The sequence below is a fragment of the Tsukamurella pulmonis genome (genome assembly GCF_900103175.1).
Lineage (GTDB): Bacteria > Actinomycetota > Actinomycetes > Mycobacteriales > Mycobacteriaceae > Tsukamurella > Tsukamurella pulmonis.
This window is the reverse complement of record NZ_FNLF01000002.1, coordinates 2939552-2997222: the sequence shown is the minus strand read 5'-3', so window position 1 is coordinate 2997222 and position 57671 is coordinate 2939552. Positions and strand designations below refer to the sequence as shown.

General features: G+C 71.6%; 53 protein-coding genes (2 of these 53 running past the window's edge). 46 read left to right on the top strand and 7 right to left on the bottom strand.

All coding sequences use genetic code 11. The features are described from left to right. The 19 genes from BLQ62_RS14675 to BLQ62_RS14585 form a co-directional block, all read left to right on the top strand. Positions 1 to 969, top strand: the final stretch of a protein-coding gene (locus BLQ62_RS14675) for a peptidoglycan D,D-transpeptidase FtsI family protein (protein ID WP_115391340.1). Its footprint begins 996 nt before the window's first position; only the last 969 of its 1965 coding nucleotides appear in the window; the start codon falls outside the window, past its left edge; the stop codon is at positions 967 to 969. A gap of 24 nt (positions 970 to 993) precedes the next feature. Continuing rightward, entirely contained in the window at positions 994 to 2550 is a 1557-nt protein-coding gene (locus tag BLQ62_RS14670) for a UDP-N-acetylmuramoyl-L-alanyl-D-glutamate--2,6-diaminopimelate ligase (protein WP_082756913.1), read from the top strand. Beyond that, positions 2547 to 4073 carry a UDP-N-acetylmuramoyl-tripeptide--D-alanyl-D-alanine ligase gene (locus BLQ62_RS14665; protein WP_068534103.1) on the top strand — a complete coding sequence of 509 codons (1527 nt, stop codon included), beginning with the start codon at positions 2547 to 2549 and terminating at the stop codon, positions 4071 to 4073. Before BLQ62_RS14670 ends, BLQ62_RS14665 begins: the two co-directional genes overlap by 4 nt. Then, positions 4070 to 5149, top strand: coding sequence for a phospho-N-acetylmuramoyl-pentapeptide-transferase (gene mraY, locus BLQ62_RS14660; RefSeq protein WP_068534101.1), 1080 nt, complete (start codon positions 4070 to 4072; stop codon positions 5147 to 5149). The genes BLQ62_RS14665 and mraY overlap by 4 nt, the downstream gene beginning before the upstream one ends. Next, a complete protein-coding gene (murD, locus tag BLQ62_RS14655; protein WP_068568682.1) occupies positions 5149 to 6654 on the top strand; it encodes a UDP-N-acetylmuramoyl-L-alanine--D-glutamate ligase in 1506 nt (501 codons plus the stop codon). Before mraY ends, murD begins: the two co-directional genes overlap by 1 nt. Beyond that, positions 6651 to 8342, top strand: coding sequence for a putative lipid II flippase FtsW (gene ftsW / locus BLQ62_RS14650; RefSeq protein ID WP_068568680.1), 1692 nt, complete (start codon positions 6651 to 6653; stop codon positions 8340 to 8342). Before murD ends, ftsW begins: the two co-directional genes overlap by 4 nt. Next, positions 8339 to 9433 (top strand): undecaprenyldiphospho-muramoylpentapeptide beta-N-acetylglucosaminyltransferase, encoded by a 1095-nt coding sequence (gene murG / locus BLQ62_RS14645; protein ID WP_068568930.1) that lies wholly within the window; start codon positions 8339 to 8341, stop codon positions 9431 to 9433. The genes ftsW and murG overlap by 4 nt, the downstream gene beginning before the upstream one ends. Positions 9434 to 9477: 44 nt before the next feature. Then, positions 9478 to 10917: a UDP-N-acetylmuramate--L-alanine ligase gene (gene murC, locus BLQ62_RS14640; protein WP_068568931.1), complete on the top strand. Its 1440-nt coding sequence runs from the start codon at positions 9478 to 9480 to the stop codon at positions 10915 to 10917. After that, complete coding sequence (locus BLQ62_RS14635; protein WP_082756910.1) at positions 10914 to 11615, top strand: cell division protein FtsQ/DivIB; 702 nt, start codon at positions 10914 to 10916, stop codon at positions 11613 to 11615. Before murC ends, BLQ62_RS14635 begins: the two co-directional genes overlap by 4 nt. A 179-nt stretch (positions 11616 to 11794) precedes the next feature. Next, entirely contained in the window at positions 11795 to 12952 is a 1158-nt protein-coding gene (ftsZ, locus tag BLQ62_RS14630; protein WP_068534095.1) for a cell division protein FtsZ, read from the top strand. Positions 12953 to 13012: 60 nt separating this feature from the next. Continuing rightward, positions 13013 to 13756, top strand: a complete 744-nt coding sequence (pgeF, locus tag BLQ62_RS14625) for a peptidoglycan editing factor PgeF (RefSeq protein WP_068534094.1) — start codon at positions 13013 to 13015, stop codon at positions 13754 to 13756. Between the two features lie 122 nt (positions 13757 to 13878). Further along, the gene (locus tag BLQ62_RS14620; RefSeq protein ID WP_068534091.1) at positions 13879 to 14553 is read left to right on the top strand and encodes a cell division protein SepF; all 675 of its coding nucleotides are present in this window, start codon (positions 13879 to 13881) and stop codon (positions 14551 to 14553) included. Between the two features lie 22 nt (positions 14554 to 14575). Then, on the top strand, positions 14576 to 14866 hold the full coding sequence (locus tag BLQ62_RS14615; protein WP_068534089.1) for a YggT family protein: 291 nt from the start codon (positions 14576 to 14578) through the stop codon (positions 14864 to 14866). 163 nt (positions 14867 to 15029) lie between these two features. Beyond that, on the top strand, positions 15030 to 15857 hold the full coding sequence (gene wag31, locus BLQ62_RS14610) for a DivIVA-like cell division protein Wag31 (protein WP_068534087.1): 828 nt from the start codon (positions 15030 to 15032) through the stop codon (positions 15855 to 15857). Between the two features lie 35 nt (positions 15858 to 15892). Beyond that, positions 15893 to 16498, top strand: coding sequence for a hypothetical protein (locus tag BLQ62_RS14605; protein ID WP_068568676.1), 606 nt, complete (start codon positions 15893 to 15895; stop codon positions 16496 to 16498). A gap of 270 nt (positions 16499 to 16768) precedes the next feature. Then, positions 16769 to 19885 carry an isoleucine--tRNA ligase gene (gene ileS, locus BLQ62_RS14600; protein WP_068568929.1) on the top strand — a complete coding sequence of 1039 codons (3117 nt, stop codon included), beginning with the start codon at positions 16769 to 16771 and terminating at the stop codon, positions 19883 to 19885. Positions 19886 to 19936: 51 nt separating this feature from the next. Beyond that, a complete protein-coding gene (locus BLQ62_RS14595; RefSeq protein WP_068568674.1) occupies positions 19937 to 20188 on the top strand; it encodes a type II toxin-antitoxin system Phd/YefM family antitoxin in 252 nt (83 codons plus the stop codon). Continuing rightward, positions 20185 to 20577 (top strand): PIN domain-containing protein, encoded by a 393-nt coding sequence (locus BLQ62_RS14590; protein ID WP_231857746.1) that lies wholly within the window; start codon positions 20185 to 20187, stop codon positions 20575 to 20577. The genes BLQ62_RS14595 and BLQ62_RS14590 overlap by 4 nt, the downstream gene beginning before the upstream one ends. Positions 20578 to 20621: 44 nt before the next feature. Beyond that, positions 20622 to 21959, top strand: a complete 1338-nt coding sequence (locus BLQ62_RS14585; protein ID WP_068568928.1) for a DNA polymerase IV — start codon at positions 20622 to 20624, stop codon at positions 21957 to 21959. Positions 21960 to 21961: 2 nt separating this feature from the next. On the opposite strand, the gene BLQ62_RS14580 is transcribed toward BLQ62_RS14585, so the two are convergent. Beyond that, entirely contained in the window at positions 21962 to 23578 is a 1617-nt protein-coding gene (locus BLQ62_RS14580) for an HNH endonuclease signature motif containing protein (RefSeq protein WP_068568670.1), read from the bottom strand. 106 nt (positions 23579 to 23684) lie between these two features. Further along, positions 23685 to 24083: an SRPBCC family protein gene (locus BLQ62_RS14575; protein ID WP_068568668.1), complete on the bottom strand. Its 399-nt coding sequence runs from the start codon at positions 24081 to 24083 to the stop codon at positions 23685 to 23687. Positions 24084 to 24169: 86 nt separating this feature from the next. Between BLQ62_RS14575 and BLQ62_RS14570 the strand changes: the two genes are divergently transcribed. Both BLQ62_RS14570 and BLQ62_RS14565 read left to right on the top strand, forming a co-directional pair. Further along, entirely contained in the window at positions 24170 to 24904 is a 735-nt protein-coding gene (locus tag BLQ62_RS14570) for a DUF6891 domain-containing protein (RefSeq protein WP_133298538.1), read from the top strand. A 99-nt stretch (positions 24905 to 25003) separates the two neighbouring features. Beyond that, positions 25004 to 26140 carry a CaiB/BaiF CoA transferase family protein gene (locus BLQ62_RS14565; RefSeq protein WP_068568666.1) on the top strand — a complete coding sequence of 379 codons (1137 nt, stop codon included), beginning with the start codon at positions 25004 to 25006 and terminating at the stop codon, positions 26138 to 26140. A 3-nt stretch (positions 26141 to 26143) separates the two neighbouring features. Here BLQ62_RS14565 and BLQ62_RS14560 read toward each other — a convergent pair whose 3' ends face one another. Next, on the bottom strand, positions 26144 to 27088 hold the full coding sequence (locus BLQ62_RS14560; protein WP_068568664.1) for an asparaginase: 945 nt from the start codon (positions 27086 to 27088) through the stop codon (positions 26144 to 26146). A 102-nt stretch (positions 27089 to 27190) separates the two neighbouring features. Here BLQ62_RS14560 and BLQ62_RS14555 point away from each other — a divergent pair, with 102 nt between their 5' ends. Continuing rightward, positions 27191 to 27688 (top strand): WKL family lipoprotein, encoded by a 498-nt coding sequence (locus tag BLQ62_RS14555; protein WP_133298537.1) that lies wholly within the window; start codon positions 27191 to 27193, stop codon positions 27686 to 27688. Between the two features lie 12 nt (positions 27689 to 27700). On the opposite strand, the gene BLQ62_RS14550 is transcribed toward BLQ62_RS14555, so the two are convergent. After that, the gene (locus tag BLQ62_RS14550; protein WP_139184211.1) at positions 27701 to 28681 is read right to left on the bottom strand and encodes a hypothetical protein; all 981 of its coding nucleotides are present in this window, start codon (positions 28679 to 28681) and stop codon (positions 27701 to 27703) included. Positions 28682 to 28708: 27 nt separating this feature from the next. Here BLQ62_RS14550 and lspA point away from each other — a divergent pair, with 27 nt between their 5' ends. From lspA to dnaE, 10 genes are all read left to right on the top strand, one after another. Next, positions 28709 to 29290 carry a signal peptidase II gene (gene lspA, locus BLQ62_RS14545; RefSeq protein ID WP_068568661.1) on the top strand — a complete coding sequence of 194 codons (582 nt, stop codon included), beginning with the start codon at positions 28709 to 28711 and terminating at the stop codon, positions 29288 to 29290. Continuing rightward, on the top strand, positions 29283 to 30209 hold the full coding sequence (locus tag BLQ62_RS14540; RefSeq protein WP_068534066.1) for an RluA family pseudouridine synthase: 927 nt from the start codon (positions 29283 to 29285) through the stop codon (positions 30207 to 30209). Before lspA ends, BLQ62_RS14540 begins: the two co-directional genes overlap by 8 nt. Continuing rightward, the gene (locus tag BLQ62_RS14535) at positions 30206 to 30874 is read left to right on the top strand and encodes a hypothetical protein (RefSeq protein WP_068568659.1); all 669 of its coding nucleotides are present in this window, start codon (positions 30206 to 30208) and stop codon (positions 30872 to 30874) included. Before BLQ62_RS14540 ends, BLQ62_RS14535 begins: the two co-directional genes overlap by 4 nt. Positions 30875 to 30917: 43 nt before the next feature. Continuing rightward, entirely contained in the window at positions 30918 to 31817 is a 900-nt protein-coding gene (locus BLQ62_RS14530; RefSeq protein ID WP_082756907.1) for an ABC transporter substrate-binding protein, read from the top strand. A 100-nt stretch (positions 31818 to 31917) separates the two neighbouring features. Beyond that, positions 31918 to 33285, top strand: a complete 1368-nt coding sequence (locus tag BLQ62_RS14525; RefSeq protein WP_068568658.1) for a DUF1731 domain-containing protein — start codon at positions 31918 to 31920, stop codon at positions 33283 to 33285. An 84-nt stretch (positions 33286 to 33369) separates the two neighbouring features. After that, positions 33370 to 34008: a TetR/AcrR family transcriptional regulator gene (locus BLQ62_RS14520; RefSeq protein ID WP_160126308.1), complete on the top strand. Its 639-nt coding sequence runs from the start codon at positions 33370 to 33372 to the stop codon at positions 34006 to 34008. Beyond that, positions 34005 to 35738 carry an ABC transporter ATP-binding protein gene (locus BLQ62_RS14515; protein WP_231857745.1) on the top strand — a complete coding sequence of 578 codons (1734 nt, stop codon included), beginning with the start codon at positions 34005 to 34007 and terminating at the stop codon, positions 35736 to 35738. The genes BLQ62_RS14520 and BLQ62_RS14515 overlap by 4 nt, the downstream gene beginning before the upstream one ends. Beyond that, complete coding sequence (locus BLQ62_RS14510) at positions 35735 to 37564, top strand: ABC transporter ATP-binding protein (RefSeq protein ID WP_068568654.1); 1830 nt, start codon at positions 35735 to 35737, stop codon at positions 37562 to 37564. The genes BLQ62_RS14515 and BLQ62_RS14510 overlap by 4 nt, the downstream gene beginning before the upstream one ends. Before the next feature lie 100 nt (positions 37565 to 37664). Beyond that, positions 37665 to 38969 carry a serine/threonine-protein kinase gene (locus tag BLQ62_RS14505; protein WP_068568652.1) on the top strand — a complete coding sequence of 435 codons (1305 nt, stop codon included), beginning with the start codon at positions 37665 to 37667 and terminating at the stop codon, positions 38967 to 38969. A gap of 81 nt (positions 38970 to 39050) precedes the next feature. After that, a complete protein-coding gene (gene dnaE, locus BLQ62_RS14500; protein ID WP_068568650.1) occupies positions 39051 to 42608 on the top strand; it encodes a DNA polymerase III subunit alpha in 3558 nt (1185 codons plus the stop codon). Positions 42609 to 42674: 66 nt separating this feature from the next. Here dnaE and BLQ62_RS14495 read toward each other — a convergent pair whose 3' ends face one another. Then, positions 42675 to 42926, bottom strand: coding sequence for a hypothetical protein (locus tag BLQ62_RS14495; RefSeq protein WP_068534052.1), 252 nt, complete (start codon positions 42924 to 42926; stop codon positions 42675 to 42677). An 80-nt stretch (positions 42927 to 43006) separates the two neighbouring features. Between BLQ62_RS14495 and aroC the strand changes: the two genes are divergently transcribed. Genes aroC through aroB form a run of 3 tightly spaced genes read left to right on the top strand, consistent with a single transcriptional unit; the run spans position 43007 to position 45943 of the window. Continuing rightward, on the top strand, positions 43007 to 44212 hold the full coding sequence (aroC, locus tag BLQ62_RS14490; RefSeq protein WP_082756979.1) for a chorismate synthase: 1206 nt from the start codon (positions 43007 to 43009) through the stop codon (positions 44210 to 44212). After that, positions 44212 to 44826, top strand: coding sequence for a shikimate kinase (locus tag BLQ62_RS14485; RefSeq protein WP_068534050.1), 615 nt, complete (start codon positions 44212 to 44214; stop codon positions 44824 to 44826). Before aroC ends, BLQ62_RS14485 begins: the two co-directional genes overlap by 1 nt. 4 nt (positions 44827 to 44830) lie before the next feature. Further along, positions 44831 to 45943, top strand: coding sequence for a 3-dehydroquinate synthase (aroB, locus tag BLQ62_RS14480; protein ID WP_068534048.1), 1113 nt, complete (start codon positions 44831 to 44833; stop codon positions 45941 to 45943). A 4-nt stretch (positions 45944 to 45947) separates the two neighbouring features. On the opposite strand, the gene BLQ62_RS14475 is transcribed toward aroB, so the two are convergent. Continuing rightward, positions 45948 to 46616: a TetR/AcrR family transcriptional regulator gene (locus BLQ62_RS14475; RefSeq protein WP_068568648.1), complete on the bottom strand. Its 669-nt coding sequence runs from the start codon at positions 46614 to 46616 to the stop codon at positions 45948 to 45950. 110 nt (positions 46617 to 46726) lie between these two features. Between BLQ62_RS14475 and BLQ62_RS14470 the strand changes: the two genes are divergently transcribed. From BLQ62_RS14470 to nusB, 5 genes are read left to right on the top strand one after another with little or no spacing between them, the layout of a single operon-like run. Continuing rightward, on the top strand, positions 46727 to 47185 hold the full coding sequence (locus BLQ62_RS14470) for a nitroreductase/quinone reductase family protein (protein ID WP_068568646.1): 459 nt from the start codon (positions 46727 to 46729) through the stop codon (positions 47183 to 47185). A 37-nt stretch (positions 47186 to 47222) separates the two neighbouring features. Beyond that, the gene (locus BLQ62_RS14465) at positions 47223 to 47759 is read left to right on the top strand and encodes a YceI family protein (protein WP_231857744.1); all 537 of its coding nucleotides are present in this window, start codon (positions 47223 to 47225) and stop codon (positions 47757 to 47759) included. A gap of 49 nt (positions 47760 to 47808) precedes the next feature. Next, positions 47809 to 48891, top strand: a complete 1083-nt coding sequence (locus tag BLQ62_RS14460) for a M24 family metallopeptidase (protein ID WP_068534040.1) — start codon at positions 47809 to 47811, stop codon at positions 48889 to 48891. 15 nt (positions 48892 to 48906) lie between these two features. After that, positions 48907 to 49470, top strand: a complete 564-nt coding sequence (gene efp, locus BLQ62_RS14455; protein ID WP_068534038.1) for an elongation factor P — start codon at positions 48907 to 48909, stop codon at positions 49468 to 49470. Beyond that, the gene (gene nusB, locus BLQ62_RS14450) at positions 49471 to 49968 is read left to right on the top strand and encodes a transcription antitermination factor NusB (protein ID WP_068534036.1); all 498 of its coding nucleotides are present in this window, start codon (positions 49471 to 49473) and stop codon (positions 49966 to 49968) included. Positions 49969 to 49972: 4 nt separating this feature from the next. Here the strand turns inward: nusB and BLQ62_RS14445 are convergent, their stop codons facing one another. After that, entirely contained in the window at positions 49973 to 51970 is a 1998-nt protein-coding gene (locus BLQ62_RS14445) for an FAD-dependent oxidoreductase (protein ID WP_160126309.1), read from the bottom strand. Between BLQ62_RS14445 and pyrR the strand changes: the two genes are divergently transcribed. From pyrR to carB, 6 genes are all read left to right on the top strand, one after another. Continuing rightward, positions 51969 to 52643, top strand: coding sequence for a bifunctional pyr operon transcriptional regulator/uracil phosphoribosyltransferase PyrR (gene pyrR / locus BLQ62_RS14440; RefSeq protein WP_269451340.1), 675 nt, complete (start codon positions 51969 to 51971; stop codon positions 52641 to 52643). The genes BLQ62_RS14445 and pyrR overlap by 2 nt on opposite strands. After that, entirely contained in the window at positions 52640 to 53596 is a 957-nt protein-coding gene (locus BLQ62_RS14435; RefSeq protein ID WP_068568642.1) for an aspartate carbamoyltransferase catalytic subunit, read from the top strand. Before pyrR ends, BLQ62_RS14435 begins: the two co-directional genes overlap by 4 nt. 55 nt (positions 53597 to 53651) lie before the next feature. Then, complete coding sequence (locus BLQ62_RS14430) at positions 53652 to 54965, top strand: dihydroorotase (RefSeq protein ID WP_068568640.1); 1314 nt, start codon at positions 53652 to 53654, stop codon at positions 54963 to 54965. Positions 54966 to 55027: 62 nt separating this feature from the next. Next, positions 55028 to 55453 (top strand): PH-like domain-containing protein, encoded by a 426-nt coding sequence (locus tag BLQ62_RS14425; protein ID WP_068534198.1) that lies wholly within the window; start codon positions 55028 to 55030, stop codon positions 55451 to 55453. Continuing rightward, positions 55454 to 56578, top strand: coding sequence for a glutamine-hydrolyzing carbamoyl-phosphate synthase small subunit (gene carA / locus BLQ62_RS14420; protein ID WP_068568638.1), 1125 nt, complete (start codon positions 55454 to 55456; stop codon positions 56576 to 56578). Further along, on the top strand, positions 56578 to 57671 hold the start of the coding sequence (gene carB / locus BLQ62_RS14415; RefSeq protein WP_068568636.1) for a carbamoyl-phosphate synthase large subunit. Its footprint extends 2272 nt past the window's final position; 1094 of the gene's 3366 nt are visible here — the first part of the coding sequence; its start codon is at positions 56578 to 56580; the stop codon falls past the right edge of the window. The genes carA and carB overlap by 1 nt, the downstream gene beginning before the upstream one ends.

Genomic DNA, 57671 nt, shown 5'->3' with positions numbered 1-57671 from the left:
GACAACACCTTCAACCCGTCGCTCGGCATGAACAACCAGCCGGACTCTGCGCGCACCGGCAACCTCGCGGTCACCACGCCCTTCGAGCCCGGCTCGGTGAACAAGCTCATCACGGCCGTGGCCGCGATCGACGAGGGCAAGACCAAGCCCGATGAGGTGCTGCAGGTCCCGGGCCAGATCCGCATGTCCGGCGTCACCGTCAAGGACGCGTGGGCGCACGGCACCGAGCCGTACACCACCACCGGCGTCTTCGGTAAGTCCTCCAACGTGGGCACGCTGATGCTCGCGCAGCGCGTCGGCGAGGACGCCTTCGCCGATTACGTCGACCGCTTCGGCCTCGGCAAGGCCACCGCCGTGGGCCTGCCGGGCGAGTCCGGCGGCAACGTCCCCCCGCGCAACCAGTGGTCCGGCGGCACCTTCGCCAACCTGCCGATCGGCCAGGGCCTGTCGATGACGGTGCTGCAGATGGCCGGCATGTACCAGGCGCTCGCCAACGACGGGGTCCGGATCCCCCCGCGCATCATCAAGGAGGTCGACGGCGCCGCCAACCCCGCGTCCGGCGCCGAGCCCGTCCGCGTGATGAGCCCCGAGACCGCCCGCACCGTGCTCGACATGTTCCGTGCGGCCCTGCAGCGCGATCCGATGGGCTACCAGCAGGGCACCGGTGCGCCCGGCGCCGTCGAGGGCTACCAGATCAGCGGCAAGACCGGCACTGCGCAGCAGGTGGACCCGGTGACCAAGGCCTACTCGAACTCGCAGTACAACATCACCTTCGCGGGCGTCGCGCCCACGAACGATCCGCGGTTCGTCATCGGCCTGATGATGGACGCCCCCACCCGCAGCTCCGACGGCACGGGCGGGCAGTCCGCGGCACCCCTGTTCCACGACATCGCGTCCTTCCTCCTGCAGAAGTACGGCGTCCCGCTCTCGCCGCCGTCGAGGCCGTTGACGCTGGTGGCCGGGAAGTAGTTAACCGACGGGTAGGATCTACCGGTGCCCGAATCGACTCTCACACGTCCCGCCCACCCCCGCGGAGCGACACCGGCCGAGGTCGTGGCGCAGGTCGCGGGCGTCACCCTCGCCGGTGCCGACGCCGGCGAGCTGCGGCTGACCGGTGCCACCGTGCGCGCCCAGGAGGCGCGCGCCGGCGACCTGTTCTGCGCCGTGCCCGGCACCGCCACCCACGGCGCGCGCTTCGCCGCCGGGGCGATCGAGGCGGGGGCCGTCGCGGTCCTCACCGACGCCGACGGTGCCGCCCTCCTCGCCGAGGACGGCCTCGACGTGCCCGTCCTGCTGCACGGCGACCCGCGCTCGGTGCTGGGCCCCGTCGCGGCCGTCGTGTACGGCGCACCGTCGAGCCGGATGACGCTCGTCGGCATCACCGGCACCTCGGGCAAGACCACCACCAGTTACCTGGTCGAGGCGGCGCTCGCCGCGGGCGGCAACCCGACGGGCCTGATCGGCACCGTCGGCACCCGCATCGCCGGGGTCGACGTCCCGACCACGCTCACCACCCCCGAGGGCACCGCCCTGCAGGGCCTGTTCGCGTCCATGGTCGAGCGCGGCGTCACCGCCGCCGTGATGGAGGTGAGCTCGCACGCCCTGGACCAGAACCGGACGGGCGGCAGCCGGTTCGCGGTCGGCGGCTTCACCAACCTGAGCCAGGACCACCTCGACTACCACCCCACGATGGAGGACTACTTCGCCGCGAAGTCGCTGCTCTTCATCGGTCCCGAGGCGTGCGACCGCGCAGTGATCTGCGTCGACGACGAGTGGGGCCAGCGCATGGCGGAGCTGCGCCGCGCGGCCGAGCTGCCGCTGGTCACCGTCGCCACCGCCGGTCCCGCCGACTGGACCGCCGGCGAGGTCGCCGCGCATTCGGACGGCACCCAGCGGTTCACGCTGAGCGGCCCGGACGGGCAGACCTTCTCCGCCGTGGTCGGCCTGCCCGGCGCCTACAACGTCGCCAACGCCGCGCTGGCCCTGGTCATCGCGCACGAGGCGGGCGTCCCGCTCGCCGACGCCGCGCGCGGTATCGGCGCCGTCGCGGTGCCCGGCCGGGTGCAGCGGATCGACCGCGGTCAGGACTTCCTCGCCGTCGTGGACTACGCGCACAAGCCCGCCGCGCTGGACGCGGTGATCGCGACGCTGCGCGGCCAGACGGCCGGCCGCATCGCCGTCGTCGTGGGCGCGGGCGGCGACCGCGACCGCGGCAAGCGCCCGCTCATGGGCGAGGCCGCGGCGCGCGCCGCCGAGCTCGTCATCGTCACCGACGACAACCCGCGTACCGAGGACCCGGCCGCGATCCGCGCCGCCGTGGTCGCGGGCGCCCGCGCCGTCGCGGGCGGCGGCGAGATCCGGGAGGTCGGCGACCGCCGCGCCGCGATCGCCGAGGCGATCGACTGGGCCCGCACCGGCGACGTCGTGCTCGTCGCGGGCAAGGGCCACGAGGCCGGCCAGGAGATCCACGGCGTCAAGCACCCCTTCGACGACCGCGACGAGGTCGCGGCGGCGCTCGAGGCGCGCGCCGCAGGGGAGGCCGGCGCATGATCGAGCTCACCCTGCGCGAGGTCGCCGAGATCGTCGGCGGCACACTGCACGACGTGCCCGACCCCGAGGCGCGGGTCACCGGCACCGTCGAATTCGATTCGCGCGAGATCGGCCCCGGCGGCCTGTTCCTGGCGCTGCCCGGCGCGCGCGTCGACGGCCACGACTTCGCCGCCACGGCGATCGAGAAGGGCGCGGTCGCCGTGCTCGGCGCCCGCCCCGTCGGTGTCCCGGCGATCGTGGTGCCCGTCTCGGGCGAGACCGACAACCGCGTGATGGCGTTGGAGAACGACTCCGACGGCGCCGGCGCCGCGGTGCTGCGGGCCCTGGGCGAGCTGGCCGCGCACTGCACGAAGGCCCTCGCCGCCGACGGGCTGACCGTCGTCGGCGTGACCGGTTCCGCGGGCAAGACGTCGACCAAGGACCTCATCGCGGCGGTGCTGCGGCCGCTCGGCGAGACCGTCGCGCCGCCGGGCTCCTTCAACAACGAGATCGGCCACCCCTGGACGGCGCTGCGCGCCACCGCGTCCACGAAGTTCCTGGTGCTGGAGATGTCGGCCCGCGGCGAGGGGCACATCGCCGCGCTGGCGAAGGTGGCTCCGCCGCGGATCGGCGTCGAGCTCAACGTGGGCACCGCGCACCTGGGCGAGTTCGGCTCGCGCGAGGCGATCGCCCGGGCCAAGGGCGAGCTCGTCGAGGCGCTGCCCGCGGACGGCGTCGCCGTGCTCAACGCCGACGACGCCGCGGTCGCGGCGATGGCGTCGCGGACCGGCGCCCGCGTGGTCTTCTACGGGACCGGTGAGGCGGAGATCGCCGCGACGGACGTGCGCATCGACGCGCGGGCCCGCGCCGCGTTCACCCTGCGCAGCCCGGCGGGCTCGGCCCCGGTCGCGCTCAAGGTGCACGGCGAACACCAGGTGCACAACGCATTGGCCGCTGCGGCCGTCGGCCTCGAGTGCGGCGCGAGCGTCGAGCAGGTCGCGGACGCGCTTTCGGGCGCGGGAGCGGCCTCGCCGCGCCGGATGGACGTCTTCACCACCGACGAGGGCGTCACCGTGGTCAACGACACCTACAACGCCAACCCCGACGCGATGCGGGCCGCGCTCCGCAGCCTCGTGCTCATGTCCGAGCACGACGAGGCGGGGGAGCGGCTGCCCCGCCGGGAACGACGCCGCACCTTCGCGGTGCTCGGCGAGATGGGCGAGCTCGGCGAGGACTCGATCCTCGAACACGACCGGCTCGGACGGTTCCTGGTGCGGCTCGACATCACCTCCACGATCTGCGTCGGCACTTCCCGCGCGGTGCACGCGCTGTGGCAGGGCGCCGTGATGGAGGGGTCGTGGGGCAGCGAGGCGGTGCGCGTCGACACCCGCGAGGAGGCCGTGCAGCGGCTGCGCGACGAGCTGGCCCCGGGCGACCTCGTTTTGGTCAAGGCGTCCAAGTCCGAGAAGATGTGGGAGGTCGCCGAGCACCTGGGCACGGTCGGCCCGCGTACCGATAACGAGAACGGGGAGTCACCGAAGTGATCCAGATCCTGTTCGCGGGCGGCATCTCGCTGGCCGTGGCGATCCTGCTCACACCCGTCCTGATCCGGGTCTTCTCCCGGCAGGGCTTCGGTCAGGAGATCCGCGTCGAAGGGCCGCAGAGCCACCAGAAGAAGCGCGGCACCCCGTCGATGGGCGGCGTCGCGATCATCGTCGCCCTGTGGGCCGGCTACCTCGGTGCGCACCTGCTCGGCTGGAACTCCGGCCCCGGCCCCAGCGCCTCCGGCCTGCTGGTGCTCGGCCTGGCGACCTCGCTCGCGATCGTCGGCTTCCTCGACGACTTCATCAAGGTCCGCAAGCAGCGCAACCTCGGCCTGAACAAGACCGCCAAGACCGTGGGCCAGACCGTGGCCGCGCTGATCTTCGGCGTGCTGGCGCTGCAGTTCCCCAACGCGAACGGCGTGCGACCGGCCAGCGAGTTCCTCAGCTACACGCGCGACATCAACACCATCTCGATGGGCGCGATCGTCTTCGTCATCTTCTGCTGGTTCGTCGTCTCGGCCTGGTCGAACGCGGTGAACTTCACCGACGGCCTCGACGGCCTCGCCGCCGGCTCGATGGCGATGGTGCTGGGCAGCTACGTGCTCATCAGCTTCTGGCAGTTCCGCTACGCCTGCGAGACCAAGCAGGTCGCCGGCTGCTACGACGTGCGCGACCCGCTCGACCTCGCGCTCATCGCGGTGGCCGCGGGCGGCGCCTGCCTCGGCTTCCTGTGGTGGAACGCGGCGCCCGCCAAGATCTTCATGGGCGATACCGGCTCGCTCATGCTCGGCGGCCTGCTCGCCGGGCTGTCCATCACCACCCGCACCGAGCTGCTCGCCGTCGTGCTCGGCGCACTGTTCGTCGCCGAGATGGTCTCGGTCGTCATCCAGATCGCGGTCTTCCGCTCGACGGGCCGCCGCGTCTTCCGCATGGCGCCCTTCCATCACCACTTCGAGCTCTCCGGGTGGGCCGAAACCACGGTGATCATCCGGTTCTGGCTGCTCACCGCGATCGCCTGCGGCCTGGGCCTGGTGCTGTTCTACGCCGAGTTCCTCGGCTCCGGCGCGGTCGGCTGATGCTCCCCGGCCCCGGTACCGCCGTCCTGGTCGCCGGTGGCGGCGTGACGGGTCCCGCGGTCGCGCGGGCCCTGCTGCGGCTCGGGGCCACGGTCACCGTCGCCGACGGCAAGCCCGCGGCGCGGGAGAAGATCGCCGCGGAGGTGCCGGGCATCACCGTCGCGGACCTCGACGGGCACGACCCGTCCGGGTACGCGCTGGTCGTCGTCGCGCCCGGCTTCCGGCCCACCGCCCCCGTCGTCGTGGCCGCCGAGGCCGCGGGCGTCGAGGTGATCGGCGACGTGGAGCTGGCGTGGCGGATCGACCGCGCCGGCGTCTTCGGTGCGCCCCGCGATTGGCTCGTGGTGACCGGGACGAACGGCAAGACCACCACCACGCAGATGCTCGAGGGCGTTCTGCTGCACGCGGGCCTGCGCGCCGTGGCCTGCGGCAACATCGGCCGCCCCGTGATCGACGCGATCGGCGACGCCGCCGACCCGCGGGTCCTCGCGGTCGAGCTCTCGTCGTTCCAGCTGCACTGGGCCCCGTCGGTGCGCCCGCGCGCGGGCGTCGTGCTCAACGTCGCCGAGGACCATCTCGACTGGCACGGCTCGATGGCCGCGTACACCGCGGACAAGGCGCGGGCGCTCGCCGGGGACCTGGCCGTCATCGGCCTCGACGACCCCGTCGCCTCGGGCCTGCGCGGGGAGGTCACCGTCGGCTTCACCACCGGCGAGCCGGGCCCGGGGGAGTACGGGGTGCGCGACGGCGTGCTCGTCGACGGTGCCGGCGATCCGGTGCTGCCCGCCGACCGGGTGTCGCCGCCCGGGCCCGCCGGCATCGCGGACGCCCTCGCGGCGACCGCGCTCGCGCAGGCCGTGGGCGTGAGCGCGGCGCAGGCGGGCGAGGCGCTCGGCGCGTTCCGGGTGGGCGCACACCGCGCGGAACCGGTCGCGACGGTCCGCGGCGTGACCTACATCGACGACTCCAAGGCCACCAACCCGCACGCGGCACTGAACTCGATCGAGGCGCACGAGCGGGTGGTCTGGGTCGCGGGCGGGCAGCTCAAGGGCGCCGATGTGGGCCCGCTGATCGCCCGCGTCGCCCCGCGGCTCGCCGGCGCGGTCCTGTTGGGGCTCGATCGGGAGGAGATCGCCGCCGCATTGGCGCGACACGCGCCGGATGTCCCCGTGGTTCGGGTGTCTTCGGGCGACGATGTTCCTGTGTCTCCTGTGACTAATGATGCAAGCCGTTCTGTAGGGACGTCTGGTGCAGCCGATGTGCGAGTGTCCGGCGATGCGGATGCGGTGATGGCCGCGGTCGTGGTCGAGGCCGCCCGGATCGCCGAAGCCGCACTGAACGACAGTGCCGCCGCCCCCTCCGGTGCATCGGGCCCGCTCGCTGCGCTCCCGGCTCCCGTCGTGCTGCTCGCCCCCGCGGCGGCGTCGCTCGACATGTTCACCTCGTACGGGCACCGCGGCGACGCCTTCGCCGCGTCCGCCCGCGCGCTCGGAGCCGCATCGTGAGCCGCGCCGGCAAGGCCGCCACCGACTCCGACACCGATACCGATCTCGCGCCCGGCGGCATCAACGCGCCCGAGAGCGCCGAGTTCGACGCGCAGCCCCAGGAGACGGGCGCGTCGAGCACGGGTGCCCGCGGCGCGGCGGCCGCGTCCGCGGCGCGCTCGGGTGCGGACGTCGCGCGCGGCGGCGCCTCCCTGCTGCGCGGGGCCGTCGTGGGGCTGGCGACGGCGCTGCGCCGGCCGCTGGCCTCCTTCCACCTGATCCTCGGCCTCACCGCGGTGCTCACCGTGATGGGCCTGATCATGGTGCTCTCGGCGTCGTCGGTGGAGGACATCAGCGCCACCGGCTCGCCGTACGACAAGTTCATCAGCCAGCTGATCTACGTCAGCCTCGGCGTGCTCGCCTTCATCCTCGCCCTGTACCTGCGGCCCGCTGTGCTGCGCCGGGTCGCGCTCGGCGGCGTGCTGGTCTCGCTCGCGCTGCTCGCGGCCGTGCTCGTGCCGGGAGTCGGCACCAAGGTCGGCGGCGCGCGCCGCTGGATCGACGTGGGCGGCTTCACGCTGCAGCCCTCGGAGATCGCCAAGGTCGCGCTCATCGTGTGGGGCGCGCACCTGCTCGCCGATCGCGGGCGCAAGGGCAACATCAAGGAGCTGCTGCTGCCGCTCGGCCCCGTCGTCGTTCTGATGGCCGCGCTGATCGTCGCCGAGCCGAACCAGTCGACGGCCATGATCATCGTCGGCGTCGGCGCCATGCTGCTCTACTACGCGGGCCTGTCGTCGAAGCTGATCGGCTCGCTGGTCGTGGTCTTCACCCTGCTCGGCGTGTTCTTCGCGCTGGCGGAGGGCTACCGCTCGGCGCGCGTGCAGGCCTGGCTCGGCCGCACCGACGACGCACTCGGCGCCAACTACCAGTCCAACCAGGCACGGTACTCGCTCGCGGACGGCGGCCTGTTCGGCGTGGGGCTCGGCAACTCCACCGCCAAGTGGAGTTATCTGCCCAACGCGCACAACGACTTCATCTTCGCCATCATCGGCGAGGAGCTCGGCTACCTCGGCGCCGGCCTGGTGATCGTCATGTTCGGCATCCTCACCTGGGTGGGCATGCGGATCGCGAGCCGGGTCGCCGACCCGTTCCTGCGGCTGATGGCCGCCACCATCACCACGCTCATCGCGCTGCAGGCGATCATCAACATGGGCTACGTGGTGGGCCTGCTGCCCGTGACCGGCATCCAGCTGCCCCTGCTCTCCGCGGGCGGCAACTCCGTGATCCTCGTGCTGTTCATGATGGGGCTGCTCGCCAACGCCGCCCGGCACGAGCCCGAGGCGATCGCCGCACTGGCCGGCGGCCGCGAGAGCCGCACCGGCCGCCTGCTGCGCCTGCCCAAGCCGCTGCCGTACATCCCGCCGCGCCCCGAGCGTCCGGCCGGTCGCGGCCCCGCCCCGCGACAGGCGCGCCCCGCGCCCGCGCGACGTGCGCCTTCGCGGCCGTCCGCACCGTCGCCGTACGATCGACACCCGTACGGTGATGAGAACCTGGCCCGGCGCCGTGACTCCCGCCGGGATCTGCCGCCGATGCGCTCGCAGGGGCGCTCGTCGGAGCCCTGGCGGGGGGAGCGCGCCGGACAGCAGCGGAACGCGCCGCGGCAGCAGCAGCGGCGCCGAGGACAGGAAAAGGGCAGACGGGCGTGGTGAGTTCTTCTCGATCGGTTTCGGTGGTGGTGGCCGGTGGCGGCACCGCAGGACACATCGAACCCGCGCTGGCGGTGGCCGACGCCGTCCGGGCCCAGAGCCCCGACGCCGAGGTCACCGCTCTGGGCACGCCGAAGGGGCTCGAGGGCCGGCTCGTCCCGGAGCGCGGCTACCCGCTCGCGATGATCCCGCCGGTGCCCCTGCCCCGTAAGCCCGGCAAGGACCTGGCGAAGCTGCCCTTCACCCTCACCGGCGCCGTGCGCCGCACCCGGAAGGTGCTGCGCGAGACCGGTGCCGACGTCGTCATCGGCTTCGGCGGCTACGTCGCGCTGCCCGCCTACCTCGCAGCCCGGAGCATGGGCCTGCCGATCGTCATCCATGAGGCCAACGCCAGCGCCGGCGTCGCGAACAAGGTCGGCGCCAAGCTGGCCACGAAGGTCTTCGCCGCCGTGCCCGGGTCGGGCGTGCCGGCCGAGGTGGTCGGCATCCCCGTCCGTGCCTCCATCACCGGCCTCGACCGCGCGGCCCTGCGCGCCGAGGCCCGCGCCCACTTCGGGCTGCCCGTCGACGGGCCCGTCGTGCTGGTCTTCGGCGGCAGCCAGGGCGCGGTCCGCCTCAACGACGGGGTCGTGGGCGCCGCCCGGGACTTCGCCGACGCGGGGATCGGCGTGCTGCACGCCTACGGCCCCAAGAACTCCGTCGACGTGGCCGTGCCCGGCTATGTCGCCGTGCCCTACCTGTCCCGGATGGATCTCGCCTACGCCGCCGCCGACCTCGCCGTGTGCCGGTCCGGGGCGATGACGGTGGCCGAGGTCGCCGCGGTCGGGCTGCCCGCCGTCTACGTGCCCCTCGCGCACGGCAACGGCGAGCAGGCGCTCAACGCGCAGCCCGTGGTGGCCGCGGGCGGCGGCCTGCTCGTCGATGACGCCGCCTTCACGCCGGACCTGGTGCGCGAGACCGTGATCCCGCTGGCGGGCGATGCCGCCCGGCTCGCCGCCATGAGCGCCGCCGCCGGCGGCACCGGGCACCGGGACGCGGCGGGCACCGTCGCCGCCGCGGCCCTCGCACTGGCACAGGAGAGGCGGAAGTCGTGACCGACTCGACCGGAGCGCTGCCCGAACGGTTGCAGCGCGTCCACATGGTGGGCATCGGCGGTGCCGGCATGTCGGGCATCGCCCGGATCCTGCTCGCCCGCGGCGGCCAGGTGTCGGGCTCCGACGCCAAGGAGTCGCGCGGCGTGATCGCCCTGCGTGCCCGCGGTGCCCAGGTCCAGGTGGGCCACAGCCCCGAGGCGCTCGACCTGCTGCCCGGCGGCCCGACGGTGGTCGTGACCACCCATGCGGCCATCCCCAAGGACAACCCGGAGCTGGTCGAGGCCCAGCGCCGCGGAATCCCCGTGATCCTGCGGCCCGAGGTGCTCGCCGACCTCATGGACGGCTACCGCACCCTGCTGGTGAGCGGCACCCACGGCAAGACCTCCACCACGTCGATGGCGGTCGTGGCCCTGCAGCACTGCGGCGCCAACCCGTCCTTCGCGGTGGGCGGCGAGCTCAACGAGTCGGGCACCAACGCCTTCCACGGCACGGGCGACGTCTTCGTCGCCGAGGCCGACGAGTCCGACGGCTCGCTGCTGCAGTACGCGCCCGACGTGGTGGTCGTCACCAACGTCGAGGCCGATCACCTCGACTTCTTCGGCTCGGAGGAGAAGTACGTCGCGGTCTTCGACGCCTTCACCGAGCGGATCCGCCCCGGCGGCACCCTGGTCGTGTGCCTCGACGACCCAGGTTCGGCGGCCCTCGCGCAGCGGACCCACGCCACGCTGCGGGCCCGTGGCGTCCGCGTGCTCGGCTACGGCGAGGGCGTGCGCCCGGACCTCGCGCCGGACGTACCGCTCGCCGCGCAGCTGATCGACTACAAGCCGCGTGCCGAGGGCGGCATGCTCAAGGTGCGCTTCACCGACGACGACGGTGCCGTCACCGATCGGGCGCTCCTGCTCGGCGTGCCCGGGAAGCACATGGCGCTCAACGCGGTCGCCGCGACGCTCGCCGTGGCCGCGACCGGTTTCCCGATGGCGAAGGCGATCGCGGGCATCGAGGCGTTCGGCGGGGTGCACCGCCGGTTCCAACTCCGCGGCACCGAGCAGGGGGTGCGCGTCTTCGACGATTACGCGCACCACCCGACCGAGGTCCGTGCCGTCCTGACGGCGGCCGCCGAGATGGTGGCCAAGCAGGCGGGACCGGGCCGGGTCGTCGTCGCCTTCCAGCCCCATCTGTACTCGCGCACCGAGCAGTTCGCGGCCGAGTTCGCGGAGGCGCTCAGCCTGGCCGACGAGGTCGTGGTGCTCGACGTCTACGGCGCGCGGGAGGATCCGCTGCCGGGAGTGACGGGGGAGCGGATCGCCGAGAAGGTGACCGCCTCCGTGCGGTACGTGCCCATCCAGGCCGAGGTGGCGGGCGTGGTCGCCGGCCTCGCGCACGCCGGCGACGTGGTGATCACCATGGGCGCGGGTGATGTGACGATGCAGGCGCCGACCATCCTGAACGCACTGGCGCAGCGCGCCGCCGAGGCGGGCGCGTGAGCGCTCCCGTGCGCAGGCGCGTGCCGGGTCTGCGGCGCCTGCTGCTGATCCTGCTCGCGCTGGTCGTCGTGGGCGCTCTCGCGGCCGCGGCGTACTTCTCGCCGGTGCTCTCCGCGCGCGACGTGTCCGTGACCGGCGCGACGAACGCCCCGGCCGATCAGGTCGCGAAGGTGGTGGAGCCGCTCAAGGGGCGCCCGCTGCTGCAGATCACGCCCGGGCAGCGCGATGCGTACGCCGCGCAGGTGATCGCGGTGAGCCCGTGGATCGATCGCGCGACCGTGACGGTGTCCTATCCGTCGACGCTGGTCGTCGAGGTGACCGAGCGCGAGGTCGTGGCCTACGCGCAGCGTCCGGCCGGCACGGTGCTCGTGGACGCGAAGGGCGTGCCGTTCATCAAGGTGGGGGAGCCGCCGATCCTCACCCCGAAGCTGACCGTCGACGATCCGAAGTCGGACGACCCGGCGACGACGGCCTCGATCGCCGTCCTGAAGTCCCTGCCGCCCGATCTGCACGGGCAGGTCGTCGAGATCGGCGCGGATTCGCCGGCCAACGTGCGATTCGTGTTGCGCGACAAGCGGGTCGTGTACTGGGGCGACGCCTCGCGGGCCGACGCGAAGACCGCGGCGCTGCGCATGGTGCTCACCCGTCCGGGCAAGGAGTTCACCGTGATCAATCCGGACATGCCGACCACGCGCTGAGTGTGCGCTTGCGCTCACCGAGAACGTTTTTCCCCGACACGCCCACGCGCTTGCAGGGCAAGCGGCGCACCGCCCTCTACCTTGGTTTCAGACCAGCTACTTGACATAACTTTAAGCCTTCTGTTGAGGTTTAGGGTTCGTCTCGAAGCACAGATTTCACATCCATGGGAAGGCGAAACATGACCGCCGCGCACAACTACCTCGCCGTAATCAAGGTCGTCGGCATCGGCGGCGGCGGCGTCAACGCCGTGAACCGGATGATCGAACAGGGGCTCAAGGGCGTCGAGTTCATCGCGATCAACACCGACGCACAGGCACTCATCATGAGCGACGCCGACGTCAAGCTCGACGTGGGCCGCGACTCGACCCGGGGCCTCGGCGCCGGCGCCGATCCCGAGGTGGGCCGCAAGGCCGCCGAGGACGCCAAGGACGAGATCGAGGAGCTCCTCAAGGGCGCCGACATGGTCTTCGTCACGGCGGGCGAGGGTGGCGGCACCGGTACCGGTGGCGCCCCCGTCGTCGCGAGCATCGCCCGCAAGCTGGGCGCGCTCACCGTCGGTGTCGTGACCCGTCCGTTCACGTTCGAGGGCGCCCGCCGCGGCAAGCAGGCCGAGCAGGGCATCACCTCGCTGCGCGAGTCCTGCGACACGCTCATCGTGATCCCGAACGACCGCCTGCTGCAGCTCGGTGATGTCAGCGTCTCCGCGCTGGACGCGTTCAAGAGCGCCGACGAGGTGCTCCTCAACGGTGTCCAGGGCATCACCGACCTGATCACCACGCCGGGCCTGATCAACGTCGACTTCGCGGACGTCAAGAGCGTCATGTCCGGCGCCGGCAGCGCCCTCATGGGCATCGGCTCGGCGCGGGGCGAGGGTCGCGCGCTCAAGGCCGCCGAGGCCGCGGTGAACTCGCCGCTGCTCGAGACCTCGATGGAGGGCGCGCACGGCGTGCTCATGTCCATCGCCGGTGGCAGCGACCTGGGCCTGTTCGAGATCAACGAGGCCGCGTCGCTGGTGCAGGGCGCCTCGCACGAGGACGCGAACATCATCTTCGGCACCGTGATCGACGACAACCTCGGCGACGAGGTGCGGATCACCGTCATCGCGGCCGGCTTCGACGGGGGCGCGCCCGCGCGTCGCCCGGTCACCCGGATCGGCGGCCAGCACACGGCCCCCGAGCCGGCCGCCGCGGAGCCGGAGGAGCGTCGGGGCAACCCGTTCGGCGCCCGCCCGGCGCGCGCCAACGACCCGTTCGCCGCAGGCCCCGCCGGCCGCGAGTCGCGGCCGGACGACGACTTCGATCTCGACGTCCCCTCGTTCCTGCAGAACCGCCGCTGAACGATCTTCTGCCGACGGCGCTTCCGGCTCTGCCGGGGGCGCCGTCAGTAGTCTTGTGCCATGACTGAACCCGCGAACGCTCCTGTCCCTGCGCACCGGGTCCGGCGGGTGACCACCACCCGCGCGGGCGGTGTCTCGCAGGCCCCCTACGACACCTTCAACCTCGGCGATCACGTCGGCGACGATCCCGCCGCGGTGGCGGCGAACCGGCTGCGCCTCGAGCGCGAGATCGGCGTCGAGCCCGGCCACGTCGTCTGGATGGAGCAGATCCACAGCCGCACCGTCACCGTCGTCGACGGTCCGCGGGACGAGCCCGTGGAGGCCACCGATGCGCTCGTGACGACGGTGCCGGGGCTCGCCCTCGCCGTGCTCACCGCCGACTGCGTGCCGGTGCTCCTCTCGGACGACGAGGCCGGGGTGCTCGCGGCCGTGCACGCGGGGCGCGTCGGCGCCCGGATCGGCATCGTGCCCGCCGTGGTCGAGGCCATGCGGGACCTCGGCGCGCGCCCCGAGCGGATGGGCGCGTTCCTCGGGCCCGCCGCCAGCGGTGCCCAGTACGAGGTGCCCGCGTCGATGGCGGCCGATGTGGACAAGCACCTGCCCGGCAGCCGGTGCCGCACCGCGAAGGGCACCGACGGTCTGGACCTGCGGGCGGGCATCCGCCGGCAGCTCGAGGGTCTGGGGGTGGCCGGCGTCGCGGTGGACCCGCGCGACACCATCACCGACCCCACCCTGTTCTCGCACCGCCGTGGTGCGCCGACCGGACGGCTCGCCTCCGTGATCTGGATCGACACGGCGAAATGACATCGATGGGATTCGTGCGCGTGTCGGAACCGCGTTTCGCGCGCCACGCCCACTAATCTCACTTCCATAACGACAGTCACAACCGTCACACCAGCCCATGCAGGCGCCGAGGAAGGGCAAAGATGAGCACTCTGCACAAGGTCAAGGCGTACTTCGGGATGGTTCCGCTGGACGCCTACGACGACGGATACGTCGACGAGGGCGTCCCGCAGCCGCGCGGGCGCCGCAGCCTCGACGACGACTTCGACGACTACCGCGCGGACTACCGCGGTGACCGCGGCTACGCCTACGACGGCCGCCTCGCCGACGAGTACGACGCGTACCAGCCCGCCTACGACGACGGCTACGCCGCTCGTGGCGCCGGCTACGACGACCGGTACGACCGCGGCTACCGCGAGCCCGCCCGGCCCTCGCTGCCGCGCCTGGAGCCGCTGCGGGACGCCTCGCGGTCGGTCGCCCCGTCCACCCGTGGCGCGCTGGCGATGGACACCCGTGCCGACGTGCTGAGCCAGGAGAACCCGATGTCGCGCATCACCACCCTGCGTCCCACCTCGTACGAGGAGGCGCGCACGATCGGTGAGCGCTTCCGCGAGGGCATCCCGGTGATCATGGACCTCACCGCGATGGACAACGCCGACGCCAAGCGTCTCGTCGACTTCGCCGCGGGCCTGACGTTCGCGCTGCACGGCTCCTTCGACCGGATCACCACCAAGGTGTTCATGCTGGCCACGGCCGATGTCGACGTGACGGAGGAGGACCGGGCCCGCATCGCGGAGACCGGCTTCTACAACCGCTGACGAATTCGGGCAGACTGTACCGGTGCAAGCATTCTGGGTCGTCGTCTACACACTGCTCTCGATCTTCTGGTTCCTTCTGATCGTCCGGCTCGTGGTCGAGGTGGTGAAGTCCTTCGCGCGCGAGTGGTTCCCCTCGGGGATCGTGGCCGTGATTCTCGAAGCAGTGTTCACCGTCACGGATCCTCCGCTCAAGGCTCTCCGGAAGGTGTTGCCTTCGCCGCAGCTCGGACCGATCCGGCTGGATCTGTCGTTCATCGTGCTGTTTCTGCTGGTCGCGGTCGCGCAGCGGATCGTCGCGGGGCTGGCCGTCTAGCCTCGGTCGCCGGCGCGACGCGTGCAGGAACCGGACATTTCATTGCGTGATTGTTGGGTGATGAGGAACAAACGGGTCTGGTGTGACAGGATGTGCACTAGTTACAGTGTTGGTCCGAGTGACTTGAGATCTGTCGAGCAGCCGAATTGAGGGGAAACGACCTATGAAGCTGACACCCGCCGACGTGCGGAACGTGGCGTTCAGCAAGCCGCCTATCGGAAAGCGCGGCTACAACGAGGACGAGGTGGATCAGTTCCTCGATCTGGTCGAGACCGAGCTCGCTCGGCTGATCGACGAGAACAACGATCTGCAGCAGCGCAACGCCGAGCTCGAGCGCGAGCTCGGTGAGGCCCGCGCCGGTGGCGGCGAGCAGCCGTCGGCCGACAGCACCGTCGCCTTCGCGTCGCCGACGCCGAACGCGCCGGCCGTCGCCGAGCCGGCTCCGGCCGCCGCTGCCGCGGCGCCGGCCACCACCGAGGAGGCGCACGTGCGCGCCGCCAAGGTGCTCGGCCTCGCGCAGGAGACCGCCGACCGCCTCACGAGCAACTCGCGCTCCGAGGCCGAGAAGCTGGTCGCGGATGCGCGCGCCCAGTCGGAGGCCATGGTCACCGACGCCCGGCAGAAGGCCGAGGCCATGGTGGCCGACGCCCGCCAGCGCTCCGATGCGCTGCTCGCCGATGCCCAGACCCGCTCGGAGAACCAGCTGCGCCAGGCGCAGGAGCGCTCCGACGCTCTGCAGGCCGAGGCCGAGACGAAGCACACCGAGATCATGACCACCATCAACCAGCAGCGCACGGTGCTGGAGGGTCGGATCGAGCAGCTCAAGACCTACGAGCGCGAGTACCGCACCCGCCTCAAGACCTACCTCGAGGGGCAGCTCGAGGAGCTGCAGTCGCTGCGCAGCGCCGCTCCGGTCGATCACGGCCAGGGTCGCGGTGGCGACTTCAACGATCCCGGCAACGCCGCCGGCGGCAACCAGCAGTACAAGTAGGCGCTGGTACCTGCCGGTACTAGGGCGGAGTTGTCATGCTGCTAGCCGCACTGGGGGCGACGATCATCGGGTTCATCCTGTTGATCGTCGCCCTGGTCACGGCCAATCTCTGGCTCGCGATCGCCTGCGTCGTGGTCTCGGTGGTGGGCGTGGGCCTGCTCCTCGGCGACGTTCTCACCTATCGCCGCGGTGACCGCGACAAGGCCGACGCCGAGCGTGGCCGCGCGTGGAGCCCGGGGGACCGATCGGACGACGATCGGGACGAAGGTGACGCGGCAACCGCCGCCGCTGCGCCGGCGGCGCAGCCCGAGAGCGATCCGGAGGAGCTCGACGACGCCGCTCGCGAGGCCGGCACCGTCGGGCACGAGGAGTTCGGTCGTCACGACGCCCCGGCGGAGGACGACGACGCCCGCCCCACGACCCAGTTCGTGCTGGGGCCGCTGGGCGGCCCGACGGGCTGGGAGCACGAATCGCCCGCCGACACCGACGACGAGGCCACCCGTGGCCTGTTCGCCCCGGGCAAGTACGACCCGGACATGACCGATCAGATCCCGCAGATCCGGATCGATCAGGCGTGGGGTTCGGAATGGACCCCGCCGCAGGAGCCGGAGTCGGGATCGGAACATCCCGACGGGAAATGACGTTGCACCGAGCGCTATTGTTGGTGCTAGCACTGCGTTGATCCGGCCATCACCGGGGAGCATCCGGAAGAAACGGTTCCCGTTCGCGGGGCCGGACTAGAACCGGACGGGTGGGCCCGTCACAGCCTTCGAGAAAGAGGCGCCGCCCGTGCGGCGCAAGCGGGGTGGTACCGCGGTCACCGGCTACAGGGCCGGGAATCGTCCCCGTGCTGGTAGTAACGGCACGAGGAGCCCACCGTGAGTGACAAGCGCCCCTATCCGCTGGTCGACATGACCCGCGACGATGCGAGCCCCGCGAAGACGGGCACCCCGTCGTTCCCCGATCTCGAGGAGCGGGTGCTCGCCTACTGGGCCGAGAACGACACGTTCCGCAAGACGATCGCGAACCGCGCGGAGGCCGAGGAGTTCGTCTTCTACGACGGTCCGCCCTTCGCCAACGGCCTGCCCCACTACGGCCACCTGCTCACCGGCTACGTCAAGGACCTCGTCCCGCGCTACCAGACGATGCGCGGCAAGAAGGTGGACCGCCGCTTCGGGTGGGACACCCACGGCCTGCCCGCCGAGCTCGAGGCCGAGCGCCAGCTGGGGATCAAGGACAAGTCCGAGATCGAGACCATGGGCGTGGAGAAGTTCAACGACTACTGCCGCACGTCGGTGCTGCGGTACACGGAGGAGTGGCGCCAGTACGTCACCCGCCAGGCCCGCTGGGTGGACTTCGACAACGACTACAAGACGCTCGACCTGGACTTCATGGAGTCCGTCATGTGGGCGTTCAAGACCCTGCACGAGAAGGGCCTGATCTACCAGGGCTACCGCGTGCTGCCGTACTCCTGGTACGAGCAGACGCCCCTGTCGAACCAGGAGTCCAAGCTCGACGACGCCTACAAGATGCGGCAGGACCCGGCGGTCACCGTCGGGATGCCGTTGCGCACCAAGGGCACTCCGCTCGAGGCGCTCGACGGTGTCGAGGCCCTGATCTGGACCACCACGCCGTGGACGCTGCCCTCGAACCTCGCGATCGCCGTGCATCCCGATCTGGACTACGTGCACGTCATCGGCGCGGACGGCAAGGACTACCTGCTGGCGGAGGCGCGCCTGGGCGTGTACGCCCGCGAGCTCGGCGAGGAGCCGGAGGTCAAGGGGCGCTACAAGGGCCGCGAGCTGGAGTTCGCCGCGTACGAGCCGCCGTTCGACTTCTTCGCCGGACACCCGAAGGCGCACGTGACGCTGCTCGCCGACTACGTGACGACCGATTCCGGTACCGGCGTGGTGCACCTCGCGCCCGCGTTCGGTGAGGAGGACATGGACCTCGCCACCGGCAAGTACGGCATCGAGGTCGTGCAGCCGCTCGACCCGGGCGGCAAGTTCACCTCCGCGGTCCCGCCGTACGAGGGGCTGCAGGTCTTCGACGCGAACCCCGTCATCGCCAAGGACCTCAAGGCCAAGGGCCGGCTGCTGCGGCACGAGACCATCGAGCACAGCTACCCGCACTCGTGGCGCTCGGGTCAGCCGCTGATCTACATGGCCGTACCCTCGTGGTTCGTCGAGGTCACCAAGATCATCCCGCGCATGCTGGAGCTGAACCAGGACATCACCTGGAACCCCGCGCACATCCGCGACGGCCAGTTCGGCAAGTGGGTCGAGGGCGCGCGCGACTGGAACATCAGCCGCAACCGGTACTGGGGCGCCCCCATCCCGGTGTGGGTGTCCGACGATCCCGCGTACCCGCGCGTGGACGTGTACGGCTCGCTGGACGAGCTGGAGCGCGACTTCGGCGTGCGCCCGACCAACCTGCACCGCCCGTACATCGACGAGCTGACCCGGCCGAACCCGGACGACCCGACCGGGAACTCGACGATGCGCCGCGTTCCCGAGGTGCTGGACTGCTGGTTCGAGTCGGGCTCGATGCCCTTCGCGCAGGTGCACTACCCGTTCGAGAACCGGGACTGGTTCGACACGCACTTCCCGGGCGACTTCATCGTCGAGTACAACGGGCAGACCAAGGGCTGGTTCTACAACCTGCACGTGCTCGCGACGGCGCTGTTCGACAGCGCCGCCTTCCGCACGGTCGCGGCGCACGGCATCGTGCTCGGCCACGACGGACTCAAGATGTCGAAGTCGAAGCGGAACTACCCGGACGTCAACGAGGTGTTCAACCGCGACGGTTCCGACGCCATGCGCTGGTTCCTCATGGCGTCGCCGATCCTGCGCGGCGGCAATCTCGTGGTCACCGAGCAGGGCATCCGCGACGGTGTGCGGCAGACGCTGCTGCCGCTGTGGAACGCCTACTCGTTCCTGCAGCTGTACGCGGAGCGGCCGGCGACGTGGCGGACGGATTCCGAGGACGTGCTGGACCGGTACATCCTCGCGAAGCTGGCGCAGACCCGCGACGCCATGACGGAGGCGCTGGACGCCTGCAACATCGCCGACGCGTGCGAGGAGCTGCGCCTGTTCGTCGACGCACTGACCAACTGGTACGTGCGCCGGTCGCGCTCGCGGTTCTGGGAGGGCGCCGACACGGGGGCCTTCGACACGCTCTACACCGTGCTGGAGACCACCTGCCGGCTCGCGGCGCCGCTGCTCCCGATGGCCACCGAGGCGATGTGGCGCGGCCTCACGGGCGGCGATTCGGTGCACCTGACCGACTGGCCGTCGGCGTCCGAGCTCCCGGCCGATCCCGAGTTGGTCGCGGCGATGGACGAGGTCCGCGACGTCTGCTCGGTCGCCTCGTCGGTCCGCAAGGCGAACAAGCTGCGCGTGCGGCTGCCGCTGCACACGCTGACCGTGGCCGGGCCCGGTGCGGAGAAGCTCGCGCCGTTCGCGTCGATCATCGCCGACGAGGTGAACGTGCGCGACGTGCAGGTCTCGGGCGACGCCGATCAGTACGGCCGCGTCGAGATCGCGGTCAACGCGCGCGCCGCCGGCCCGCGCCTGGGCAAGGACGTGCAGACGGTGATCAAGGCCGTGAAGTCCGGGGACTACGAGCTGGTCGACGGTGCCGTCGTCGCCGCGGGCATCGCGCTGCAGGACGGCGAGTACACCCGCAAGCTGGTCGCCGCGGCCCCCGACTCCACCGCGGAGCTGCCCGACGGTGCCGGCCTCGTCGTGCTCGATCTCTCGGTCGACGCCGAGCTCGAGGCCGAGGGCTGGGCGAAGGACCGCATCCGGGAGCTGCAGGAGGCGCGGCGCTCCGCGGGCCTCGACGTGAGCGACCGGATCTCCCTCGTGCTCGACGTGCCCGCCGAGAATCTGGCTGCCGCGCAGGCGCATCGCGAGCTGATCGCGGGCGAGGTGCTGGCCACCTCGCTCGAGTTCGCGCCGCTCGAGAAGGACGTGGACGCCGTCGAGCTCGGTGACGGGGTCCGGGCCCGCCTCACCCGCGCCTGAGCCGGATTGAACCGTGTAGCCCACTGTAGCGATCAACGCTACAGTGGGCTCATGGCTCGAGTGATCGCGCAACGCGAGCTGCGCAACGACAACGCGGCGGTGATGAAGTCCGTTGAGGCGGGGGAAACCTTCGTGGTGACCCGCAACGGGACCCCGGTCGCCGAGCTGCGCCCGGTGCCCGTGGGTCGGCGCATGTTCGTCCGCCGAGCGGATCTGCGGAACGCGCTCGGAGCGGGCGTGCACATCGACGCCGAGGCGTTCCGTGCTGATGTGGATGCCCTGGCCGACCAGGAGCCGTGGTGACCGCACCGGGCCTGCTCGACGCCTCTGTGCTCATCGCCGTGCCGGAAGTCATCGATCTGATGCCGGAGATCACCGCGATCGCCGCCATCACGGCGGCGGAGCTCGCCGCCGCACCGCACCTGACGTCGGATCCGATGGAAGCCGCGCGGCGGCAACTGCGACTGCAGGAGGTGACCGCGGTGTACGAGCCGATCCCGTTCGACGCGGCGGCCGCCGCGAGCTACGGGTTGATCGCCGCGGCGGTGTCCCGTCGCGGGCGAACGCCTCGCCGTCGGCTCGCCGACCTGCTGATCGCCGCGACCGCCCACGCGCACGGGCTCGACGTCTACACGCGCAACCCGGACGACTTCGCGGGCCTCGACGATCTCGTCCGCGTCGTCGCGGTCTAGTCGTGTCCGACGATCGCAGCGCCCGATGGGTCCTGCACTTCGACATGGACGCCTTCTTCGCGTCCTGTGAGCAGCTGACCCGACCCACGCTGCGCGGGCGTCCCGTGCTGGTGGGCGGGCTCGGCGGGCGCGGCGTGGTCGCGGGCTGCTCGTACGAGGCACGGGTCTTCGGCGCGCGCTCGGCGATGCCGATGCACCAGGCGCGCAGGCTCGTCGGCGCGAGCGCCGTGGTGCTCCCGCCGCGGGGCGCGCTGTACGGCACCATCAGCCGCCGGGTGTTCGGTGCCGTCCGCGAGCTCATCCCCGTGGTGGAGACGCTGTCCTTCGACGAGGCCTTCGGCGAGCCGGCCGAGCTCGCCGGGGCCTCCACGGCCGAGGTGATCGCCTTCGCGGAGGAGCTGCGCGCGCGGATCATGGCCGAGACGGGGCTCGTCGCCTCTGTCGGCGCGGGGGCGGGGAAGCAGGCCGCGAAGATCGCGTCCGGGCTCGCCAAGCCCGACGGGGTGTCCGTCATCCCGCCCGCCGCGCAGGAGTCGCTGCTCTACCCCCTGCCCGTGCGCAAACTCTGGGGCATCGGCCCGGTGGCGGGGGAGCGATTGTCTCGGTTGGGGATCGACACCATCGGGCAGTTCGCGGCGATGAGCGAGGTCGAGGTGGTCTCGGTCCTCGGCGTCACCCTGGGGCCGGCGCTGCACCGGCTCGCTCGCGGCGAGGACGACCGGCCCGTGGCGGTGAACGGCGAGGCGAAGTCGATCAGCGCCGAGCACACCCTCGAGACGGACGTGACCACGATGACCGCGCTGCGCCGCGAGATCGATCGGAGCGCCGAGCACGCCCTGCGGAGGCTGCGTCGTGACGGGCGCGGGGCGCGGACCGTCGTGCTCAAGCTCAAGCGGTCCGACATGTCCCTGCTCACCCGGTCCGCGACGCTCCCGTCCGCCACCACCGACGGTGCCGTGCTCACCGCGACGGCCCAGCGGCTCGCGCTCGACCCCATGGAGATCGGCGGCCTCCGGCTCGTCGGGGTGGGCTTCTCGGGGCTGAGCAGCGTCGAGCAGTTCACGCTCTTCGGGGACGAGAGCGACACGGCCACTGCTGTTTCCGAGGCCGATGACGCCACCGCTCCCGAGCCCGACGCGAGCGAGGCGAACGCGGTGGTCGGGTGGCGACCCGGTATGGACGTGCTGCACCCCGAGTTCGGCCACGGCTGGGTGCAGGGCGCCGGGCACGGCGTGCTCAGCGTGCGGTTCGAGACCCGCACTTCCGGTCCGGGGCGCATGCGCAGCTTCAAGGTCGACGCCCCCGACCTCCGCGAGGCCGACCCGCTCGACTCCCTCGACTGGCCCGCCGAGCACCTGCGGACCGACGATGAGGACGACTGAGCTCATGCCGCGGCCCTGAGGTCGGCGGGCATGTCCCAGTTCCACGGCTCGTCATCGTCGTGTTCGGAGAGAAGGGCTTCGAGGGTCGGTGGACCGTGCGGACCGTCGAGGATCGCGGCGATGTCGTCGTGGATGGAACCGACGCACTCCCGGTACCGCACCCGCAGTTCTTCCGCGCGCCAGAGGTTCCGGAGCTCCGCGATGCGGGCGTTCCAGCGTTCGAGGGCGCGGCGATAGAGCTCGTCGGTGTGGTGCTTGTGGTTCACCCGGTGCTCGTGGGTCGTATCGGCCGTGCGGCGCCATCCGGTGCGGCCGGCGTACTCGCCCTGACGGACCGTGATCGTCTCCCAGCCCCGCGGGAAGTCACCGGTCGTGGGTACCACCTTCCCGTGGTGGGCGTCGCAGGCGAGAGTGAGACAGGTGATGTCCGTGGCGCCGCCGTCGGCCCACTCGGTGATGTGGTGCACTTGGCAGCGCGTGGCCGGGGCGTCGCATCCGGTTGCCGTGCAGCCCTTCTCGGACCCGTACAGCGCGATCCGCTGATCGGCGGAGGCGAGCCGCTTCTCCCGACCCAGGAACAGCGGGCGCGAGGCGAGGTCGAGAACCAGGACGTACTTCGGGTTCGCGCCCATCATCCGCAGCGCGTCCTCCACGGGCAGCCGCCCGCCGGTCGCGGTGGTGGCGATGCCCGTCTCGGTTTCCAACTGATCGATGCCGAGCGTGATGATCGGCACGCACGGCAGGCCGCGATGCTGCCCGAGCTCGCCGGAGGCGATCGCGATCCGCAACGCGGTGACCAATGCGTCGTGATTGCGCTGCACAGTGGTGCGGTGATCGCGCTTCGCCGCCGCCGTGACAGCGTCCTGATCGGTGAGGTCCACGGGATCGTCCGCATCCGCAGGATTGTTCACCCCCGGCCGCGCGAGCTTCTCCAGGATCGTGTCCAGGAGCGCACGCCCCTCGGGGGAGAGGTCACCGGCGAACGGGCTCATCAGATCGTCGTCCTGCCGGCCCACGCTGAGCCCGCGGGCGCGGGCGATCGTATCGGAATCCGGTTCGGCCCCATCGGGATCGAGATGTGCCAAGGCGCGGGCGCCGATGACGGCGAGATCCTCGGGCGTGACGTCCGCGGCGGCGGTGACCAGCACGTCTTCGAGGACGGCTACCTGATCGGGTCGGATCTTCCTGCGGCACTTCGCGAAGACGCTCTCGATCGCGAGGGCGTGCCGGTCCGAGATCGTGCCGTCGCGCTGCGCTGCGGCGGTCAGTGCGTAGCGGGGCTCCGGATTGAGGCCGTGTCCGTGCTGCGGCGCGCGGTCCCGCGCCCCGTGGATGCGATCACGGGCCTCACCACCGGCGAGCCGCAGCCGCTGCACCAGCAGTTCCTTCATCCCGGTGTAGCCCAGCTGCGCCGGTAGACCCTGCTCTACGGCGACCTGAGTGAGCAGATGCTGGCTGTACGGCGCCTTCCGAGCGGCGGCCTCCAGGCGCTCCAGCGCAGCCAGTACGTCCTGCGAATCCAGCATGACCGGGTCGGCCTGCGCGAGCCTTTCGGCTGCCTGTTCGAACGAGGTGAGTGCGTCGAGATACTCCGCTGCAGTGCAGGTAGCGGTATCCATGGCGTCCCTCCTTGGATCAATTCTATCTCGATGTTCGACCTTTTTCTAGATCAAATCGACAAGACATTCGATAAGGTGAGAGGCGTCTGATGGCGGGCAGGTGGGCTCAGTGGCCTTCGGACAGCAGTCCGCGCAGGCGCTCCAGGTCGGCGAGAACTGTCGCGCAATCCCGGTCGAAGTCGGTGTCGCTCGCGCCGAGTCGTCGCACGGTGAACAGGATCTCGGCGCCCTCGGGGTGGACGAGTACCCGTAGCGGATTGTTGACGACGGTGCCGTCGGGCAGCGTCACGTCGTGGTCCAGCACGCCGAAGTCGTTGTCCGGAGCGAATCGCACCCGCACCTGCCCCATCGGTGAATCGGTGATCAGGTCCTCGCCGTCCACCCGCAGGCCGGTCGCCAGCCCGGCGGCCCACTGGACGAGGTTCGCCGGATCGCGGGCGTACTCGTACACCTCCGCCGCGGGGCGGGGGATCACGACGCCGATGTGGCGGGATTCCTCGGCCATGTCGCCACGCTACCGGTGGTCGCGGTGCGCGTCGAGAGCGGTCCTGAATCATGCAAGGGAAACTCGGTATCCGTTATGGTGCACGAATGGGGAGTCGATTCACACAGCAGAACAGTCAGGTGCCGGAGCGGTTGAGGGACGGGACGTTGGTGCGGAAGCTGCCCGACGACATGGTCCGGGCAGCCTCGCTCCTCGTCTACCCGGGCTACTTCACGGCGGCGCGGGTCGCGGAGGTGCTCGAGACCGCCGGGGCCACCCGCGCGGAGGCGCGGGACGCCGTGCGTGCCGCACGCACGAACTATCAGGCGCATCTCGATCGATCGGAGGGCGACGGGGATTGGGTGCGGTTCGACGCCGCATGCGAGGCCATCGCGACACAAGGAATCCTGGTGCGGCACAACTTCACCTGCTGCCGAACCTGCGCCGACGCCGAGATCGGCGACGACCGCACGGACGAATGGGGCTACGTCTTCTTCACCCAGCAGGACGCCGAGACCCTGGCGTATGCGGAGGCGTCCGTCTACCTCGGCTACGGATCCTTCGGCCCGTCGCCGTCGATCGACCCCGCTGAACTCGCGAGCGCCCACGGCGACGATGCCCGGATGTCCGAGCTCTACGAGCGCACCTTCGACGATCTCGCCGCGGCGATCACCTCGGCGCTCGATGCGCAGGGCCTGCGGTACGACTGGGACGGCGATACCGGCACGCGAATCCAGGTCGTCGGGATGGACTGGCGCAGGCCGCTTCCGGATGACCGTGATGCGGCCGAGCCTGGACCGACCATCGAACCGCGCCGACGGGGCTTCGGCTTTCGGCTCTGATCGGCGGGCGGCGCGGAGGGGCGCCGCTCGGCCCGTCGGACCCGCGCGGCACAATCCGGGGCGAATACGCACTCGGGTCGCGACGACGGGAGGACGACAGTGGCGCCGATACTCGACGGGATTGTGGTCGCGGACCTCAGCCGCGTGCTGGCGGGGCCACTGGTCACGGTGATGCTCGCGGACCTCGGGGCCGACGTGATCAAGGTCGAGCGCCCCGGCGCGGGTGATGACACGCGCCGCTGGGGCCCGCCGTGGACCGCGCGGACCAGCGCCTACTTCGAGTCGGCCAACCGGTCCAAGCGCAGCGTGGAATTCGACCTCGATGATCCGGACGACCGTGCCGCAGCCCGGGCCCTGATCGCGCGCGCCGACGTGCTCGTCGAGAACTTCCGCACCGGTGCGCTCGACGCGAAGGGCTTCGGCGCCGCCGAACTCGCGGAACTGAACCCACGGCTGATCCACTGCTCCATCACCGGATTCGGCTCGGGGGAGGGCGCCGCACTCCCCGGCTACGACTTCCTGGTCCAGGCCGTCGGCGGCCTGATGAGCATCACCGGCGAACCCGAGGGCGACCCGATGAAGGCGGGCGTCGCCCTCGTCGATGTCCTGACCGCCAAGGACGCGGTCGCCGGCGTGCTCGCCGCACTCTACGAGCGGGAACGGTCGGGCCGCGGACAGCGCGTCGAGGTCAATCTCCTGTCGTCCCTGCTGGGTTCGCTCGCCAACCAGGGCGCCACCTTCCTCGCGACCGGCGAGGCACCGTCGCGCCTCGGCAACACCCACCCGTCGATCGCGCCGTACGAGACGTTGCGCTGTCGTGACGGGCTGCTCGCCGTGGCCTGCGGCAACGACGGCCAGTTCGCGCGACTCGCCGCCACCGTCGGCCTGACCGGCCTCGACGCGGACCCGAGGTTCGCGACCAACCCCGAGCGCGTCCGCAACCGCGCCGAACTGGTCCGCCTGCTCGAGGGCGCCCTCGCCGAGGAGACGGCGCAGACGTGGGCGGATCGCCTCACCGGGGCCGGCGTCCCGGCCGGCACCGTCGGCGACATCGGCTCGGGCTTCGCGCTCGCCGAGCGCCTCGGCCTGGCTCCGCGCGTGCCCGTCGGGGAGGGCGCGATCGACCAGGTGCGCAACCCGATCCGCTTCTCCCGCACGCCCATCACCGACTACCGGCGCCCGCCGGCCCTCGGCGAGCACACCGACGCGGTGCGGGCGGAACTGGCGCAGGACTGAGCCCTACCGCCCCAGGTAGGCGCCGATCCACCGCGGGCCCACACCCGCCGCCAGCAGCGCGAGCAGCACGATCCGGGCCTGCCCGGGCCGCAGCCGGCGCGACAGCAGCGCACCGGCCGAGACCAGATCGGCCGCGCCGCCGCCCCCGCCGTACGCGGCGTCCACGGCGCCCGCCGCGATCCGGGTCGACACGACCACCACCACGCCGGCGTCGATCGCCCGGCGCACGGCGTCCGCCAGCGCGACGGTGGTGTTGCCGCTCCCGGTGCCCGCGAGCACGATCCCGCGCGCGCCGGCGGCCACCGCGGCGTCGACGAGCGCACCATCGGCGCCCGGATAGGAGGCCACCACGTCCACCCGGACGTCCGCGATCGGTGCCGCCTTGGTGAGTAGGCGGTGCGGCGCGGTGCCGCGCAGCTCCGCCACCGGCAGGCCGCCCGCGAAGGGCTGCGGCGCGGTGGTCGAGACCTTCGCCAGGCCGCGCACCGTCTGCACCTGTCCGGCGAACGACAGCAGCACCCCCAGCCCGCGGTGGGCGGGATCCGCCGCTACCGCGATCGCCTCCGCGAGGTTGGCGGGCCCGTCGGCGGTGGGGGAGTCCGCGGGGTGCTGCGCGCCGGTGAAGACCACGGGCCGCGGGTCGGCGTGGCTGAGGTCCACCAGCAGCGAGGTCTCCTCCATCGTGTCGGTGCCGTGCGTCACCACGACCCCGGCCACGTCGGGCGAGGCGAGGGCGTCGGCGACGGCGGCACGGATCTCGTCGAGCTGGTCGAGCGTCAGTGCGGAGGAGTCCACGGCGGTCACATCGCGCACCGTCACGGTGACTCCCTGCACGCCGCCGGCGGCGGCGAGCAGGTCGGCGCCGCCGTCGGCGGGGACCGCGGCACCGGAATCGTCGTGACGGCTGGCGATGGTGCCGCCGGTGGCGAGCACGATCACTTCTGGCATGCGAGCAGCATCGCACGCCGGTCGCGGGGCGGGGTGGCGCACCGCGCCGCGTTTGGCATAGTGGAGGCGGCGAAGCAGCGGCCGGACGGAGGTGGATTCACGATGCGCGGACGGGTACTCATGGCCCCTGCCGCGGTGCTCGTGGGTCTGGCCTGCGCGGCCTGCGGCACCGACGGTGGCGAGGCGCGCTCGAGCGCACCGTCGCCCGCCTCGATCCAGGTCACCGAGGCCCCGTCGACCACGCCGGACCGCGCGCCCTCCACGCAGCAGCTCGACGAGATGCTCACCCGGGCGGTCGACCCGCAGGTCCCGCTCGAGGACAAGATCCAGCTGGTCCAGGGCGCGACCCCGGCCGACGGACCGCTGTTCGACGAACTGGTCAAACTCCGACAGGACAACCCGCAGGTGAGCTGGAACATCAGCCGCCCCGTGCTCGAGCAGCCCGGCTTGGCCAAGGCCCAGTTCTCGGTGCTCATGGGCGGCACGAACCAGCTGGCCTACGCCTCCCTGGCCTTCGACGACGGCCGCTGGAAGCTGCAGAAGTCCTACGCCTGCCAGATGATCACGCAGGTCGGGCGCGATTCGCCCTCCTGCCACTGACGCCCGGCGCGGCTACCGCGGCCCGAACCGGTAGACGCTGCCCGTCTTCTGCGTGAGCTTCTTCGCCGGATCGTCGCCCACCAGGGTGCGCCCGCCCTCGAGCTGCACACCGCCCTGCCCGAAGGCGCGCGCGGGATCGATCTCGACGGTGCCGTTGCCCTCCGAGGTGTAGCTCTCGATGGTCAGGGTGCTGTCGCTGCCGGGGACCCGGAAGACGGAGTCGTCGGGCGACTCGTCCACCTTCGCCTTGAGTTCCGGCCGTTCGACGGTGCCGGCCAGCGTCACCTGCATGGTCTGCGTCAGCGTGCTGTCGGCCCGGATCGCTCGCGTCACCGTCCACGTGGCGCCCGGCGCGACCGGCTCGGCGGGCAGCGGCACCAGGCGCAGGAAGGTCTGCAGCAGCGCCTGCTCGAATGCGGACTGCGCCTCGGAGGAGACCTCGGGGGGCGCCGCCAGCGTGAACGAGCGCACCTCGCCGCTCGGTGCCATCCGCACGCGCGCAACGGAACCGGCTTCGACCTCGAGAGCCTTGGTGGTGGCGGTGTCGGTCGAGCGCGGGGCGTCGAAGAACAAGTAGACGTTGAGCGGGTCCGCGCACGTGGGCTGCGCGGTGAAGGGCAGCGTCACGTCGCGGTTGCCGCCCGTGGGCTGCTCGCCGGCCACCTGGGAGACCTGCAGCGAGTTGGTGAACAGTGAGTACTGCGCCACGGCGGTGGGGCGGATCGTCAGCGCGCGCCCGGCGCCCGCGCCCGGCGTATCCAGCACCGCCTTCGCCTGCGGCACGTCGACGGTGACCGCGTGGCCGGGGAGCTCGGGCGGTGCGGAGGTGCAGCCCGCCGCCGGGTCGGGGGCGGCCACCGACTGCCGCGCGGGTGCCGAGGACGACGCACCGGCGCCGCCCGAATCACCCCCGCCGCACCCCGCGAGGGCCGCGCCGAGCGCCACCGTCGACACCGCCACCACCGGGACCAGCCGCAACCGCTTGCCATGCACACCGCCACCGTAGTGGATGATGGAGTCATGGATTCCCCCGCAACCGCACGGCCGAGCTGGTATCGGAACCCGCGCATTCTCCTGGCGGTGGTCGCGGTCGTGGTCTTCCTGATCGACCTCGCGGCCAAGACCACGGTCGTCCGGCACATGACGTACGGGGAGACGATCCACGTGCTCGGCCCGTTCAGCCTCCACTTCGTGAAGAACCCGGGCGCGGCCTTCTCCATGGCCACCGGCTACACGTGGGTACTCACGCTGATCGCCGTCGCCGTGGTGGCGTGGATCGTCCGGATGGGCTCCAAGCTGACCTCGCTGCCCTGGGCACTCGGCCTCGGCCTGGTGCTCGGCGGCGCGCTCGGCAACCTCGCCGATCGGATCTTCCGCGCGCCCGGCGTCTTCCGCGGGCACGTCATCGACTTCTTCTCCGTGGGCGACTGGTTCCCCGTGTTCAACACCGCCGACAGCGCGATCAGCGTGGCCGCCGTGCTGCTCGTCGGGCTCACGCTGTTCGGGCGCGATCCCTACGAGGGCTTCGGCGAGAAGCGCCCCCGCACGTCGGAGAAGTCCACGACCGCCGGCACCACCGGATCGGAGGCGACCGATGCGTGAGTCGCGCACCATGCCCGTCCCCGACGGGCTCGACGGCCTGCGGGTGGATGCGGGCGTCGCCCGCCTGCTCGGGCTCTCGCGGACCGTCGTCTCCGAACTGGCGGCCGAGGGCTCCGTCACGCTCGACGGGGTCGCGGTCGGCAAGTCCGACAAGCTGCACGCCGGCGCGCTGCTCGACGTGACGCTGCCCGAACCCGCCCGGCCGCTGGAGATCGTGGCCGAGCCCGTGCCGGGCATGACCGTGCTCTACTCCGATGACGACATCGTGGTCGTCGACAAGCCCGTGGGCGTCGCCGCGCACGCCTCCGTCGGCTGGACCGGCCCGACGGTGATCGGCGGCCTCGCCGCCGCGGGCTTCCGCATCTCCACCTCGGGCGCACCCGAACGCCAGGGCATCGTGCACCGCCTCGACGTGGGCACCTCCGGCGTCATGGCCGTCGCCGTCTCCGAGCGCGCCTACACGGTGCTCAAGCGGGCGTTCAAGCAGCGCACCGTCGACAAGCGCTACCACGCGCTGGTGCAGGGCCACCCGGATCCGCTCTCCGGCACCATCGACGCGCCGATCGGCCGGCACCGCAGCTCCGACTGGAAGTTCGCGGTCACCAAGGACGGCAAGCCGTCGATCACGCACTACGACACGATCGAGGCCTTCCAGGCCGCGACGCTGCTCGACGTGCACCTCGAGACCGGACGCACGCACCAGATCCGCGTGCATTTCGCGGCCCTGCACCATCCCTGCTGCGGCGATCAGACCTACGGCTCCGATCCGGTGCTCGCCAAGCGGCTCGGCCTCGACCGGCAGTGGTTGCACGCCCGCACGCTCGGCTTCACGCACCCCACGAAGGGGGAGTACGTGGAGTTCACCTCGCCCTACCCCGACGATCTGCAGCACGCCCTGGACGTCCTGCGCGACGCGTGAGCCGCGCCGGGAGCGCCCGCGGGGCGGCGGGCTGGGTCGCGCTGCTGGTCGTCGCGGTCGGACTCGCCTTCTGGCTCGGGTCCGAGACCCCGACGCGGTCCGCGCGCCCCGACGGTGACCGGCTCGGCCCGCAGTCGGGGCAGGCCGTCGCCGAGTACCTCGCGCAGGCGCGGGACTCGCTGGCCGCCGCGCCCGCGGCCGAGCGCCGCTGGGCACTGGTCTCCCCGGTCGCGGAGTGGACGCCCGACGAGGTGTGGGACCGGGCCGCCGGCCTCGACCGCGTGGGCCGCGTGCTGGTCCGCGTGCGCATCCCCGGCGTCGCGACCCCCACCGCGACGGTGCCGCCGGGGCAGAGCGCGGAGGGAGTGCGCGCCGTGAACGAGCTTGCGGCGCTGGCGATGCCCGGCCTCGTGGCCGACGGCGATCGGGGTACGGCGATCGCGCGGGTGACCGCGTCCCGGTTGCGCGCCGGTGCGCCCGCGGTGATCGGCGTCGTGGTGTGGGGCACGGGCGAGGCCCTGCGTTCCGTCGCCGGGCGTCCCGGCGTGCGTTCCGTGCAGGTGCTGCCCCGCGAGGGGGCGCGCTTCGGCGTCTCCGCCCTGCTCCCGTCGTACCGGGACGTCTCCACCCCCGGGCCCGACGACCGCCCGGTGCCCGCGCGGTGAGGTCCTCGCTCGTTTGCAATGTAGAGCAGGCTATCCTAAGCTGATGAAGCGGCAGTGGGCGGTTGTCCTGGTGGGTGCGGTGCTGGCGGTCGGTGGCTGTTCCGGCGGCGGCGGGGACGGTAGTGCCTCGTCGGAGACCCGGAGCGTGACGCACGCGCGCGGCACGACCCAGGTGGTCCAGCACCCGCAGCGCGTCGTGACGCTGGAACCGCTCGAGCTCGATACCGCGGTGGCCCTGGGTATCACGCCGGTCGGCGCGGCCGTCGCCAGCAACGTGACGACCATGCCCGCCTATCTCGGCGTCGACGGCGTCGACGCGGTCGGCACCGTCCCTGAACCGAACATCGAGAAGATCGCGGCACTCAAGCCCGACCTCATCCTCGGCACCGAGGCGCGTCACGCGGCGCTGTACGAGCGCCTGAGCAAGGTCGCTCCGACGGTGTACATCAAGACTCAGGCCGATCCGTGGCAGGACAACGCACGCGCGATCGGCGACGCACTGAACCGGAGGGCTGACGTCGACCAGCTGCTCGCCGAGTACAACGCGCGGTGTGCCGCGATCAAGGCGGAGTTCTCTCTCGCCGGGAAGACGGCACAGTTCATTCGGCCGCGCAGCTCCCAACTGAGCCTGTACGGCCCCACGTCCTTCGCCGGCAGTGCCCTGCAGTGCGTGGGCTTCACGATTCCTCCGCGGGACTGGGCGGACGGGATTCAAGCGGACATCTCCTTGGAGAACCTGTCGACGGCGCAGGCGGACTACGTCTTCGTCCCGTCGCAGAAGCCGGGGGACGCGTCCTCGATCCCCGTGGAGATCCGCGACAACCGCGCCTGGTTCCCTCGGGTGTCCGTCGTGGACACCGCCTACTGGGTCTCCGGAGTCGGTCCGAAGGGCGGCGGCATGGTTCTCGATGACATCGAGAGAATCCTGCGCGAACAGCGCTGACGGCCCAGGATCGGTGGCGACGGAGATTGATCTCACGATGTGAGAAAGCTCTCCGTGATCGCGGAGTGATTCCGCGTCATCGCGAACTAGCGTCGAAGGCATGGCAACCGTGCATCGCAGCAGTGGATTCATCGCCCTCCCGGCGCGTGCGCTGTGGGACGTGCTCGTCGACCTGGAGCGCCTGCCGCGCTGGCAGCCCTTCGTCACGCAGGCCCCGCTGCGCGACCCCGTCGGCCTGGGCGCCCGCCTCGACTGGGTGCCGGACCTGCGCGGGGCGTGGGTGCACCGCCGATTCGCGGCGCCCGCCGTGGTCACCGAGTTCGCACCGGAGCGCGCCCTCGCGCTCACGCAGGACGAACCCGCCGGGACGACCGTGCTGCGCTGGACGCTGCGCCCGGCCGAGGGCGGCACCGTCGTCGAGCAGAGCGTGCGCTCGGACGGGGCGTCCGGCCCGCTCTTCGACCGCATGGTCGCCCGGCGGTTCGCCGCCGATGCCGACACCTCCCTCGCGCGTCTCTCCATGCTCGCCGGGCCGCCCCGCGCGGCGGACCCGCTCCACGTCGTCATCGCGGGCGGCACCGGGGCGCTCGGCCGGCGGGTGGCCGCGGACCTGGTCCGGCGCGGGCACGCGGTCACGATCCTCACCCGCTCGATCCGCGCCGACCTGCCCTACCCGCAGGTCACATGGGACGGGCGCACCGTCGGCGCGTGGGCGGCCGTGCTCGACGGCCCGAACACGGCGGTGATCAACCTCGCGGGCAAGCTCGTGGACTGCCGGCCCACGGCGGCGAACATCGCCGCCCTCACCGCGAGCCGGGTCGACGCCACCCGGGCCCTCGTCGAGGCGGCCCGCGGCAAGGACGTCCGCCGCTGGGTGCAGGCGAGCACCACGGCGATCTGGAGCGACGCGGGGGAGCGGTGGTGCACCGAGGACACCCCGCTGCCCGAGCCGGGGCTGCCGCAGATGACCGGGGTCGCGCGACCGTGGGAGGAGGCCGCCCGCGACGCCGGGGCCGCCCATCGCACGATCCTGCGCACCTCGATCGTGCTGGACACCGACTCGCCCGCGATGGCGAAGATGGTCGGCGTCACCAAGGCCTTCCTCGGCGGCAGTCTGGGCGACGGCCGGCAGTGGTTCAGCTGGATCCATCGCGACGACTGGCTCGCCGTGGTCCGGGCCGGGCTCGGGATCGAGCCGGGCGTCGACCTGCCCGACGGGGTGGTCGTCGCGGCCGCACCGAACCCCGTGCGCAACGCCGACCTGATGCGCGCGCTGCGCCGCCACCTGCACCGTCCGCCGGCCCCGCCGACGCCCGCGCCGCTGCTCGCGCTCGGCGCGATCGGGATGCGCAGCGATCCCGCGCTCGGTCTCACCGGGCGCCATGCGACGTCGACGGTGCTGCCCGCCGCCGGCTTCGCCTTCGCGCACCCGACTCTCGACGGGGCCCTGGACGACCTGCTCGGCTGAGGGCGCGCCCGGGATCGGCCGATTCGCCACGGGCGAACGGAAAATCAATTGTGAGTGGGCACTCACATCTGTACGCTCGGATTCGTGCCTGCGGCTAACGAAACCCGATCCCGCGCGCCGCACCTGCCGCCCGACGAGCGGCGCGCGGCGCTGATCGCGGCCACCCGGGACGCTCTCCTCGAGCACGGCGCCGTGCCCACCACCAAGCAGATCGCCGCGGCCGCCGGGGTCGCCGAGGGCACCATCTTCCGCGTCTTCGCCTCCAAGGAGGACCTGCTCGACGCCGTCATGCTCGAATCCTTCGACCCCGAGCCGCTGCTCGCGGAGATCGACGCCATCGACCCCGCCCTGCCGCTGCGGATGCGCCTGTACCGGTTCACCGAACTGGTCCAGGGCCGCTTCCAGCGGATCTTCGGCCTGATGGACGCCCTCGGCCTGGTCGCCCCGCCGCACACCCGCGACCGGGAGGCGCACCGTCGGGCGAAGGACGGCGGTCCGGCGCTCATGGCCCGGCTCCGCGGCGTCATCGGCGACGACGCCGATCAGCTCACCGTCCCGCCCGAGGAGGCCATCCACCTGCTCCGGCTGCTCACCTTCTCCGGCAGCCACCCGCACATCAGCGAGGGCGCGATCCTCGCCCCGCACCGCATCGTCGACGTCCTGCTCGACGGCATCGCAGCCCAGCCCCCGAGCTCCTCCGCACGAAGGACCAGCCACCCGTGACCCTGCTCAGACTCATCGCCGCGCACCTGCGGCCCTACCGCCCCTGGCTGCTCGCCGTGGCGGCCTTCCAGCTCGTCAGCGTCGTCGCCAACCTCGTACTGCCCAGCATCAACGCCAAGATCATCGACCTCGGCGTCACGCCGGGCGACACCGGCTACATCTGGCGGATGGGCGGGATCATGCTGGTGATCACGCTGTTCCAGGTGATCGCCGCCGGCGGCGCCACCTACTTCGCGGCCCGCAGCGCCATGGCCTTCGGCCGCGACACCCGGCGGTCCCTGTTCGGCCGGGTCCGCACGTTCTCCGGCCGCGAGGTCTCCGGTTTCGGCGCCGCCTCGCTCATCACCCGCACCACCAACGACGTGCAGCAGGTGCAGCTGCTCGTGCTCATGACCCTGTCGATGATGATCCAGGCCCCGTTCATGGCCGTCGGCGGCGTGATCATGGCGCTGCGCGAGGAGCCGGGCCTGGCCTGGCTCATGGTGGTCGCGGTGCCCGTGCTCGGCGCGGTCCTCGGCGTGGTGATCGCCAAGATGATCCCCGGCTTCCGCGTCGTGCAGACCCGGCTGGATTCGGTCAACAAGGTGCTGCGCGAACAGCTCACCGGCGTCCGGGTGATCCGGGCCTTCGTCCGCGAGCCCGTCGAGCGGGAGCGTTTCGACGGTGCCAACACCGCCCTCACCGGGGCCTCGATCCGCGTGATGCGGCTCATGGCGGTCATGTTCCCGTGGGTGATGCTGGTGCTCAACCTCTCCACTGTCGCCGTGTGGTGGTTCGGGTCGCACCTCATCGCCGACGGCACGGCGCAGATCGGCTCCGTCACCGCCTACATGCAGTACATGATGCAGATCCTCATGTCGGTGATGATGGCGACCTTCATGGTGATGATGGTCCCGCGCGCGTCCGTCGCCGCCGAGCGCATCAGCGGCGTGCTGGGGACCACCTCCACGGTCGCGCCGCCGGCGGACCCCGATCCGCTGCCCGCGATCACCGGCGCCGTCCAGCTCGACGACGTCACGATGTGCTACCCCGGCGCCGCGAAGCCGGTGCTGCAGAACGTGAATCTGGCGGCCCACCCCGGCGAGACGATCGCGATCATCGGGTCCACGGGCTCGGGGAAGACGACGCTGATCAACCTCCTCGCCCGCCTCTTCGACGCCACCGGCGGGGCCGTCCGCTACGACGGCGTGGACGTGCGCGATCTGCGCGCGGACGCCCTGTGGGGGCACGTCGGCCTGGTGCCGCAGCGCGCCTACCTCTTCAGCGGCACCGTCGCGAGCAACCTGCGCTTCGGCAACCCGGACGCGACCGACGACGAGCTCGCCGAGGCCCTGCGCATCGCGCAGGCGGCGGACTTCGTCGCCGAACTCGGCGGCCTCGACGCGCCGATCGCCCAGGGCGGCACCAACGTCTCCGGCGGGCAGCGCCAGCGGCTCGCGATCGCCCGCGCGCTCGTCGCGAAGCCCGCGATCTACCTCTTCGACGACAGCTTCTCCGCGCTCGACCTCGCGACGGACGCGAAGCTGCGGGCCGCACTGCGCCCGCACACCCGCGACGCGACGGTCGTCATCGTCGGCCAGCGGATCTCGACCATCGCGGGCGCCGATCAGATCCTGGTGCTCGAGGACGGCGAGGTCGTCGGTCAGGGCACCCACGCCGAACTGCTCGAGACCTGTCCCACCTATCAGGAGATCGCCGGCAGCCAGGCGACGGCGGGGAGTGCAGCATGACCGGACCGGGAGCGCGCGCCTCCGCCGCCGCGACGGCGGGCTCGCCCGCGCAGAAGCCCATGACCTTCTGGCCCTCACTGCGGCGGCTGCTCGGCCGCCTGCGGGAGCAGCGCGCGGCCATGGCCGCCGCGGTACTGCTCTCGATCGGCTCGGTCACCGCCGCGGTGATCGCGCCGAAGGTGATCGGCAGTGCGGTCGACGCGATCTACGACGGCTTCCGCTCGCAACTCCAGGGCGGGCCGGGCATCGACTTCGACCGGGTCGGCGCCATCCTCACCTGGGTGATCGCGCTCTTCGTGGTCAGTGCCGTCCTGCAGTACGCCCAGGGCTACCTGCTCAACGGCGCCGTGCAGCGGGTCATGTACTCGCTGCGCCGCGAGATCGAGGAGAAGCTCAACCGCCTGCCGCTGAGCTACTTCGACAAGCAGCCCCGCGGCGAGCTGCTCTCCCGCGTGACCAACGACATCGACAACCTCGGCCAGTCGCTGACCCAGGCGCTCAGCCAGCTCATCGTCTCGACGTTCACCGTGATCGGCGTGCTGATCATGATGCTCATCGTCTCGCCTCTGCTCACGGCCGTCGCGGTCGTCGTGATCCCGCTCATCGTGATCTTCGCGGGCCAGATCATGAAGCGCAGCCAGAAGCACTTCGTCGCGCAGTGGCGCTCCACCGGCTCGCTCAACGCCCAGGTCGAGGAGGCCTTCACCGGGCACGACCTGGTCACCGTCTACGGTCGCGGCGACGCGCTGCAGGAGCGCTTCGCGCAGGAGAACGACGCGTTGATGACGGCCAGTTACAAGGCGCAGTTCCTCTCCGGCCTGGTCATGCCGATCAGCATGTTCGTCGGCAACCTGCAGTACGTGGCGGTGTGCGTCGTCGGCGGCCTGCGGGTCGCGGCCGGCGGCATGAGCCTGGGGGACGTGATCGCGTTCATCCAGTACTCGCGCCAGTTCACCCAGCCGGTCACCCAGATCGCGTCGATGGTGAACATGCTGCAGTCGGGCGTGGCCTCCGCCGAGCGCGTCTTCGCGATCCTCGACGCGCAGGAGCAGGAGGCGGAGCGGCCCGGGGAGCTGCCCGAACCCACGCGGGGGCGCGTCGCGTTCGAGGACGTCTCCTTCGGGTACAAGCGCGACGAGCCGCTGATCGAGGGGCTGAACCTCGTCGCCGAGCCCGGGCGCACCGTCGCCGTCGTCGGCCACACGGGCGCGGGCAAGACCACCCTGGTCAACCTGATCATGCGGTTCTACGAGCTCAGCGGCGGGCGGATCACCATCGACGGCGTCGACATCGCCGAGGTGGAGCGCGCCGACCTGCGCCGCCGGATGGGCATGGTGCTGCAGGACACCTGGCTGTTCGAGGGCACGATCATGGAGAACATCCGGTACGGCCGGCTCGACGCGACCGACGAGGAGGTCTACGCCGCCGCGCGCGCCACCTTCGTCGACCGGTTCGCGCACTCGCTGCCCGACGGCTACGACACCGTGCTCGACGACGAGTCGGGCAGCGTCTCCGCCGGCGAGAGGCAGCTGATCACCATCGCCCGCGCCTTCCTCGCCGAGCCCGCGATCCTCATCCTCGACGAGGCGACCAGCTCGGTGGACACGCGCACGGAGGTGCTGCTGCAGAAGGCGATGCACGCGCTGCGGGCGGACCGCACGAGTTTCGTGATCGCGCACCGCCTCTCGACGATCCGCGATGCGGACGTCATCGTCGTGATGGACCACGGGCGGATCGTCGAGCAGGGCTCGCACGACGAGTTGCTCGCGGCGGGCGGGCACTACGCCGGCCTGTACCGCGCGCAATTCGAGGGAGTGGAGATCTGACGGGCGGCCCGGCGAAGCTGATCGCCGCCGGGATCGCCGCGGGGCAGCGGGTTACGCTGGTCCTCGACGGATCGAACGATATGGGGCAGAAGCAGCGGACATGAGTGACGAACTCGCACCCGGGACGGTGATCGGCGGTTATCGGATCGAGCGGCGTCTCGGAACCGGTGGCATGGGCTCGGTCTACCTCGCCAAGCACCCGGAGTTGCCCCGCTACGACGCGCTCAAGGTGCTGGGCGCGTCCTATTCGGGCGACGAGGCCTTCCGCAAGCGCTTCCTGCGCGAGGCCGAGCTCGCGGCCCGGCTCGATCACCCGCACGTGGTCACGATCTACAACCGCGGCACCGAGGGGGCCCGGCTGTGGATCGCCATGCAGTACGTCCAGGGCGACGACTGCTCGGTGCTGCTCAAGCGCAGCCCGACGGGGCTCGACCCGGCAGTAGCGGTGGAGATCGTCTCCCAGATCGGCCGCGGCCTCGACCGCGCGCACCGCGCCGGCCTGCTGCACCGTGACATCAAGCCGGCCAACATCCTGGTCGCCGCCGGCGACGACGGCGACGACGCGGACGAGCGGCGCGCCCTGCTCACCGACTTCGGCGTGGCCAAGGGCGGCGAGGACACCTCGCAGCTCACGGCTGTCGGCACCGTGCTCGCCACCCTCGCCTACGCCTCGCCCGAGCAACTGTGCGGCGAGGAGCTGGACTCCCGCTCGGACCAGTACTCGCTCGCCGCGACCTTCTTCCACCTGGTGACGGGCAAGGTGCCCTACACCGGTGCCAGCACCGACGCCGTGATCGACGCCCACTTCAACGCGCCGCCGCCGCGGATCTCGCAGATCCGCGAGGGCGTTCCGCCCGCGGTCGACGCGGTCGTCGCGCGCGGGCTCGGCAAGACGCCCGCGGAACGGTTCGCCACGTGCAAGGAGTTCGCCACCGCGCTCAAGTCCGCGATGACGGCGCCCGCCGCGCGCCCGGCGCCACGGCCGGTGCCCCGCCCGGCGCCGCCGGGCTATGCGCCGGGCCCCGGGCATCCGTCCGGCCCGCAGCGCCCCATGGCCGGGGCGCGCCCGGCCGCTCCGTCGCCCCGCCCGTCCGCCCCGTCGCCCCGGGCCTCCGCGCCCGTGCAGCGGACCGTCGCCCCGGGCATCCGGGGCCAGGCGAACCGTCCCGCCCCGCCCGCCGCCCGGCCGCAGCCCCCGCTCGCGCCGCAGCCGCTGCACGGCGCGGGCGCGCCCTCGGGCGGCATGCCGCGTCCGCCGGCGCCCCGTCCGCAGGCCGCGCAGCAGCCCGCCGCGGCGCCCGCGAAGGCCCCGGCGCAGTCCGGGATCCCGCCCGCGGTCCTGGTGCTGGTGGGGGTGGCGGGGATCGCGTTGCTGGTGTTGATCTTGGTCATCGCCTTCGGCTGACGATCCGTCGGAGGTGTCGGTGCGAGCGCCTACACTGCGTAATGACAGCGATGAGATTCTTCCCCCGGAGGTGAACAGCCCATGACCTCGGCCGCCGGCTCGTTCGTGCATCTGCACAACCACACCGAGTACTCGATGCTCGACGGTGCGGCCAAGGTCGATCCGTTGTTCGCGGAGGCCAAGCGCCTGGGGATGACCGCGGTGGGCATGTCCGACCACGGCAACATGTTCGGTGCGTCGGATTTCTACAACACGGCGCGCAAGTACGACATCAAGCCGATCATCGGGATCGAGGCGTATATCGCGCCGGAGTCGCGGTTCAACACCAAGCGCGTCAAGTGGGGCGATCCGTCGCAGAAGAGCGACGACGTCTCCGGTTCGGGCGCCTACACCCACATGACGATGGTGGCGGAGAACGCCACGGGCCTGCGCAACCTGTTCAAGCTCAGCTCGCTCGCCTCCATCGAGGGGCAGCTGGGCAAGTGGTCCCGGATGGATGCGGAGATCATCGCCGAGCACGCCGAGGGCATCATCGCCACCACGGGCTGCCCGTCGGGGGAGGTGCAGACGCGCCTGCGGCTCGGGCACGAGCGGGAGGCGCTGGAGGCGGCCGCCAAGTGGCAGGAGATCTTCGGTAAGGAGAACTTCTTCCTCGAGCTCATGGACCACGGCATCGACATCGAGCGCCGGGTCCGCGAGGGGCTGCTGAACATCGGCCGCCAGCTGGGCATCAAGCCGCTGGCCACGAACGACTGCCACTACGTCACCAAGGACAAGGCGGAGTCGCACGGGGCGCTGCTGTGCATCCAGACCGGCAAGACGCTGTCGGATCCCACGCGTTTCCAGTTCGACGGTGACGGTTACTACCTCAAGTCCGCGCAGGAGATGCGCGAGCTGTGGGACTCGCAGGTGCCGGGCGCGTGCGATTCGACCGTCGAGATCGGCGAGCGCGTCCAGTCCTACGCGGAGGTGTGGGAGCACAAGGACCGGATGCCGCGCTTCCCGGTGCCGGAGAACCACACGCAGGAGTCCTTCCTCGAGTCCGAGGTGATGGACGGCCTGCAGCGGCGCTTCCCGGAGAGCGGTCCGCCGGCGGACTACGTCGAGCGCGCGAAGTACGAGCTCTCGGTCATCAACGAGATGGGCTTCCCGGCCTACTTCCTCGTCGTCGGTGACCTGATCGCGCACGCGCACGAGGTCGGCATCCGCGTGGGCCCGGGCCGTGGTTCGGCGGCGGGTTCGCTGGTGGCGTGGGCGTTGGGCATCACCAATATCGACCCGATCCCGCACGGCCTGCTGTTCGAGCGGTTCCTCAATCCCGAGCGCGTGTCGATGCCCGATATCGATATCGACTTCGACGATCGTCGCCGCGGCGAGATGATCACCTACGCCTCGGAGAAGTGGGGCTCGGACAAGGTGGCCCAGGTCATCACGTTCGGCACCATCAAGACCAAGGCCGCCATCAAGGACTCGGCCCGCGTCATCTACGGCCAGCCCGGCTACTCGATCGCCGATCGCATCACCAAGGCGCTCCCGCCGCCCATCATGGCCAAGGACATCTCGGTCAAGGGCATCACGGATCCGGAGCACGAGCGGTACAAGGAGGCCGTCGAGGTCCGGCAACTGATCGAGACCGATCCGGACGTCTCCAAGATCTACGACATGGCGCTCGGGCTCGAGGGGCTGATCCGTAACGCGGGCGTGCACGCCTGCGCGGTCATCATGTCGTGTGATCCGCTCACGGATGCGATCCCGGTGTGGAAGCGCGCGCAGGACGGCGCGATCATCACCGGCTGGGACTACCCGTCGTGCGAGGCCATCGGCCTGCTGAAGATGGACTTCCTGGGGCTGCGCAACCTCACCGTGATCGGTGACGCGCTGGCCAACATCAAGCACAACCGCGGCATCGACCTGAACATGGACGAGCTGCCGATCGACGACGAGACCACCTATGAGCTCCTCCAGCGGGGCAACACGCTCGGCGTCTTCCAGCTCGACGGCGGTCCCATGCGGGATCTCCTGCGGCGCATGCAGCCCACCAAGTTCGAGGACATCGTCGCGGTCGGCGCGCTCTACCGCCCGGGTCCGATGGGCATGAACGCGCACAACGACTACGCGGATCGCAAGAACGGCCGGCAGCAGGTCAAGCCGATCCATCCGGAGCTCGAGGAGCCGCTCAAGGAGATCCTCGCGGACACGTTCGGCCTGATCGTGTTCCAGGAGCAGATCATGCAGATCGCGCAGAAGGTCGCCGGGTACAGCCTCGGCCAGGCCGACATCCTGCGCCGCGCGATGGGTAAGAAGAAGAAAGAGGTCCTCGACGAGGCCTACGGCGGCTTCCAGCAGGGCATGCTCGACAACGGCTTCTCGCAGGCCGCGATCACCGCGCTGTGGGAGACGGTCCTCCCGTTCGCCGGCTACGCGTTCAACAAGTCGCACGCCGCCGCCTACGGCCTGGTCTCGTACTGGACCGCCTACCTCAAGGCGAACTACCCCGCCGAGTACATGGCCGCGCTGCTCACCTCCGTCGGCGACGACAAGGACAAGGCCGCCATCTACCTCGGCGACTGTCGTCGCCTCGGGATCACCGTGCTGCCGCCGGACGTCAACGAGTCCTTCCACGCCTTCACCTCGGTCGGTGAGGACATCCGCTTCGGCATGGGCTCGGTGCGCAACGTCGGCGAGGGCGTGGTCGCCTCCATCGTCAGGACGCGCGAGGAGAAGGGGAACTTCACCTCGTTCTCCGACTACCTCGCCAAGATCGAGGTCGCGGCCTGCTCGAAGAAGGTCACCGAGTCCCTCATCAAGGCGGGCGGTTTCGATTCGCTCGATCACCCGCGCAAGGGCCTGCTGCTGGTGCACGCCGACGCCATCGAGTCGGTGCTCTCCACCAAGAAGGCCGAGGCCGTGGGCCAGTTCGATCTCTTCGGTTCCATGGGGGAGGAGGACGGTGCGGCGGGGCCCATCGACGACGTCTTCACCATCAAGGTTCCGGACGAGGAATGGGACGGCAAGCACAAGCTCGCCCTCGAGCGCGAGATGCTCGGCCTCTACGTCTCCGCGCACCCGCTCGACGGTGTCGAGCACGTCATCGCCGCGCAGACCGATACGCCGATCCCCGCGATCGTCGAGGGCGACGTCAAGGACGGCACCCAGGTCACCGTCGGCGGCATCCTGCAGTCGGTGAACCGGCGCGTGAACAAGAACGGCGCGCCGTTCGCCTCGGCGCAGATCGAGGACCTCTCCGGTGGTATCGAGGTGTTCTTCTTCCCGCAGGCCTACGCGGCGTACGGCGCCGAGGTGGTTGAGGACGCGGTGGTGCTGATCAAGGCGCGCGTGAACTTCCGCGACGACAAGGTGACGCTGATCGCCAACGACATCGCGCCGATCGACCTCTCGCAGATCGGTGTGGCGAAGCCGCTCGCGCTCACCATGCAGACGCGGGTGTGCACGCAGGACAAGGTCTCCGCGCTCAAGCAGGTGCTGCAGCGCCACCCCGGCGTCTCCGACGTGCACGTCAAGCTCGTCAGCGGCGAGAAGGCGACCACCCTGCGGCTCGACGACACCCTCCGGGTGAACCCGTCCTCGTCGCTGATGGGTGATCTCAAGGCGTTGCTCGGCCCCAACTGCCTGGCCTGAGCCCGCGACGAGAAAAGGCCGCCGAGGAGATCCTCGGCGGCCTTTTCTCGTTCGTGCCCGGCGGCGTCAGTCGCGGGCGTGCACCGCGCGGGCGGCCCACCACACGACCACACCGGCGCCCGTGGCGGCCAGGACTGCCGGGGCGAAGGATGCGGCGCCGGTGGCCAGCGTCAGCAGTGCGCCGAGGGCCAGGACGAGCAGCGCGGCGACCAGCGACTCCGCCTTGTAGCGGGGCCACGCGACACCGAAGACGTCGACGGTGGACCGGCGCGCGGCGGCGCGGTGATCGGAAGTCGAGGTTGCGGTGAAGGTGGTCATGGGGTTCACCCTACCCCGCGACCGAGGTTTCGGCTACCCGAACTCACGCTCCGAGGGGGCGATCTGGGATGATGGGACACGTGTTGCGCTGGATCACCGCTGGAGAATCGCACGGCCCCGCCCTCGTGGCCCTCATGGAGGGCATGGTCGCGGGCGTCGAGGTCACATCGTCGGACATCGCCGCCCAGTTGGCGCGGCGCCGACTGGGCTACGGTCGCGGTGCGCGCATGAAGTTCGAGGCCGACAAGGTGACGATCCTCGGCGGCGTCCGGCACGGCCGCACCCAGGTGGGCCCCGTCGCCATCGAGATCGGCAACACCGAGTGGCCGAAGTGGGAGCAGGTCATGGCGGCCGACCCCGTCGAGCAGGAACTGCTCGACGGCATGGCGCGCAACGCGCCGCTCACCCGGCCGCGGCCCGGTCACGCCGACTACTCGGGCATGCTCAAGTACGGCTTCGACGACGCGCGCCCCGTCCTCGAGCGTGCGAGCGCGCGGGAGACCGCCGCGCGGGTCGCCGCCGGCACCGTCGCCCGTAACTTCCTGCGCCAGGCCTTCGGGGCCGAGGTCATCAGCCACGTCATCTCCATCGGTGCGTCCGAGCCCTACGTCGGGTCGACGCCGACCGCCGGTGACCTGGAGCGCATCGACGCCTCGCCCGTGCGCGCGTTCGACGAGGCCGCCGAGCAGTCGATGATCGCCGAGATCGAGGCCGCCAAGAAGGACGGCGACACCCTGGGCGGTGTCGTCGAGGTCGTCGTGACCGGCCTGCCCGTGGGCATCGGCTCCGTCGCCTCGGGTGAGGACCGCCTCGACGGGCGCCTGGCCGCCGCGCTGATGGGCATCCAGGCGATCAAGGGCGTCGAGGTCGGCGACGGCTTCGAGACCGCCCGCCGTCGCGGCAGCGTCGCGCACGACGAGATGCTGCCCGACAAGGGTGGAGTCCTGCGCTCGACGAACCGCGCCGGCGGCGTCGAGGGCGGCATGACCAACGGCGAGTCCCTGCGCGTGCGCGCGGCCATGAAGCCGATCTCGACCGTCCCGCGCGCGCTGCGCACCATCGACATGCAGACCGGCACCGAGGCCGTCGCGATCCACCAGCGCAGCGACGTCTGCGCGGTGCCCGCCGCGGGCGTGGTGGCCGAGGCCATGGTGGCGCTCGTCGTCGCGCAGGCGGCGCTCGAGAAGTTCGGCGGCGACAGCCTCGCCGAGACCCGCAGCAACATCGAGAGGTACTCCGAGCAGGTGGCGGCGCGGTTGCAGCGGGTGACGCCCGAGGCGATCTGATGGCGGGCGCGCCCCGGGAGCCGGGGCCCGCGGCGATCCTCATCGGCCCGCCCGGCGCGGGGAAGACGACCATCGGTCGTCGGCTGGCCCGCGCGCTGCGGGTCGAGTTCCTCGACGTCGACGAGGAGATCGAGCGCCGCGAGGGCCGGTCCATCCCACAGATCTTCGCCGGCGACGGCGAGCCCGCCTTCCGGGCGATCGAGGAGTCCGTCGTCGCCGATGTGGTCGCGCACCACCCGGGCGTGGTCTCGCTCGGCGGCGGCGCGGTGCTCTCGGAGACCACCCGCACGTTGCTGCGCCGGCATCAGGTGGTCTACCTCGAGCTGACCGAGGAGGAGGGGATCCGGCGCACCGTCAACCCGGCCGCGTCGAACCGCCCGCTCCTCAAGGGGGCCGACCCCGCAGCCGCCTATCGCGCGCTCATGGCGCGTCGCACGCCGATCTACCGTGAACTCGCGACGATCCGCGTCTCCACCGTCGGCCGCGCCCCGTCGTCGGTCGTCCGGCAGGTGCAGCGGCGCCTCAAGGACACCGCCCCCGGCCGGGAGCGCCGCGGCCCCTGGCCGAAGCTTCCCACCGTCCTCCGCACGTCCACCAAGAATCGATCGGAGTAAGAAGATGAGCGAGACCCCGGTGCAGGTGCGCGTCAACGCCGCCAGCCCCTACGACGTGGTGATCGGTCGCGGCCTGCTGGACGAGACCGTCGCGGCCGCGGGGGAGGCCACCAAGGCCGCCGTCTTCTACCAGCCGACGCTCGCCGAGACCGCCGAGGCGCTGCGGCAGGCCCTGGCGGACAAGGGGATCGACGCGCACCGCATCGAGCTGCCCGACGCGGAGGCCGGCAAGGACCTGCAGGTCGCCGGGTTCTGCTGGGAGGTGCTCGGCCGCATCGGTCTGAGCCGCCAGGACGTGATCTACAGTCTCGGCGGCGGCGCCGCGACCGACGTCACCGGCTTCGTGGCGGCCACCTGGATGCGCGGGGTTCCCGTGGTGCACATCCCCACGACCCTGCTCGCCATGGTCGACGCGGCGGTCGGCGGCAAGACCGGCATCAACACCGACGCCGGCAAGAACCTGGTGGGCTCGTTCCACGAGCCGCGCGCGGTGATCGTGGACCTGGTGACGCTGGAGACGGTGCCGCGCAACGAGATCGTCGCCGGGATGGCCGAGGTGATCAAGACCGGCTTCATCGCCGATCCCGTCATCCTCGATCTGATCGAGAAGGACCCGCAGGCCGCGCTCGACCCCACCGGCGCGGTGCTGCCCGAGCTGGTGCGCCGCTCCATCGAGGTCAAGGCGCAGGTCGTCTCCGCCGACCTCAAGGAGGCCTCGCTGCGGGAGATCCTCAACTACGGCCACACCCTGGCGCACGCGCTCGAGCGGCGCGAGCGCTACCGCTGGCGCCACGGCGCCGCGGTCTCGGTCGGCCTGATCTACGCCGCGGAGCTCGGGCGCCTGGCGGGCCGTCTCGACGACGCGACCGCGGACCGGCACCGCAGCGTGCTCGAGTCGGTGGGCCTGCCCACGAGCTACGACGCCGACGCCTTCGGCCAGCTGCTGGAGTACATGGGCAAGGACAAGAAGAACCGGGCCGGCGTGCTGCGCTTCGTCGTGCTCGACGGCCTGGCGCGCCCCGGCCGCCTGGAGGGCCCGGACCCGTCGCTGCTCGTCGCGGCCTACTCCGCCGTCGCCAAGGAGGGCACCGAGCCGTCGGGCTCGATCCTGCTCTGACGCCTCAGAGTCCGAGCAGGTCCGCGATGCGCTCGAGGGTGTAGTCGAACATCGCGTCCGCGGGCTCGAGGGTGTTCGCGAACTGGCCGAACAGCTCGAAGCTCACGGCGCCGAACAGCTGTGTCCAGGCCAGGAGCGCCAACGCGAGCTGTGCGGGCTCGGCCTCCGGCGCCACGGCCTCGGCCACGGCGCGCAGCTGCTCGGCGTAGGCGCCCGACGGTGCCGGCGCCTCGCCGTGCCCGAGCGCCGCGATCCGGGCGAGGGCGCCGGACGTACGGATCGCCGCCGCGGTCGTCTCCGCCGGGGCGTGGTACCCGGGAACCGGCGAACCGTAGAGCAGTGTGTACTCGTGCGGGTGCGCGCGGGCCCAGTCGCGCACGGCGTGCCCGGCCGCGCGCCATCGCTCGCGCGGGCCTCCCGTCGCCGCTGCGTCCGCGGCCTCGACGGCGTCGCCGAGCGCGGCGTAGGCCTCGGTGATGAGGGCGGTGAGCAGCGCGTCCCGGCTGGGGAAGTAGCGGTACACGGCGGACGAGGCCAGGCCGAGATCGCGCGCCACCGCGCGCAGCGACAGGGCCGCGGCCCCCACCTCCTGCAGCTGCTCCCGGGCGCTGCGGGTGATCTCGGCGGTCAGCTCGGCGCGGGCGCGCTCGCGGGCGGTCTGAGAGGCGTTCACGCCTCGATCATTGCACTGATCGGAAACGAGAGCACCGCTCTTGACAAGTGCGCCGTAGAGGTGGAGCATTGATTCATGACAAGAGCAGTGCTCACACTTGGAGGCTTTTCGTGACCGCACCCACCGTCGATCGCGTCCGTCCGGGTCGCGTCGCCGGCGCGTTCAACAGCGCCGTCGCCTGGCTCGCCCGCCGCGGCGTGTCCGTGTACGGCAGTCGGGAACTCGCGGTCCGCGGGCGGACGTCGGGCCAATGGCGGACGGTACCCGTCAACGTCCTGCGCGTCGACGGCGCCGAGTACCTCGTCGCAGCGCGCGGCGTCACCCAGTGGGTGCGGAACATGCGCGTCGCGGGCTGCGGTGAGTTGCGGCTCGGGCGCACCGTCGAGCCCTTCTCCGCGACCGAGGTCACCGATCCGGCCGCCAAGGTCGCGGTGCTGCGCGCCTACCTCCGGAAGTGGGCCTGGGAGGTCGGCGCCTTCTTCCCCGGCCTGACGGCCGACAGCAGTGACGGGGTGCTCGCCGCCGCTGCGGGCCGCTACCCGGTGTTCGCGCTGACGCGGACCCGATGACGCTGCCCGCGGGGCCGCGCGCCGGTACCGTCGAGGCGTGAGCGAGAGCAGGGTCATCGATCAGTCCAGCGGCGTGCTGGAGGTGCACACCGGCGTGGCCGGACGGTCCGCCCGGCTGGGGCACCGTCTCGTGCTCGCGCCGACGACGTGGCGGGTGTCCGTCGAGATCGACGGCGACCGTCCCGTCTCGATCGCGGTCACCGTCGACGCGGCCTCGCTGGAGGTCGTCTCGGGGGAGGGCGGGCTCACCCCGCTCAGCGCGCCCGAGCGCGCAGTGGCGACCGCCAACGCGCACCGCTCGCTCAAGGTGAAGGCGAACCCGTCGATCGAGTACCGCTCGGCGTCGATCGAGCCGACGGAGAACGGCTTCCGCGTCCAGGGCGAGCTCACGATCTGCGGCACCACGAAGCCCTGCGACTTCGCGCTGCTCTACCAGGACGCCGAGCCCGCGCCGGCGCTGTCGGTCGCCGTCCCGGTGCGGCAGACGGACTTCGGGATCAAGCCCTTCTCGCTGATGATGGGCACCTTGCAGGTGGCCGACGAGGTCACCGTCGTCGCGCGCGCCACGACCTGAGCCCGGCGACGCGGTCGTGACGGCCCCGCCGCCGCGATACCGTGGAGGGATGCCGCAGACCACCGCCGACCACGCCCGCCGCCGCGACCGGCTCCGCGCCGCGCTCGCGAGCCACGACCCCGCCCTCGACGCCCTGCTGGTCACCGACCTCGACAACGTGCGCTACCTCGCCGGCTTCACCGGCTCCAACGGCGCCCTGCTGATCGCGGCAGACCCCGCGCGGGATGCCATCGCCACCGACGGCCGCTACCTCACCCAAGTCGCCGAACAGTCCGGCGACCTGCGCGCGATCATCGAGCGCGACGTCGCGAAGGCCCTCCTCGCGGAGGCCGGCGGCACCGTCGGCTTCGAGGCGACGGCGCTGAGCTACGCCGACCACGCCCGGCTCGCGCCCGAGGCGCACCTGGTCCCGACGACGCGCCTGGTCGAGACGCTCCGCGAGGTCAAGGACGACGGCGAGATCGACCTGCTCCGAGAGGCCTGCGCGATCAGTGACCGCGCCCTCGCCGAACTCGTGGCGGAGGGCGCGATCCGCCCGGGCGTGACCGAGGCCCAGGTGGCCCGCCGGCTCGAGAACCTGATGCACGAATTCGGCGCGGAGGCGGTCGCGTTCGAGACGATCGTGGCCGCCGGGGCGAACTCGGCGATCCCGCACCACCGGCCCACGACCGCGTGGCTCGAGGCGGGCGACTTCGTCAAGATCGACTTCGGCGCCCGCTATCGCGGCTACCACGCCGACGAGACCCGCACCTTCGTCCTCGGTGAGCCGGCCGCCTGGCAGCGCGAGATCTACGACGTGGTCCGCGCCGCTCAGGCTGCCGGGCGCGAGGCCCTTGTCCCGGGAGCGGACGTGCGGGAGATCGACGGTGCCGCGCGCGCCGTGATCGAGGCCGCCGGCTACGGCGAGCAGTTCCTGCACGGACTCGGCCACGGCGTCGGTGTGCAGATCCACGAAGCCCCGACGCTGGGCAAACTCGGCAGCGGTACACTGTCCGACGGTGCTGTGGTCACCGTGGAACCGGGTGTGTACCTCCCGGGTCGTGGTGGAGTCCGCATCGAGGACACCCTCGTGGTCCGTGCGGACGGGCCGGAACTGCTGACGCGCACCACCAAAGACTTGATCGCACTCTAGGAGAATCGACACACCGTGGCATCGACTGCTGATTTCAAGAACGGCCTGGTCCTCAACCAGGAGGGCCAGTTGTGGCAGATCATCGAGTTCCAGCACGTGAAGCCGGGCAAGGGCCCCGCCTTCGTGCGTACGAAGCTCAAGAACGTCGTCTCCGGCAAGACGGTCGACAAGACCTTCAACGCCGGCGTCAAGGTCGAGGTCGCCACCGTCGACCGCCGTGACTTCAGCTACCTCTACCACGACGGCTCCGACTACGTCTTCATGGACGGCGAGACCTACGACCAGATCAACCTGGACGAGGCCAAGGTCGGCGAGGGCGCGAAGTTCCTGCTGGAGAACATGCAGGTCCAGGTCTCGATGCACGAGGGTGAGGCGCTCTTCGTCGAGCTCCCGATCTCGGCCGAGTACGTCGTGCAGCACACCGATCCGGGCCTGCAGGGCGACCGCTCCACCGGCGGCACCAAGCCCGCGACGCTGGAGACCGGTGCCGAGATCAACGTCCCGCTGTTCATCAACACCGGCGACAAGCTCAAGGTCGACACCCGTGACGGCAGCTACCTGGGGCGCGTGAACTCCTAAGTGCCCGAGCAGTCTGACAACCGGCGCCCGAAGAAGTCGGGCGCCCGACACCGGGCGCGCAAGCGCGCCGTCGACCTGCTGTTCGAGGCGGAGGCGCGCGACGTCACCGACCTCGACGGCCTGCTGGCGGACCGGCGGCAGCTCGCCGCCGACGACGCGGCGGTCGCGCCCGTCTCCGAGTACACCGCGACGCTGGTCACCGGCGTCGGCCTGGACCGCGACCAGATCGATTCCGTGATCTCCTCGCACCTGACCGGCTGGACGCTCGCGCGCCTGCCGGCCGTGGATCGCGCGATCATGCGCATCGCCGTCTGGGAGCTGTTCAACGCCGTCGACGTGCCGCCGGCCGTCGTGGTCGACGAGGCGGTCGAGCTCGCCAAGGAGCTCTCCACCGACGAGTCGCCGACGTACCTCAACGGCGTTCTGGGCAAGGTCGCCACGCTCGCGCCGCAGGTGCGTTCGGCCGCGGCGGCCGAGCCCGCCGAACGCCCCGAGTAGCCGGCTACCCCTTCAGGCGGGCGGCGAGCGCGCGGGCGTTGCGCAGGGCGAGTGCCTGCACCACGCCGATGGGGTGCACCCCGCTCGCCGTCGGCAGCATCGAGGCGTCGGCGATCACCACGTTCGGCACGTCCCACAGCGCGCCCTCGGGGTCCGCCGCGCCGCGCCGCTCCGAGGACGCCATCCGTGCGGTGCTCATCGGGTCCTGCGCGCCCAGGGCGATCTCGCCGACGCCGTACCCGGCCGCGTGCGAGCGCTCGAGGAACTGCTCGACGGCCTGGTCGCCCGGCACGTGATCGCCACCGCGCTGCTGGCCGGTGAAGATCCGCCGCGCGCCGGCGGCCTCGAGGATCCGGACCGCGGTGTCCACGCCGGTGCGCAGGTGCGCCCGGTCGGCCTCCGCCAGGTCGTAGCGCACCGACGGCTCGCCCGCCGCGTCCATCACGACCTCGCCGGCGCCCCGGTCGCGCAGCACGGCGCGCACGATCGACAGGTGCGGGAACTGCCGCATCACGTTGAGGTGCTCGACGGGGTTGCGCCACGGGACGAAGCTCGCGGCGAGCGCGGGCGTGAGCGGCGCGCTCTCGTAGCGCACGCCGAAGCCGTTGCCGTCCAGGTTCGCGTGCGCATCGCTCAGGCGGGTCGACGGTGCGCCCTCCCACGGGCTGACGGCCTCGCCGAACAGGCCGACGGCCGTCGCCGTCGGGTGCAGGTGCAGGTGCTTGCCCACGTGCGGCCCGCCGATCCCCGACCGGGCGAGCAGTGCCGGCGTCTGGAACCCGCCCGCCGCGACGACCACGGCGCTGCAGCGCACCGTCAGCCACGAGCCGCCGGAGGTGCGCGCGATGACGGTGCGGGCGCGACCGCCCTGCGTCTCGATCGAGCGGGCCTGCGCGCCGGTCACGATCCGGGCGCCCTTCTTCTCGGCGTCGCGCAGCCACGTGCGGCTCGCGTCCTGCTTGCCGGCGACCCGGCTGTACGGGCCCCAGCGGCCGTCGGTCTCGGCGTCGTCGGTGCGACTGACCGTGCGCACCGGCAGATCCAGCGCGCGGCAGCCCTTCTCCAGGATCAGATCGCGGGGCGACGGGGTGCCGGCCGCCTCGGCGACCCCCGAGCGATGCCAGACCTCGGAGAGCGCGGCGTCGAGCGCGGGCCCGGTCTCGATCCCGCGCGCGGCCCAGTCGGCGCGCACCTCCTCGGGCGGGAGGAAGTAGCCGCCGTACGAGACGGCGGTGCCGCCGCCGAGGCACCGCGCGGTCAGCAGGTAGGACTGCGCGTTCTCGGTCCAGAACGGGCCCGGCGCGTACAGCTGCCCCAGGCTGTCGAGGTCGGAATCGCCCGCCTCCGTGGGTGAGACGTAGTCCCCGCGCTCGAGCACCAGCACGTCGAGGCCGGCCTCCGCCAGCGCGGCGGCGGCCACGGCGCCGCCGGCGCCCGAGCCGATCACCACCACGTCGCACGCGGTGGCGGCGTCGATCTCGTAGCGTGCGGGGGAGAGGGGGCGCTGCGCGCGCAGCGCCCGGGCCCGGGGCTTGCGGAGCGGGGCCTGCCGCGGATAGCCGATCCCGGCCATCAGCTCGGCGCCGGGCCCGTGCTCGCCGTCGGCGCCGCCGGCCGCGTAGTACGCGAGCAGGGCGATGTTGCGCAGCCGTTTGAAGAGCATCCGTTTCTGGACGAAGCGCGACCGGGACAGGTCGACGAGCACGCGCTCGCGATCGGCGGGCGAGAGGTCGGCGAACCGCTGCCCGCGGGTGCCCAGCACGGTGGTGCAGAACACCCGGTTGTCGAACAGCGACAGCGACTGCGAGAGCGTGACCCCGTCGCTGTCGCGGGGGCTGCGGTCGGCATAGGAAACGGCCAGGTCACCGGCCCGTAGGTCGCTCGCGGACGGGATGGCCACCCCGTCTCCCGGGGCGAAGGCGTCGACGATGGCGGACAGCGTGGTGCGTTGCCTGGTCGACAATTCCATGACCTGAACGTACTGGTATGCTTCGTGCTGCATCAAGGCATCCTTTTCAGTCCGTCCAGCGAGGCGGAGCGAGCCGTCCGGAGAGGCGGAGAAGGAGGTCCACGTGGCTCGGGAACTCATGTCCGCGGCCGATGTCACCCGCACGGTGGCACGGATCGCGCATCAGATCATCGAGAAGACGGCTTTGGACACCGCGCAGGCGAGCGGCGGAGCGGATCCCGCTCACCCCCGGGTCGTGATCTTCGGCATTCCCACCCGCGGCGCGGTTCTCGCGGCCCGGCTGGCGGCCGACATCGAGGAGTTCTCCGGCGTGGCCGTGCCCGTCGGCCACCTCGACATCACGCTCTACCGCGACGACCTGCGGCACAAACCCCACCGCCCTCTCGAGCGCACGACCGTGCCGCCCGAGGGCGTCGACGGTGCGCTGGTCATCCTCGTCGACGACGTCCTGTACTCGGGGCGGACGGTGCGCGCCGCCCTCGACTCCCTCCGCGACATCGGCCGGCCGGCCGCGGTGCAGCTCGCGGTCCTCGTCGACCGCGGCCACCGGCAACTGCCCATCCGCGCCGACTACGTCGGCAAGAACATCCCCACCTCCCGCCAGGAGGACGTGCAGGTCCGGCTGCAGGAGAAGGACGGCGAGGACGCCGTGGTCATCTCCGAGCTGCCGGAGAGCGACCCGACGACGAAGGGCGGCGACCAGTGACCCGGCACCTGCTCTCGGCCGCGGACCTCAGCCGCGCCGAGGCCGAGGAGATCCTCGACGAGGCCGACCGGCTGCAGCAGGCGCTGCTCGGCCGCGAGGTCAAGAAGCTGCCCACGCTGCGGGGCCGCACTGTGATGACGGTCTTCTACGAGAACTCCACCCGCACCCGCGTCTCCTTCGAGGTGGCGGGCAAGTGGATGAGCGCGGACGTGATCAACGTCTCCGCCTCCGGCAGCTCCGTCGCCAAGGGCGAGTCGCTGCGCGACACGGCGCTCACACTGCACGCCGCGGGCGCCGACGCGCTGATCGTCCGCCACCCCGCTTCCGGTGCGGCGCAGCAGATCGCGGCGTGGACCAACTCCGCCTCGGCGCTCGGCGGACTGCCGGGCCCCGTCGTCGTCAACGCCGGTGACGGGATGCACGAGCACCCCACCCAGGCCCTGCTCGACGCGCTGACGCTGCGCCAGCGGCTCGGCGGCATCGAGGGACGGCGCGTGGTCATCGTCGGCGACGTGCTGCACAGCCGGGTCGCCCGGTCCAACGCACTGCTGCTGTCCACCCTCGGCGCCGAGGTGGTCCTGGTCGCGCCGCGCACGCTCCTGCCGGTGGGCGTCGAGACCTGGCCGGTCACCGTCGCCGATTCGCTGGAGGCCGAGCTGCCCGGCGCCGACGCGGTGATGATGCTGCGCGTGCAGGCCGAGCGGATGAACGGCGGCTTCTTCCCGAGCGAGCGCGAGTACTCGGTGCGCTACGGCCTCAACCCGCAGCGCGCGGCGCTGCTGCCCGAGCACGCGGTGGTGCTGCACCCCGGACCGATGCTGCGCGGCATGGAGATCGGCTACTCGGTGGCCGACTCGGCGCAGGCCGCGATCCTGCAGCAGGTCAACAACGGTGTGCACGTGCGGATGGCGGTGCTCTTTCATCTGCTGGCCAAGGACGGGGGCTCGGAGTGATCGCGACGCGCGTCTGTGCCACCCTGCCATCTCCTCAGAAGGAAGGTAGCCCCGAATGAGCCTGCTGCTCACCAACGTCCGCCCCTACGGTGAGGGCGATCCGGTCGACGTCGCGATCGCCGGCGGCGAGATCACGGCCATCGGCGCCGGTCTCGCGCCCGCCGAGGGCGCCGAGGTGATCGACGGCGGCGGCAAGGTCCTGCTGCCCGGCTTCGTCGATCTGCACACGCACCTGCGCGAGCCCGGGCGGGAGGACACCGAGACGATCGAATCCGGTTCCGCCGCTGCGGCGCTCGGTGGTTACACCGCCGTCTTCGCCATGGCCAACACCAGCCCGGTCGCCGACTCGGCGGTGATCACCGACCACGTGTACCGGCGCGGCCGGGAGGTCGGCCTCGTCGACGTGCACCCCGTCGGCGCGGTCACCGTCGGCCTGGGGGGCGAGAAGCTCGCGGAGATGGGCATGATGGCCGCCGGTCCCGGCCGCGTCCGGATCTTCTCCGACGACGGCGTGTGCGTCTCCGACCCGCTGCTGATGCGCCGCGCACTGGAGTACGCGGCCTCGCTGGGCGTCGTCATCGCCCAGCACGCCGAGGAGCCGCGCCTGACGCAGGGCGCCGTGGCGCACGAGGGCCCCGAGGCCGCGCGCCTCGGCCTCACCGGCTGGCCCCGCGCCGCCGAGGAGGCGATCGTCGCCCGGGACGCGCTGCTGGCCCGCGACGCCGGTGCGCGCGTGCACATCTGCCACGCCTCCACGGCAGGCACCGTCGAGCTGCTGATCTGGGCGAAGGGCCAGGGCATCGACATCACCGCCGAGGTGACGCCGCACCACCTGCTGCTCGACGACTCGCGCCTGCAGACCTACGACGCGGTGAACCGGGTCAACCCGCCGCTGCGCGAGGCGTCCGACGTGGCCGCGCTGCGGAAGGCGCTGCGGGACGGCGTGATCGACTGCGTCGCCACCGATCACGCGCCGCACGCCGAGCAGGACAAGTGCTGCGAGTTCGCCGCCGCCCGGCCCGGCATGCTCGGACTGGAGACGGCGCTGGCGATCGTCGCGCAGGTCTCCGTGGAGACCGGTGACCTGAGCTGGCGCGACGTGGCCCGGGTGATGAGCGAGAAGCCCGCGCAGATCGCCCGGCTCGACGACCAGGGACGCCCCATCGGCGTGGGCGAGCCCGCCAACCTGACGCTGGTGGACCCGGACCTGGGCTGGACGGTGCGCGCGGACGACCTCGCCAGCCGCTCGCGCAACACCCCGTTCGCCGAGCTGGACTTCCGGGCCAAGCCGGTGCTGACGGTGCTCCGCGGCCGGGTGACCGCGCGGGACGGCGTGGCCGCCGAGCCGGGGACCGGGGTGCGGGCGTGAGCGTCAGCGACCTCGCCACGCTGCTGCTGGTGCTCGTGGTGCTGGCCGGCCTGTTCGGGCTGATGGCGCTGGGCTGGCGCCGGCGCGGGCGCCGGCAGGCGGCCGCGGTGGGCGAGATCCCCAGCACGCCGGAGAAGCTGAGCGAGCTGGTGTTCGGCCCGGTCTCCGGCGTGTACGTCGGCAGCACCGTCGCGCCGCACTGGCAGGACCGGGTCGCGGTGGGGGACTGGGGCTACCGGGCCACGGTGAACCTGAGCCGCTACGCGGACGGCTACCTGATGGAGCGCGGCCGGGGCAACCCGATGTGGATCGCCGACGAGCACCTGGTCGAGGTGCGCCGCGCCTCCAAGCTCGCGGGCAAGGTCATGCCCGGCGACGGCCTGCTGGTACTGCGCTGGGAGCTGCCCACCGGCACCGTCGTGGACACGGGCTTCCGCGCCGACGACAAGACGACGTATCGAAAACTGATGGACGTGAGGGAAAGTTAGATGGCTGCCGACAACAAAGCACTGCTGGTTCTCGAAGACGGAACGGTGCACCGCGGGGTCGAGTACGGCGCCGTCGGCCAGACCCTCGGCGAGGCGGTGTTCTGCACCGCGATGACCGGCTACCAGGAGACCCTGACCGACCCGTCGTACGCGCGGCAGATCGTGGTGGCGACCGCCCCGCAGATCGGCAACACGGGCTGGAACGACGAGGACGACGAGTCCCGGGGCGACAAGATCTGGGTCGCCGGGTACGCCGTGCGCAATCCCACCAGCCGCGTGAGCAACTGGCGCGCCAGCGGCACCCTCGAGGGCGAGCTGGTGGACCAGGGCGTCGTCGGCATCGGCGGCATCGACACCCGTGCCCTGGTGCGCCGCCTGCGCGACCACGGCTCCATGCGCGCCGGGATCTTCTCCGGCGAGGCGCTCGCGCCCGACGCCGAGCTGCTCGACCGGGTGCGCGCGCAGCCGTCGATGAAGGGGCAGAACCTCATCGGCGAGGTCTCCACCGCGCAGGCGTACACCATCGAGCCCGAGGGCGATCCCCGCTTCACCGTGGTCGCGGTCGACCTGGGCATCAAGACCAACACGCCGCGGATGTTCGCCGAGCGCGGCATGCGGGTGCACGTGGTGCCCTCGACGATCACGCTCGACGAGGTGCGCTCGTTCAACCCGGACGGCTTCTTCCTCTCCAACGGCCCCGGCGACCCCGCCACCGCCGAGCACGAGGTGGAGCTGACGCGCGGAGTGCTCGACGCGGGCCTGCCGCTGTTCGGCATCTGCCTGGGAAACCAGCTGCTCGGCCGCGCCTTCGGGCTCGAGACGTACAAGATGAAGTTCGGCCACCGCGGGATCAACATCCCTGTCGTGGAGCACACCACCGGCCGGATCTCGATCACCGCGCAGAACCACGGCTTCGCCCTCGAGGGCGAGCGCGGCGCCGAGTTCGACACCCCGTTCGGCCGCGGCCGCGTCAGCCACGTGTGCGCCAACGACGGGGTCGTGGAGGGCGTCGAGCTGCTCGACGGCCGCGCCTTCTCGGTCCAGTACCACCCGGAGGCCGCGGCGGGTCCGCACGACGCCGCCTACCTCTTCGACAAGTTCGCTCAGATCATGGGAGACAAGTAATGCCGCGCCGCACAGACATCCAGCACGTCCTGGTGATCGGCTCGGGCCCGATCGTGATCGGCCAGGCCTGCGAGTTCGACTACTCGGGCACCCAGGCCTGCCGCGTGCTCCGCGCCGAGGGCCTGCGCGTCTCGCTGGTCAACTCGAACCCGGCGACGATCATGACCGACCCGGAGTTCGCCGACGCGACCTACATCGAGCCGATCACGCCCGAGTACATCGAGAAGGTCATCGTCGCCGAGCGCGACAAGGGCTTCCCGATCGACGCCGTGCTCGCCACCCTCGGCGGCCAGACCGCGCTCAACGCCGCGGTCGGCCTGCACGAGCAGGGCATCCTCGACAAGTACGGCATCAACCTCATCGGTGCCGACTTCGACGCCATCCAGCGCGGTGAGGACCGGCAGAAGTTCAAGGACATCGTCGCCAAGATCGGCGGCGAATCGGCCCGCTCCAAGGTGTGTTTCACCCTCGACGAGTGCAAGGAGACCGTCGCCGAGCTCGGCTACCCGGTCGTCGTGCGGCCGTCGTTCACCATGGGCGGCCTCGGCTCCGGCATGGCCTACGACGAGGCCGACCTGATCCGCATCGCGGGCTCCGGCCTCGCGGCCTCGCCGACGGCGAACGTCCTGATCGAGGAATCGATCCTCGGCTGGAAGGAGTACGAGCTCGAGCTCATGCGCGACGGTCGCGACAACGTGGTGGTCGTCTGCTCGATCGAGAACGTCGACCCCGTCGGCGTGCACACCGGCGACTCGGTCACCGTCGCCCCCGCGATGACGCTCACCGACCGCGAGTACCAGATCATGCGCGACCAGTCGATCGCCATCCTCCGCGAGGTGGGCGTCGACACCGGCGGCTGCAACATCCAGTTCGCCCAGGACCCGCGCGACGGCCGGCTCGTCACCATCGAGATGAACCCGCGCGTCTCGCGCTCCTCGGCGCTCGCGTCCAAGGCCACGGGCTTCCCGATCGCCAAGATCGCCGCGAAGCTCGCCGTGGGCTACACGCTCGACGAGATCCTCAACGACATCACCGGCGAGACCCCGGCGTGCTTCGAGCCGACGCTCGACTACGTGGTGGTCAAGGCCCCGCG

Coding starts and splice junctions, on each gene's coding strand:
- BLQ62_RS14665 (WP_068534103.1), top strand. CDS start 2,547: ATGATCGAGCTCACCCTGCGCGAGGTCGCCGAGATCGTCGGCGGCACA.
- murD (WP_068568682.1), top strand. CDS start 5,149: ATGCTCCCCGGCCCCGGTACCGCCGTCCTGGTCGCCGGTGGCGGCGTG.
- murC (WP_068568931.1), top strand. CDS start 9,478: ATGGTGGGCATCGGCGGTGCCGGCATGTCGGGCATCGCCCGGATCCTG.
- ftsZ (WP_068534095.1), top strand. CDS start 11,795: ATGACCGCCGCGCACAACTACCTCGCCGTAATCAAGGTCGTCGGCATC.
- pgeF (WP_068534094.1), top strand. CDS start 13,013: ATGACTGAACCCGCGAACGCTCCTGTCCCTGCGCACCGGGTCCGGCGG.
- BLQ62_RS14620 (WP_068534091.1), top strand. CDS start 13,879: ATGAGCACTCTGCACAAGGTCAAGGCGTACTTCGGGATGGTTCCGCTG.
- wag31 (WP_068534087.1), top strand. CDS start 15,030: ATGAAGCTGACACCCGCCGACGTGCGGAACGTGGCGTTCAGCAAGCCG.
- BLQ62_RS14605 (WP_068568676.1), top strand. CDS start 15,893: ATGCTGCTAGCCGCACTGGGGGCGACGATCATCGGGTTCATCCTGTTG.
- ileS (WP_068568929.1), top strand. CDS start 16,769: ATGACCCGCGACGATGCGAGCCCCGCGAAGACGGGCACCCCGTCGTTC.
- BLQ62_RS14595 (WP_068568674.1), top strand. CDS start 19,937: ATGGCTCGAGTGATCGCGCAACGCGAGCTGCGCAACGACAACGCGGCG.
- BLQ62_RS14585 (WP_068568928.1), top strand. CDS start 20,622: ATGGACGCCTTCTTCGCGTCCTGTGAGCAGCTGACCCGACCCACGCTG.
- BLQ62_RS14580 (WP_068568670.1), bottom strand. CDS start 23,578: ATGGATACCGCTACCTGCACTGCAGCGGAGTATCTCGACGCACTCACC.
- BLQ62_RS14575 (WP_068568668.1), bottom strand. CDS start 24,083: ATGGCCGAGGAATCCCGCCACATCGGCGTCGTGATCCCCCGCCCCGCG.
- BLQ62_RS14570 (WP_133298538.1), top strand. CDS start 24,170: ATGGGGAGTCGATTCACACAGCAGAACAGTCAGGTGCCGGAGCGGTTG.
- BLQ62_RS14560 (WP_068568664.1), bottom strand. CDS start 27,088: ATGCCAGAAGTGATCGTGCTCGCCACCGGCGGCACCATCGCCAGCCGT.
- BLQ62_RS14555 (WP_133298537.1), top strand. CDS start 27,191: ATGCGCGGACGGGTACTCATGGCCCCTGCCGCGGTGCTCGTGGGTCTG.
- lspA (WP_068568661.1), top strand. CDS start 28,709: ATGGATTCCCCCGCAACCGCACGGCCGAGCTGGTATCGGAACCCGCGC.
- BLQ62_RS14540 (WP_068534066.1), top strand. CDS start 29,283: ATGCGTGAGTCGCGCACCATGCCCGTCCCCGACGGGCTCGACGGCCTG.
- BLQ62_RS14530 (WP_082756907.1), top strand. CDS start 30,918: ATGAAGCGGCAGTGGGCGGTTGTCCTGGTGGGTGCGGTGCTGGCGGTC.
- BLQ62_RS14525 (WP_068568658.1), top strand. CDS start 31,918: ATGGCAACCGTGCATCGCAGCAGTGGATTCATCGCCCTCCCGGCGCGT.
- BLQ62_RS14510 (WP_068568654.1), top strand. CDS start 35,735: ATGACCGGACCGGGAGCGCGCGCCTCCGCCGCCGCGACGGCGGGCTCG.
- BLQ62_RS14505 (WP_068568652.1), top strand. CDS start 37,665: ATGAGTGACGAACTCGCACCCGGGACGGTGATCGGCGGTTATCGGATC.
- dnaE (WP_068568650.1), top strand. CDS start 39,051: ATGACCTCGGCCGCCGGCTCGTTCGTGCATCTGCACAACCACACCGAG.
- BLQ62_RS14495 (WP_068534052.1), bottom strand. CDS start 42,926: ATGACCACCTTCACCGCAACCTCGACTTCCGATCACCGCGCCGCCGCG.
- BLQ62_RS14485 (WP_068534050.1), top strand. CDS start 44,212: ATGGCGGGCGCGCCCCGGGAGCCGGGGCCCGCGGCGATCCTCATCGGC.
- aroB (WP_068534048.1), top strand. CDS start 44,831: ATGAGCGAGACCCCGGTGCAGGTGCGCGTCAACGCCGCCAGCCCCTAC.
- BLQ62_RS14460 (WP_068534040.1), top strand. CDS start 47,809: ATGCCGCAGACCACCGCCGACCACGCCCGCCGCCGCGACCGGCTCCGC.
- BLQ62_RS14445 (WP_160126309.1), bottom strand. CDS start 51,970: ATGCAGCACGAAGCATACCAGTACGTTCAGGTCATGGAATTGTCGACC.
- BLQ62_RS14430 (WP_068568640.1), top strand. CDS start 53,652: ATGAGCCTGCTGCTCACCAACGTCCGCCCCTACGGTGAGGGCGATCCG.
- BLQ62_RS14425 (WP_068534198.1), top strand. CDS start 55,028: ATGGCGCTGGGCTGGCGCCGGCGCGGGCGCCGGCAGGCGGCCGCGGTG.
- carA (WP_068568638.1), top strand. CDS start 55,454: ATGGCTGCCGACAACAAAGCACTGCTGGTTCTCGAAGACGGAACGGTG.